The organism is Nocardia sp. NPDC050378 (assembly GCF_040655675.1).
In the GTDB taxonomy this organism is placed as follows: domain Bacteria; phylum Actinomycetota; class Actinomycetes; order Mycobacteriales; family Mycobacteriaceae; genus Nocardia; species Nocardia coubleae.
In genome coordinates this window covers 1-57,671 of sequence record NZ_JBFAKI010000024.1, presented here as the reverse complement: position 1 = coordinate 57,671, position 57,671 = coordinate 1, and the positions used below count along the sequence as shown (strand labels likewise).

Below are 57,671 nucleotides of genomic sequence, written 5' to 3'. Positions count from 1 at the left end.
AGAGCCCTCGGCCGGGCAGCGATGATTCGTTGGCCGTGGCGGCTCCGCGCACCCTGGCGAGGCGAAGTCGGCGATCGCGCCGCTCGACTAGTCCGCAACGCAGAAAGGGGCGACGAGCCGACGCAGCCAATCATTCGCGCAGCCTGCGCCGGTGGACCGCGACACCATCGTGGCGCTACCACACCACTCGAGAAACTCGCCCTGCCCTCCGCAGGAATCGCTCTACACCGCGATGACGGAAACCCTGGCAGTCATCGGTAAGGACACTCGCAATGCCTGACATCATCATGCCCCAGCTGTCGGAAACCATGGAAGACGGCGTCGTCTCCACCTGGCTCAAGAAGGTGGGTGACCCGATCACTCGCGGTGAGGTTCTCGCGGAAATCGAGACCGACAAAGCACTGATGGAACTCGAAGCCGACGACGACGGCGTCCTCGAGAAGATCCTCGCCGAGGCCGGCGTTCGGGTTCCGATCGGCGAGCCGATCGCGGTCGTCGGAGATGGCACCGGGTCGGGCGAGCGTTCGGCTGTAGGAGGTGCCGCTGCCGAGGCAGCGCCTTCGCGCGATGCGTCATCCGAGGTGGGCTCGACTGCATCAGACGCTGCGCCAGAGCGTGTTTCACTCAGTGATACGGCCGCAAAGTCGAGCAGGACCGATTTGGTCAAATCCTCGCCGCTTGCTCGCAAGGTCGCGCGCGAGTTGGGGGTCGACATGGACTCTGTCGTGCCTACCGGGCTGGGCGGGCGGGTGATGAAACGCGATGTAGAGGCTGCGCACAACGCTACCGAGGCCGACGTGTCCACCGTCACCCCAACTGCCGTACCAAAGGCAAGTGCCGCTGCTGTGCAGGATGTTCCGGCGCCACAAGAGCTCGAAGAGGTCGCGCTCACCGCTGTTCAGCGCGTCTCCGCTACCAGGCTGACCGCGAGCAAACAACAGGCGCCGCACTTCTACCTGACCAGCGCGATCGATGTGACCGAGTTGTTCGCCTTCCGCGCACGGATCAACGCAACGTTGGACGCCTCGGGCGCCAGCAGGGTGAGCGTGAACGACCTACTTGTCAAAGCCGTCGCTGTCGCGCTGCGCAAGGACGGTGCCGTCAACGTCAGCTATGCGGGGGAAAAACTTTTGCGACACAAGGGAATCCACATCGGAATCGCAGTAGCGACTCCGGCCGGGCTACTCGTTCCAGTCATCCGCGACGCGGACCGTAAGAGCGTTTCCGATATCGCCACCGAGAGCCGTGACAAGGCGGCCCGCGCGCGCGACCGCAAGCTTCCCTCAGAAGACATGACAGGCGGCACCTTCACCATCTCCAACCTCGGGATGTTCGGCGTCGAGCAATTCACCGCCATCATCAACACGCCGGAGTCCGCCATCCTCGCGGTAGGAGCCGCAGCCGACGAACTACGCCTCGAGAACGACAAGGTAGTAGCTCGAAAGATCCTGCGCGTGACCCTCTCCGCGGACCACCGAGCCATTGACGGCGCGGTCGCAGCCCAGTTCTTGGCGACCCTGAAGGAATTGGTCGAAAACCCACTGCGGATCGTGACATAACGGATTCACGGGCACCCTTTCACCAGCGGAGTGCCACAGCCACCCGCGGCCTCTCCGCGATGTGCTTCCACGTCGCGATGCCGCCCTGACTCGAGAGATCGACCATGCCAACAAATCCGAGAACGGCGGCACCAGGGAGTGTGCGGGATGCCGGCACGGCCGAGGTCGACTCGACTCGGTCGTATCTACGGCAGATCGGCCGTGTTGCATTGCTGACCGCAGAGCAGGAGGTGGATTTGGCGATCCGTGTGGAAGCTGGATTGGTCGCCGCTGCGGAGCTGCAGGAAATTGCCGACGGCATGAAGGGCCCCAGTGCTTCTCGGCGGCGAGACCTGATGTTGGTCGCACGAGACGGCGTCATGGCCAAAGACCACCTACTCGAGGCGAACTTGCGGCTCGTTGTTTCGATCGCCAAAAAGTACAACGGTCGCGGCCTCGATTTCTTGGACTTGGTGCAGGAGGGAAACTTCGGTCTCGTTCGTGCTATCGAGAAATTCGACTACAAGAAGGGGTTCAAGCTCTCGACGTACGCGACGTGGTGGATACGTCAGGCCATCAGCCGCGCGATCGCCGATCAGGCGCGCGCCATCCGGATCCCGGTGCACGGAGTAGAGGTGATCAACCGGCTCGGCAGCGTTGAGCGCACTCTTGTGCTGGAGCTGGGCCGCACGCCGACGGCAGACGAACTCGCTGCGGCGATGGGCATCACATCCGCGAAGGTGCACGAGCTTCAACGGTTGGCACTCGAGCCGATCTCATTGGACCAGACCGTCGGTGACGACTCCGACACGAGTTTCGGCGAGCTGGTGGAGGACGCCGAAGGTGTCGTCGCCGTCGAAGCCGCATCGTTCGCGCTGATGCAGCGTCATGTGGCGTCGGTGCTCGATTCCTTGACCGAAAGAGAAGCCGCTGTCATAAGGTTGCGTTTCGGTCTGATCGACGGAAATGTGCGAACTCTTGACGAGATCGGCCGTAGATTCGGTGTGCCGGGTGAACGGATTCGGCAGATCGAGGCGAAGACGTTGTCGAAACTCTGCCACCCGGCACGCTCACATTTGTTCCTCGGCTATCTCGACTGACCCTTCGTGTGCGTGTGTGAGGCGAACACCGGGACTACTCGTGCATCGGCTGCGGTGATCCGGACTCCGCCAAGTTCAGAGATGTCCGTTTCGCGATCGTCCACCCACGGGTGCCTTCTCTGTCAGGGCGACAGTGATCTGCTCCGTACTACCGGGCGCCAAGCTTTTCTACCACCAGCCTGGCGGCGGACGCTTCCAGGTACTTATCGACCCCGACGGCCACCCCTTCTGCATCGCTACCCCCCACCGCAGCAGAAGTTCCCCCCAAATCTCTACAGCAGCCCCAACAAAGCACGATGATGCCGCGAGGCGCACGATCCTCAGGACTGCGGCCCCGGCCGACGAATGTATTGATCTGCCGATGTGCGGGTACCGCGGCACCAGGTCTCAGTCCGTGGTCCGGCCACGGCCGGGTCAACGCCTGCGTAGTCCTCGACTCCGCGCGCCTCCATCAACCTCGGCAACGTGGCGACATCCTTTCCCCGATCGAGCCGTACGCCGAGGGCATGCTCGAAGTCGGCGACGGAAACCGGGTGTACTGGTGTGTCAGCGGCAACCCTGTTGGGCGGCCGGCATTGGTCGTGCACGGAGGGCCGGGCAGCGGGAGCGGCCCGCGATCACGGAAGTCGTTCGATCCAAACGCCTTTCGGATCGTGCAGTTCGATAAGGGGGTTGTGGTCGGAGCCTTCCGAGCGCCACCGATCCGGGCACCGACATGGCGGTGAACACCACCGAGCACCTGATCGCCGATATGGAGCGGTTGCGCATCCACCTCAGCATCGACCGCTGGCTGCTGTATGGCGGGTCTTGGGGTTCGACGCTAATCCTCGCCTACGCCCAGCGGTACCCGCAGCGGGTCACCGGGACCTCACATGCCCAGCACACTCCGTCCAACTGCAACAACCAACCGTGGCAGGTCCACATCCTGTCCGGCGACGCCAAAGACACCTTCGCCAAAATCATCACCGCGGCCTTCGACGCCGGCGAGGACACCAAGGACTTCTCCTTCGCCGTGACGGATTACGACACCGAGTGCCGAGCGAGAGCACACGCTCAGGGCGCTGCCTACTATCAGGCACTCGGCATCGCCCGCGAAGCTTATGATCAACGCAAGGACGCCACCAGGCGAAATCTCACGTTCTTCGGTGCCCCGCATGTTGCTCTGCTGTTCGCCCCGAACGTAGGTGACAACGTACGCGTCGCCGCCGACATCGGCATGTACGCACAGACCTTCCTGCTGGCCCTGGTGGCGAACGGACTGGCCGGTGTTCCGCAGACGATGCTGGGATCGTATGCCGAGCAAGCCCGAGCGCTGCTGGGACTACCCGAGGACATGAAAATGCTGTTCGGCATATCCTTCGGGTATCCCGATACCAGCGACCCCGCAGCCCGGTACCAGATCGACCGCATTCCCACATCGAAGAGCGTGTTTCACCACTCGTCGCTCGACTCCGCCTAGTTCCCGGGTGCCACGGCTCGCCGGCTCAACGCCGTGATGTTCCGGTGCGCTCACCGGAACGTCACGGGCATAGCGTGGGTAGGATGCGTTCCGCATTTTTCCGGCGCCGGCCCGCACCAGAGCCTCGACCACCGGTTGCCATCGCTCAGCCGAGGACTACTCCGTCAGATAACCGAACTCGAACAGCGTTCGGAGTTTCGCGACGGACGCTGTGTCCGCGGTACCTGTTCCCGCGATCCAACTGACTGCACTCACCGCGATGAAGAGATCCAGACCATCCAGGTCTGGGCGCGCGCGGCCGTCACGCTGCGCCGACGTCAAATATCGATCGGTTGCCGAGATGAGCTCCTGGCATGATCCGGCCAGCGGATGATCGGTATCTCCGCTGCGGGCGGCGGCCACCAGTGGTTCCGAGATGCCTTGGAACAAACCGAAGTACTCCTCCAAACCGAGCAGCCACCCACGCAACGCCTCACCCGCGTCGGACAATTCGTCGAGCTCGCGCTGCCGTGCGAGCAACCTGTCCCGATGAATCCGCAGCAGGGCTGCCAGCAGCGCTTCCCGAGTGGGGAAGTGGCGGTAGAGGGTGGCAGGTCCGACTCCGGCAGCCCGCGCCACCGCCTCGAGTGAGGCGCCGACACCGGACGAGCCGAAATGGACCTCCGCGGCGTGCAGGATCTTCGCGCGGTTCCGGATGACGTCGGCTCGCTCCTTTCGAAGTGAAGCCTCTGTATTCATGTGGTCCACCTCCCTTCTGCGCCGAACGGCACACTCGAAACGGAAGAAGGCTCTCATATTTCGACAGGGAGGCCGCTCTCGGGACTGATCACGAGATCCACTCTCCGATGCCGTACTGCTCGGGTACGCCGAGGTTTTCGCGCAGGGTCGAGCCGGCGTATTTCTCCGGGTAGAGGCCCCGCTCGCGCAGGATCGGCACCACCTCGTCGACGAAATCGTCGATGCCGTCTTCGAAGATGTCGGGCATGATCCAGAACCCGTCCGCGGCTCCTGCCTCGAACCATTTCTGCAGATGATCCGCGTGCACCGCGCCCGGGCCGACGGTTGTCGGATGGTAGTCGATCACCCCGTGCGCCAGGATGTCGCGGGGTGACCAGCCCGCGCGCGCGACCTCGAGCGCGATGCCGGCACGGGGATCGGTCGAGGCGACATGCGCGGCGGCGAGCTTGTCCGCGGAGAGCGGCGCATCGAGGTCCTCCGGCCGCAGCCACACGCCGATCATGGAGCTCAGGTGCGGCAACCGGGCCTCGATCACCTCGCCGGAGTATTCGATTCGCCGGTCGAGTCCCTCCCGCACCGTGCGGGCGACGGTGGTCATCAGCCCTGGGAAGTACTTGATGTCGTCGGGATCGCGCCCCGCGTCCGCGGCGGCCTTCCGCACGGCCTCGCGCTGCGCGCGGCCCTCTTCGATCGTCCACACCTCGGCGATGAACCCGCTCGCGTATCGACCCGCGAATTCGAGCAGATGGGGACTCGGGCCGCCCGATGTGAAGATCACCGGCTGCCCCTGCTCCGAAGGCGGCAGGGCGAGTGGGCCTCTCGACGCGACGTACTGTCCGCCGAGGTTGACGGGTTGCAGCTTCGCCGGGTCGATGAAGCGGCCCGACTGCTGATCCTTGATCCAGGCATCGTTTTCCCAGCTGCCCCAGAGCGCCTGCACGATCTGGACCGACTCGTGCGCCCGCTGGTATCGCTCACCACGGTCGGCGACCGGCTTGCCGTAGTTCGCGGCGACCGTTGCGTCGCTGGTCGTGACCGCGTTCCACCCGGCCCGCCCGTGGCTCATGATGTCGAGCACCTTGAACTGGCGCGCGGTGTTGAACGGCTCCTGGAAGGTCGTGGAACCCGTCAGCACGAACCCGATGTTGTTCGTCGCCTGCGAGATCGCGGCCGCCGCCATGAGCGGATCCATGACATTGCCGAGCGTTGCGTGCTCGACGTCGCCGCGGACGGCCGGGAAGTCCGGGGTGAACAAGAAAGTGAACCCACCACGCTCCGCAGCCTGCGCGTAGCGGATGTTCGCGTCGATATTCGCGTAGTTGCCGGGGTCGACGTGGGGTGCACGCCATGCGCCCGGGAGTGTTCCGTATCCGTCTGCGAGGATCGTGGCGAGGATCATCTGGCGTTCAGTCATGTACCTGTCCTGAAAATATCGACGTTCGTGTGAATGTGCTGCCATACGTTGTGCATCGAGGGCGAGAGACGACCGCACTCAGGCTGTATTGGATTAGCCTGAGTGCTCTGCGCCTGCGTGGTAACGCAAGCTGCCTTCTCCGGCGCTTGACCGCACTCAGGCTGTGCCGGTGGGCGCGAGCAGTTCCAGCGTGCGGTGCTGCTGGTCCTCGTCGAAGGCCATGTTCACCACGATCAGCTCATCTGCCCGGACGTCGGCGGCGAAGGTGTCCAGGCCGATGACGACCTGGTCGCGGGTTCCGACCACACTGTGCTCGAGCATCGAGAGGACCTGCTGCCCCTGCGGGTGCCGCCGAACCATCTCCAACTCGTCCTCGCTGAAGGTGCGGTCCCGTCCCAGGGCGCCCTGCAGCCATCCGTTCTCGAACTTGCGCCGCTGGTCGGACGCGGTGTCGGCGTCGTCTGCCGCGAGGACATTGACGCCCGCCACGAACCAGGGTTTCGCCTCTGGCCCGGCGAGCGGGCCCGACGGGTCGAAGTCGTGGCGGTAGGCCTGCGCTGCCTGGTGCAGCATCGCGGGTGCGAAGTGTGAGGCGAAGGCGTAGGGCAGTCCGAGCTGGGCGGCCAGCCTCGCCCCGAAGAGGGAGGAGCCCAGAATGTAGAGCGGTACCTCGGTGCCCTCGCCCGGGTAGGCATGGATGCCGGGGATGGGGGATCGGTCGCTGAGGAATCCGTGCAACTCCACGACGTCAGCCGGGAATCTGTCGGCTTCCCGGCCGTCGCGGCGCAGTGCCCGCATGGTCGCCTGGTCGGTCCCGGGAGCGCGACCCAGCCCCAGGTCGATACGCCCCGGATACAGCGCCTCGAGTGTGCCGAACTGCTCGGCGATCACCAGGGGGGAGTGGTTCGGCAGCATGATCCCACCGGCCCCCACGCGGATGCGGGAGGTGTGCGCGGCGACGTGCTGGATCATTAGCGCGGTGGCCGACGACGCGATCCCGCGCGCGTTGTGGTGCTCGGCGAACCACACACGCGCGTAGCCGCCTTTGTCCGCGGTCTGGGCCAAGCGCACACTGCGAGCAATGCCCTCGGACGCGGACTCGCCGGGAGCGACACGGGCCAGGTCCAGGACAGACAGGGGAACATTCACGGGCATCGGAAGACCTTTCAGTTGGCGGTCGGTGAGGTGGTCGCCAGGCGCGGATCGACGCCGAGCTGCTCGGCCAGGCCGAGGTGTTCGCGCAGGGTGGCACCCTGGTAGCCGGGCGGTCGCAGCCCGCGTCGGCGCAGGATCGGGACGACCTGATCGACGAAAGCGTCGAGGCCGTCGTGCAGGTTGTCCACCACCAGGGTGAAGCCATCGCAGACGTCGGCCTCGATCCATTCCTGCATCAAGTCGGCGGCCTGCTCGGGAGTTCCGACGACGCCGGGATTGGTGTCGAGGACACCGTGGGCGAGGATGTCGAGCGGTGACCAGCCCGCACTTGCCAGCTCTACCGCACGAACAGCCCGCGGCATACCGGGGTGCGGGCGCAGAGCAGCGATCTGGGAGTCGGCCAGGGGCGTATCGGCTCGCTCCGGATCCAGGCGCACACCGAGGATCGCGGACAGGTGCGCCAGACGTGACCCGAGACCGGCCTTCTCCTCCAGGACCCGGCGACGATCCAGGGCTTCACGCTGGGTGGCCCCGAGCCCGAAGCCGATGAACGGCAGGAACTTCACCTCGTCGGGGCTGCGACCGGAAGCCGCGGCCAGGGACCGGATCATGTCGCGCTGGGCGCGGCTCTCCTCCTGGGTGTCCGGCATCGCGATGATGCCGTTGCTGTACATGCCCGCCGCCTGCAGACCCATTCCGCTGGCCGACGGCATGAAGATCACCGGCTGTCCCTGCTCCGAGGGCGGGATCTGGATCGGTCCACGCGAGCCGACGTGGCGCCCCGCCAGGTTGATCGGACGGATATGGGCAGCGTCGGCGAACACGCCGGTGGCCTGGTCCGGCGCGCCGGCCTCCCGTTCCCAGCTACCCCACAGCGCCTGGACGATCTGGATGACCTCGTGGAGTCGCTCGTACTTCTCCGCCCGCTCCAGCGGCCGGCGTCCGTAGTTCGCAAAGGCCTCCGGTTCGAAGCTGGGGATCGCATTCCACCCGGCTCGCCCCCTGCTGATCACGTCCAAGGCGCGGAGCTGACGAGCCAGGGTGTAGGGCTCGTTGAAGGAGGTCGAGGCCGAGGCGACCAGGCCGATGCGCCGGGTGGCATGGGCGACTGCGGCGAGCACCATCAGCGGCTCCATCGGGAACATCGGCGGCCCGTCCCGGAAGCCGCCGTGCAGGAAGACCCGGTCGGGATAGAAGGCGAAGTCGAGCCCGCCACGCTCGGCTGTCCGTGCCGTCCGCACAGACGCCTCGATATCGGTGTAGGCACCGGGGTCCACCTCCGGCATACGCCAAGCACCGGGGTGTACGCCATAGTTCTCCCCCAGCGCCACTCCCAACACCATCGCGCGATCGGCCATTCGTCCTCCTACAGTCGCGGCATCAACGGCCACACACGCAGCGGCCCATCCGGTTACAAGATGCGGAGGACCCCTCCATATTCCAAAAAACGGAGCCATCCTCCGTATGGCACCGCGGTGGAGGACTTATGAAATCGATCAGTACGCGGCCACCGACGCGAATAAGACCAGGTCGGATGCAGTCAGGGACCGAGCCAGGATCCCCGAGGCAGCCGAGATGTCGTCCTCGACACAGGTCGGCAACGCCCACGCTGGAGCGGCGCTCGAGAGTCTGCCAGGGGACCACCCTCGCCACCGCCACTTCCCGAACCGCGAGGCACTCCTCGCGTGCCTGCGCAACAAACGACGAGACAAGCTTGAACCCGACCGTGCTGAGCCGAGCACGCTGCTGCTCGGCGGCTGTGGCGGGAAACGCGCGGGTCAAGTGGTGACTATTCGCGGTAAGGGCGGTGTCGCGAGTCTGCTGGCTCGAAACCGGCTAGGACCGCCGTGGAAGTGCAGGCCAACGCCTTTTGGGCGATGGTCTGCACTTTTCGTGCAATATACGTGCAATGGTGCTACGTTGTGAGCGCGTGAATGCCACCGAACCTGCCCTTGAAGACGTGCGTCAGCGCTGCTGACTTGTGATTTGCATCACCGCGTACTGCTTGCCGCCCTGTCCGTACGGCGGGGCCGCGGCTGGCAACATCAGTTGATCGGCCACATCGCTGCGTTTCTTCTAGTGCGATCCGGATCTGACCGCGAAACCTGTAGGCGGCAAGCGTCCCGTCCGCGATTATCCGTCTGATGGTGTCTCTGCTGACGCCAGCTCGCTCGGCGGCGAACTTGATGGATACGTAGTGGCTTTGGGGTCGCAGTCCTCTGCGGGCTACGCCGTGGCATTGTGCACCAACCCAATGTGGCTGTGAGTCTCGTCAGGCATAAGACTGCTGCCGCCATCAACGAAAGGTTGGTCATCCAAGGCGTGGGCGTCCCCCGAGTCGATAGCGTCCCATCCGGGCATGCCGCAGCCCGGGACCTCGGATCGCCCACGCCATCAAGGTTATGACCGGGACGTTCAAGCTCGCGGCGAGTTCAGCAGTGCTGAGCCATGTTTCACCGCTCGTAGTCACGTGAGGATAAGTGCCACTCGAACCGGCGCGTTGAGGCGACGGTGAGGAATTGGAAGAGGACATGACGCACCAACTTTGTATGTGGTCAGCGACTCTTCCCATCTCAACATAGATCGGCAAAGGCGCGCCAAGGATGTCGCGTGTCGACGTGACGGGAATGTCTTCGTCCTCGACGGCGAGGTCGAACTGGAGCACGGCGGGGTGTTGGCGGTACTCGGCGTCGGGGACGGCGCGTATTTCGACGCCAGCGTGCCGCATCGTATCCGGCGGCACAGTACTGGCGTATCGAAGGTGCTCGTCGTCGCTTACACCAGCCCGGAGCCGAAGAGAGCTGAGCCCTGTGGGTCGGTCGATTCGGCCAGCACGGCGCGGGCTAAGAGGCCCTGGTCAGTTGTTTGGATCACCGTGGTTCAAAACCATCGACGAGCGATTGAACATCAATGGCTTCGTGCTCTCCGTCGCGGTACCTGAGGACAGTATCTGGTGTTTACTCGGATACAGACCGCCACGGGCTGGTGGTTGGCAACTTGGAGCTCTTTGCCGGAGTTCCCGTTGACTCTGAGCGAGGCACAGTGATGCCGGTGCAACGAGCATGCAGTCTTTCTCATTTTCGATACGGCTCGTTGGTCAGGTGGGCAGTGAGATGACGCGACGGTCGCTCCGAAATTCCGCGGCTACGACGTTGCCGCAGGTGATTGTCCCGTCATAGAAGCCGTTGCGGCCGTAGCGCAATCTTCGGAAGCGGAGGCGACGAGCAGATCCCCGGCGTGAGTTGGACGGAGGTGTCGGATGTCGGCGCGACCAGCGACTGCGGGATCGGGATGGCTGTTGCAGGCAGGGCGAAGGTGGCATCGGCGAGGAGCATAGCCGCCGTGAGTGATGCTGTGGCCGTTGACCATACCGTCCGCGACGGTGATCGAGGTGTGTGCGTATCCGTCACCGAGTTTCAGGAGTTCGATGCCGAGCGCACGTGACGCGATGTCGGCGTCGAACATGGCCCGTGCGGCGCAGACATCGCGGGGACCCAGGCGCTCGCCTGCTGTCGAGGTCACGGTCCGACCGTCTGCTCGTCGGTGATGTACATCGTCACCCTGCCGGTGGCGAAGTTGCGCACGTCCTTTCCGGCGGCGGCCATCTCGGGAGATTCGAGCCCGGCCTGCAGGGCAGCCGCGTCGGCGAAGTACAGGGCTGCCACGGCGTAGAAGGGAGGTCGGAGCCATCGATTGAGCGAGCCTTGCCCCAGGTGTAGGAGAGCAGTCCAGGGACCTTGCTCGCGAGCGGGATGTGCACGTTGGTGTAGTGCTGGTCGAACGCGGCCATGTCGGTGGGCTTTCCAGAGCAAATCGAGATGCGGGTGCTCATGACTGTTCTCCCTTGGCGACGAGGGTCAGGACGTCGTAGGTGGCGACGGGGTCGTTCTGTTGGTTGGTGACGACCGCGTCCCAGGCACTTGTTGCCGAGCACTGCAACGACCTGCTGCGGCTGGCCGGGTCGTTGAAGTTCGGGCACGCCACCGCCTCGCTGTTGGTCGGCAAGCTCTCGGCCTCGGGGCGGCAGAACACCCTGGCTGCGGCATCGAAGGAGTACAGGGCGTTGCGGCGCACGATCTACGCCGCGAAGTACCTCTCCGATCCGGACTACCGGCGCAGGATCTCGCGCCAGCCCGAACAGGCGTGGCGTCTGACCCTGGCCACCAACGCCGCGATCACCTGGACCACCGAGTACTACGGGCTCGCCGTCGAGCAGGTGCGCCGGTCCAGGCGCCGCGTCGACGAGGACGCCTAGCCCGTATCAGCCCGGCCCACAGCGCCAACGTCAACTTCTTCGGCGCGATCGAAGTCGATGTCGAGGGTGAACTCGCCCAGCTCGGACCGACCGGCTACCGGCCGCTGCGGGTCGGCGACACTCTGTTCTGATCACCGCTACACACGTAGCGGTGATCAGGTAGGCGACCAGCTGGTCGTGAGATATGTGTTTGTGCAGGAACATGACCTCGATGAATGGTGCGGAGACCGTTTACGGCTGTGCAGCCGCGGCGATCAAGTCCTTATGCGCGCGGCCGGTGATCATCGGTAGGTCCAGCGAAGTCTGCACTCCTGGGGCTGCCTCGACGACTACTGGGATCGCGTTAACGCAGTGAGCTGCGGTTGCGATGATTCCAAGGTTTCTGTCGAGACCCTCGTGGTTGGTCTCGGGGTGCCAACTACTCACCGCGAACACAGTGTCCGGCGTGCCGCGCACCTCGATGTCGAACCGCTCGCCCTGCTCGCCGAAGTCCCAGGCCGGTTCGAGGTTCTCCTCGCCCATCAACCAGGTCACGCCGACCCGCGCGACCTTGGCGTGACCGACGTAGGCGTCCCAATAGAAGCGCTGCCCGGCAACATGGCCGGGCTCGATGGTGCCGATCGGCGATTCGATGGGTGCGGTGGCAACGGCAGTCTCGAGAAGGCGTTCGATGCGGATTCCTTCGCGCTTGATTCCGAGGGCGTCGGTGATCATATTGAGTGACTGTCGGTAGCCGGAGTCGAGGAGGTCGAGCATCGGACCGCCGACCGCCTCTTCGGGCGTGCCGCCGAACATCATGATGTCGCGGACCACGTCCGGGGAGCCATAGCCCCTGATATCGGAGATTTCCTCGCCTCGCACGAAAGTCACGTTCTTCGACATCGCCGACATGATCAGGGGAAACACCTCGGTGATGGCGCCCGGGTCCATTCCCGTGCCGTGCAGCGTGACTCCTGCAGCTTCGCACGCCTCGTTCATCCGTCGGGTCTGCTCGTCGTCGGGGTAGAACCATCCGACCGGAGTGACCACGTTCTTGCCCGACCGCAGGAGGGCGCTGACCTCTTTGGGATTTGGGACCAGCGGGCTGTACATCACCGCATCGGCGTCGATGGCGCAGATCTCGTCGAGGCTGTTGGTCGTGATGACACCCGTCGCCGGGATTCCCAGGACCTCGCCGACGTCTTTGCCGGTCTTCTCCGCCGAGTGGACCCAGCACCCGACCAGCTCCAGATCGGGGTGGTCGAGTATGCAGTCGACCGACTCGCGTCCGACCGAGCCGGTTGCCCATTGGATCACTTTTATCGTCATTGCTTCGTTTGCTCCCGTTGGAAGTTCGTGGCCGATTCGACCCTAGCAAGTTGTGACACTCAGTATCAATAGGAGATCGGGTATCATTAGATGCATCGTCCACGGCAGCGAGCGGGAGGAAAACACAGATGACGAAGCCGCAGGTATCGCTGCGAGCACGCCAGCGCCAGCAACTACGCAACGACCTCTATCGCGTGGCGATCGGCCTGTTTGCCGACCAGGGCTTCGACGCGGTGACCGTCGACGATGTGGCAGCAGCCGCGGGAGTGTCACGCAGCACGGTGCTGCGCGTCGCGACGACGAAAGAAGCCCTACTCATAGACCCGTTGCTCGAAGAAATCTCGGGGATGGTGCCTGCGTTCGCCGCGCGGCCCGCAACCGAAAGCGTTGCCGAGGCCTTCATACAGGCGACCGTCGAGGCCATGACCGCTCCCTCGCCGGGCATGTTCCGAACCTGGCTGCGAGCAGTGCGGACAGCTCCTCACCTCCTCGACCGTGTCCGGCTGGTCAGCCATGCCTCGCAAGCCGAACTCCGCCGTATCGCCGCGGCACGGTTGGGCGTTGACCTCGATACGAGCCCACTTCCTCGAATCGTGGTCACTATCGGACTCGCAGTAAGCGAGGACGTCTTCCGCAGATGGATTTCGGACTCCGCCGGGGACATGGACTCACTGCCCAACACAGTCGACAGCGAGCTACGTCTGGCGATGATCGAGAACGACTGGCTGTAGTCCACCCTGAGGCCGAGCACGCCGTATCGGTACGAACCTCGCTCGGGTCTCTCATCGAATGGATCTCATCGATCAACGTCCGAAATCCCGCACACCGTGCTGAAATAGCCCCGCCGTCGAGATCCCGATCATCCCGGATAACGGGCCATTATCCGTATCGTTGGACTGGACCTGCGGGGGACCCACTCCGGCGCGTACACGAGGCGGCCCCGTTATCCGGTGGCAAGCCGGAAGGCGGGTCTCGATGGTCGCGAAGGTGATCCTGACTCCGCACAACCCCGCCGGCGCGCACCCTGCGCGGCCACGACGAGCACGTCCTCGAGAACGTGTACTGGGACGCGGCCCCAGGCGGCTGCTGCCCCGGCTGAATCGTGACCGCACCCGCGGGCCGGTCTTCCTCACCCGCCGCCGGCCAGGGCCTGGCAAGTACCTTGCTGAGCGTGATCTGTGCCCCGACGCCGGCCGCGCCCGGCTCTCCTACGATCAAGCGGGGCGAAAAGTGACCAGATGGTCACTCGAGCTAGTATGTTTGCGCAGGTCAGAGGCGTGCGCAGCTCAACTCCTTCGCGTGCGAGTGCACTCGAACACACAGAAGTCGAAATCTGACCAGCAAGTCACCGATTTGTGCGCGAGAGGGGACTTGAACACAGATTGTTGATCAGAATTCAACAAATGTGTGATCGAGTGCGATCGAATACAAATCGCAGGATCACCGACGGCGGACTAGCATAGCGAAATTTCCGCTGCCGCAGCCGATTGTAGCCCTGGACCGGTTCAGCGCAGTCCAAGATGCCGGACAATGTGGCAGGGCATCTCAGATCGGCCATCCGGTCCGGGTGGTTCACCACCACAAGGTGGCAAGTCCGACGCATGCATTTGAACCTGGTGTGTACTGCGCCGGGGCGGAAGAGGCCTCGTGAGCGCATAGCGCCTCGGAGATCTGGGCCAGAAGACAGTCGGACCCTTGTGGGACCATGCGAGGTGCAGTGAATGACATTGCACGCATGCTCAGGCACCCATGCGAGCTCACCGTCGGTGTCTGTCTGCGAACCGGTCGCTCGCGCGAGTCCTGATGAAGGGTGGTCGTTGTCGACACCGCTGTTATCGCGGCGGCTCGTTTCGATCGACGTGAAACCGCGGCTCGATAAGCCACGTGTCCGCCGAGTGGCAGGACAGAGAACACTGATGAAAACGGGGCGGGTTTCTCGAAAACATGCAGGTGAAGAAGTGTCGGCCCCGCACCCGTGGGGATGTTCCGACCAGCAAGGGCGAGGACAAGGGCACGCTGTTGTCGGCCCCGCACCCGTGGGGATGTTCCCTCGCCCAGACAGCCGCTTCTGCTGCTCGCGGGGTGTCGGCCCCGCACGCAAGCCACCGCCGCGGCACTCGTCGCCGTTATGAGAATCACGGCGACCGGCATGCTGTGGCATGGAAACTGGGCTTGCCGAATCCGCCAATTTCGTTGGAGCCCAATCGGCCGATCCTGTAAGCGAGGTGGGCGTGAGTCGATCGACGAGGCTGGGCGCAGCTGAGACGGTATCGCGCCCGGAGGTCTTCTCAGCGTCGTTTCGGGGTCAATACAGCGCCAGGGGCGGCATCAACACCCTGCGGGGTGATGCCGACCCTGGACTTTTGCGGAACAATCAGCCGATAAATTGGAAAGCAATTTCGACTATAATCTTAATAAGAATAGATCGAACGATATCCATTATCTCGCGGCGACTGTCACGGCGTTCTCTGTCCTGATTTGGTATACTCAATCATAAACAACTCCTTTCTTGTTAATGCATGGCACTGTTCAGAATCGCAATCCCTACCTTCAATTGTAACACGGATGGAGACTATTTGCCGGCGGCCAAATGCTTCATCGGATGTGTGAAACAGGTATTTCTTTAGGCCGCTAGAAATGATGCAAGCCGGAACGCTCCGCCTGGGAATGCGGGTTGGGCAGGCCAAGTTCAGGTCGCTGTTCGACCGTGCTGTCGGTCATGCAATGTGTCGAGCATGAATGCCGCCCAGGCAATCGCGGAACGAGCGGCGAGGCGACCGTAGCGGAGGTCGAGCCCCACTGGGAATTTGTCGTCGCCGTATCCGTGGGCGTCACCGGCCTGATTGCGTAGATTTCGCAGAGCGGTGGTGAGTTCGGTCAGGCTGGCGGCCACGATGGCGAGTTCGTGTTCATATCCGGTTGTGGTCTCGGGGTCGATTCCGAGCGCCTTCATCGCGCCCTTCGCTTGCGTGATGAAATTAGCGTTCCTGTAAGGCTGGCCGAGTTCGGCCAAGACGGCTTTCGCGGTCGCTTCGATAAGGTTCTTCGATTTGCCGATAACTGCGCTCGGATCGCTCGACAGGCTGGACTCCATGCGTTGGAGTTCTTTCCGGAGCGCGGTCGGCGCGATCAGCTCTTCGGATGCAATCAGTAGCCCGTGCACGGCTGCGGTTACATCACCGGCAGCGTCGTCGTTGATTCTGGTCGCAAGAAGCCCCTTGACCTGCTCGGCACGAGCCATGAAGAGTTCTCTTCGCTCGTTGTAGCTGACGTAGCTTCCCCGAGCGAACGCATCGCCTTCATGTAGGTTTTGCCAAGGGAAGGGGTGGCGAATCCCTAGTGGACGCAAGATCTTCGCCAGTTCGCTGTGGTTCTTGCGGTAAGCACGCGGGTTGCCATCACCCCCCTTGGTGCTCTCCGCGATCAAGGCACCGCACAACTGATCGATCAGATCGACCGCTTCGTGCACGTCGTCGGCGTCAGGAGTCCACTCCTGCAGCTCGTCCCAATCGTCTTCCACCCTGAAAGTCTGGCCCATGGCGGCGCGAGGCGACACCCGTTATTTCCGTGACCGACGTACCTCGGCGTCGATCGGGAGCGGCAAAGGAGCCAGAGTCTGTTCGGGCGTGGGTAGTGCGGTCAGTTCGGCAGCTACCCGAGAGGACGCGCGAGCACTCAATGCGTCAACCGGAGGTTCGCCTACCTGCTCCTCGTGACTCGCCGATGGCGGCCGCAGCCGGTGGAGGGGCGGCGAACAGCGACAGCTGGATCCCCACCGGCCAGGCGGCGGAGCCATGATTGGGTCACGACCTGGTGACCGACAACAGCAGTCGGGTACAGCCACAGTCCGGAGCCTCGAGTCCGACTGTGCGCCTGGCCGACTCGGACCGGCACCAGCTAGGCGGCGTCGCCGTCCAACGCCTGCCGCAACCGGGCATCCCGGCGCGCCCACAGCGCGTCGGTGCCGCGCCGCCAGAAGCAGTAGTGCTCGCCCTGGGTGGTGAATTCGAACCCGAGCTGCTTCAGCAACGCGATTTCCAGGTCAAGGCCGCGGCGCAACACGGCGTCGAACTGCGGGTTGGCCATCGGCTCACGCGCCGAGGGCACCGTGGCATACAGCGTCGCGCGCTCATGCCAGTGCTCGCCGACATAGTCGTTCCAGTTCGCGCGGGCATGCCCGCGCGCCTGCGCCTGCGGAGGACCGTCGGGGAAGAACGGGGCCGCGTAGGCGAGGTACTTCGACAGCCAGTCCTGGGTGCGGATCACCTGTTCCATGAAGAACTGCGGATTCTGGCTGCGGGGATCGACGCAGGCGTTGAGAATCTCGTTGACCGCGACCATCGTCGGCTCGAAATGATCGAGATCGCACGACTCCGGCGTGGGGTACCCGAGTTCGGCGAGGGCGCGCTCGATGCGGTACTCGTCGAGCGCCAGGGCGCCGACGCAGAGCAGATGCCACCGCCACTGCGGGCGCCCGGCCAGATGCCGGCGCCCCGTCAGCGTCTCGCCTCGCCGGTTCAGCAGTACATGGCCGCCCTCGTGGGCGAGGATGCGCTCGAGGTCGGCGGCGCCACGACGGCGGAACTCCGGCGCATTGAGCACGATGACCGAGTCCTCGGCGGTGGGGATCGTCTTGGCGCCTACCACGCCCGCGCCGCGGTCAGCGCCGTAGTCGGGGTCACCCGTGAGTCCGCGGACCTTGTCGACGAGGTTGTCGGTGACGATGACCTCGACGCTGTCCTCGGCGGCGCCAATAGCATTCAACCCGGCCTCGATGGCGTCGACCTGGCTCGAGTCGAGCCCGGCGCCTTCGGTTGTCAGATGCATCCGCGCATCTCCTTCATAAGGCCGAGGCACCTGTGCGGATGGAACGTGCAGGCGAGCGCTCTCGCACCCGCCGCGCCGGCGGATGCGAGGTGGCCTACCATCGGAAGGTCTGGCCAAAGACACGTCCTAGGTCGTCCTGCTGGTGTTCCGCTCCGGCAGGGCGCCTCGGCGATAACGGTGGGATAACTCCCTGTCGCCGAAGCTGCTTCCGGCGACATCTCAATCGTATATGTGGGGGGTGACAGCATCCGGCGATACAACAGCTTGTGTTGTGAATTTCGAGCCAGGCAACTTGGGGCAACGGCGGCATCGGGCGGCTGGCCGGATCAAACCGTCGTGCTGGAGGCACGCCCGCCGCGAACGGCGGGCTGCAACGCCGCGATTAGTCGCTGGCGCGCCCGATGGTTCGGCACCACCAAGGCTGCGCGGCGCCTCAGGGCTGCGGCCAGTACCGCGGTCCGATCATTCGCAATCAAGAGCGACGTCGGACACGACTCACCGGCCGAGAGGCAGCATGCTCACCGCCTAGGGCCTGTCCGGTGATCGTTGTGCTGGTTGGTGTTAGCTGGATTTCGTGGTTCGACGTGGCGAGTTGACAGATCGTGCATGGCTCGGATCGTGCCCATGCTGTCGGTATCGGGGCGTGGTCGACGCTGGCGTGATCACCGGCAGGTGATCAATGCGATCCTGTGGAAGCTGCGGACGGGCACATCGTGGCGTAACCTGCCTGCCCGAACGGTACGGACCGCGGGAAACCGCCCATGAACGACTCCGGATGCGGACCGCGGACGGGATATGGCAGAAGATCCTCGACAGGTGATCGTCAAAGAGACTCGATCGTTGAGGTCGAGTGGATCGTCAGTGTTGATTCCACGATCGTGCGGGCCCATCAGCATGCTGCCGGTGCCCGGAATAGGGGGTTCCGTTGTGGTCAACGCAGAAGTCCTCGGCCGGTCCCGAGGTGGGCTGAGCACCAAGATCTCCTCGCCGTCGATGGCTGCGTCTGCCGATCCAGGTGCTGCTCACCCCAGGCCAGGCCGGTGACAACCCGCAATTGCTGCCGCTGCTCGACGGTATCCGGTGGCTCGCGCGGGTCGCGCCGACCACGGATGCGGCCCGAGACGGTGATCGCGCACCGGGCATATTCGCATCCCTCGACTCGGCAGGCGTTGCGTCGGCGGCGGGTCGGCGACCCTTTCCGCTGAGCGAGCGGGCTTCTCTATCTGGGTAGTAAAGATCACAGAAGATGTTGGGGCACAACAGAACTGACTACCATCACCGTGACGGTGTGGGGCGGGGACCGCAGACCCCTACCCGCACCGTCGCCACCCGCAGGTCCCGAACGAATCGGCACGTGCTTGGCGGCTCGTGAAGCGCGTTGTCGAAATCTGGGGAACCTCGCGGAACTAGGCCTGGGGACCTGGAGCTGCAAGTTTGTGGTCTGTGCCACGCCACAGCCTCCGTCGGGCACGGAAGTGCCCGAGCAGACGCAATCGGGCCCAGAGGGTCGTCTACCCGGTCGGTTCAAGCAATGAATGTGGGATCTCTGTGTGATTCGGGCAAACCACGTCAAATCCTCGGAAACATAAAGACCCCTCCGACCCACTTCAGGGAGGGTTTTACCTGTCGGGCTGACAGGATTTGAACCTGCGCCCACCTGACGACGGTTCACGTCGACCCGAAGCTACCGGAAAGTACCCAAAAGTACTGGTAGAGCAGAGCTTCGGCGTGCGCCGTATCCTGGTTACTTCCCATCGTTTCCCGCTGTTTCCGGTTATTTCTGTGTGATTAATGTGTGTTGGGTCGAGTGCTGCGGCCGCGGCTTTGGTGCGGTTTCGAGAAGTCGTCAAGTGCGCCCGTGCTCGGTCGGTGTCGTGACGATGCACCGGCATGCTGCCCGATGGACGGCTAGGGTGCTGTGGCACTGCGGTATGACGGTGGCTGCTGAGGTCGCGTGATGAGGTGGTGTGTATGTGAAACCGGATGCTGGTCTGTCTTGTTGGTGATTTCGGCTTCGGAGCGGTCGAAAGTGAATGAAATTCGGCTGGTTGGCCTGCAAACGCGCAGGTCAATTAGTGTGCTCCCCGCGCGAGCGGGGATGAGCCCTGGCCTCGTGTGGCACCGTGGGCTGTGTGAACGTGCTCCCCGCGCGAGCGGGGATGAGCCCGAAATTTCCGTGTTCCTGATGACCTGTGGAACGTGCTCCCCGCGCGAGCGGGGATGAGCCCATGTCGCGGATCGTCTCGAAAATGGCCTTCGCGTGCTCCCCGCGCGAGCGGGGATGAGCCCAAGCTGCGCTCGATGGAAAAGGGCGACGTGGTGTGCTCCCCGCGCGAGCGGGGATGAGCCCGGGCAGCTCATCAACACGTTGGGTCGGGACAAGTGCTCCCCGCGCGAGCGGGGATGAGCCCAAGATCCTGCCCGCCCTGCATCAGGCGATCATGTGCTCCCCGCGCGAGCGGGGATGAGCCCAGGTTGGGGCGTTTGGTTTCGGTCATTGCCGCGTGCTCCCCGCGCGAGCGGGGATGAGCCCACGCCTGCGAATCAGTAGGCCCTACTTCCAGAGTGCTCCCCGCGCGAGCGGGGATGAGCCCCAGTACGCGAACGGCTGGAAGAACGTCGGATTGTGCTCCCCGCGCGAGCGGGGATGAGCCCGACGCCTGGGAAAATACGCTGAAGCCGATCTTGTGCTCCCCGCGCGAGCGGGGATGAGCCCTGCTCGCCGGTCATGGCGTCGATGTAGTCGTGGTGCTCCCCGCGCGAGCGGGGATGAGCCCCCCAGGGTCGGCAGGGTCGGTACCGACCCTGCGTGCTCCCCGCGCGAGCGGGGATGAGCCCTCAGCGAGCAGACCCGAGCTGGAGTCGAACGCGTGCTCCCCGCGCAAGCGGGGATGAGCCCAACCCCGCTCCAGAAACGCGCCTCAAATCTGCCAAGTGCTCCCCGCGCGAGCGGGGATGAGCCCGCAGGACGGTGATGTGGTCCAGCGCGAGACGCGTGCTCCCCGCGCGAGCGGGGATGAGCCCACAGCTCCACCACGTCTGTACCGCCTGCAATCGTGCTCCCCGCGCGAGCGGGGATGAGCCCGCGAAGACCCCCGCGCAGGAAGCCGAGTGGCTGTGCTCCCCGCGCGAGCGGGGATGAGCCCGTCACTGATTACGACTTCATCCGGTCGACGATGTGCTCCCCGCGCGAGCGGGGATGAGCCCCGCGAACAGAAGCGCCAGACGGCCGGGAAGTAGTGCTCCCCGCGCGAGCGGGGATGAGGCCAACCGGCGCCAGGTCGCGGGGTTGTCGTTGGCGTGCTCCCCGCGCGAGCGGGGATGAGCCCTGCGTGAGTTGTACAAGGAGGTCAAGGGCCACGTGCTCCCCGCGCGAGCGGGGATGAGCCCTCGGCCCACCACTGGGCCCGCTCGATCGCGGCGTGCTCCCCGCGCGAGCGAAGATGAGCCCCGGAGCCGGGCGACCCGCATCACGTGTTGCTCGTGCTCCCCGCGCGAGCGGGGATGAGCCCACGATCCGGCGCGGGCCGCCGGTGATAGATGCGTGCTCCCCGCGCGAGCGGGGATGAGCCCCCGTCGGGCACTGCGGCGCTGGCGATCACCAAGTGCTCCCCGCGCGAGCGGGGATGAGCCCTGCGGCACCGGCTTGAGCGCGTGCAGCGGGAAGTGCTCCCCGCGCGAGCGGGGATGAGCCCAGGTCGGACATGCTGTTCACGAACACGCGCCGGTGCTCCCCGCGCGAGCGGGGATGAGCCCAAAGGCTAACGCTTTGAGATCGTACGAGTAGAGCTCACAACCGTTCCAAGCCGGGGCCAGTTCCACCGTGGGATATTCACCTTCCACCTGGCGTTCGCCAAGTCGGACCGCCTCGATATCTTCGATTCGATCTGAAGCAATCGGCGATCATCGCGGCCTGTGATGCAATTACGCTATGGCAATTCCGGCCGATGTCAGTAAACAAGCCAGCCGACTCCGTACCGCAGTCGATGCGGTCGTGCCCGCCCGCATGGACTCGAACGTGATTATCGGCACCTGGAACCTGCGTGAGTTCGGCAACCTCACTGCGTCCTGGGACGCCGCCACCACCGACTCACCTAAACGTGATTGGCGCGCAACCACATTGATCGCGGCGATCATCGCCGCCTTCGACATCTGCGCTGTGCAAGAAGTCCAACGCAACACCACCGCCCTGCGCTTCCTGCTCACCCAACTCGGCCCGGACTGGCGGGCGATCGTCTCCGACGTCACCGAAGGCGACAACGACGGCAACGGTGAACGACTCGCCTACCTCTACAACACCACCCGAGTCCAGCCCTCCGGACTCGTCGGCGAGATCGTGCTCCCGCCCGCCGCTGGCGACCCCACCCAACAGTTCGTCCGCACCCCCTACGCCGCGAGCTTCACCCGCGCCGGAATCGAGTTCATCCTCACCACCGTCCACATCCTCTGGGGCGCCAACCCCCATCAGCGGCTGCCCGAGATCACAGCCTTCGCCCACTGGATGCGCGACTGGAACGACCGACCCAACGACTGGAACGACAACCTGCTGGTCCTGGGTGATTTCAATCTCGACCGGCTCGGCAACCCGCTCTTCGACGCCTTCGTATCGACCGGGCTCTGGGCACCCACCGAACTCGACACCGTCGACCGCACAATCTTCGGCAACGACAACACCACCAACTACTACGACCAGATCGCCTGGTTCAGCACCCTCGAGGATCACAGCCTGCTCACCGACCTCACCTACACCCAGCGAGCGGGCCACTTCGACTTCCTCCCACACTGCTACCCCGACCTCACCCGAACCCAGATCTCCTACCGCATCTCCGACCACTACCCACTCTGGGCCGAATTCCGCATCAACGCCTGACCTCCCGAAGCCCGCCGACGTCGGCGTGAACCTGGCTGCCCGGCTAAGCCTTCGTGTGCCTCAATCATGACCGTGAGGGGTCATCACGATGTGAGACGTATGCCGGGACAACAACGTTCGGGCGGGCCACCATAGGGTTTGTGGCTAGCTCAGAACGAGCCCGAGATGTTCGTGTACGCAATCGCGGATTTCGAAGGTGCAAGCCTGGGGATGTCTCATCGGAGCTGGTCGGTGCCGGTTCCCAGCTCCGAGACTGGAAGAAACGCCAAGGCTCACAAGCACTGTGGCGGCACGGGCAGTTCATGATGTGAGCTCGGCGCGGGCTCGTTCGGTGAGGGTGGACCATCGTGCTCTCCACGATCGCGGCTGTGGGGGCCGAGGATTTTCCTGGCCCATCGGTCGGGATCGAACAGCTCGTCGTCGGACAGGCCGGTGGCTCGCGCGAGGGCCTGCGGATACGCCCGGGCGTAGGCGCAGTTCACTGCAGTGGCGCGCGGTGGGCTCATGAGCATCCACTCTGCGCAGATCCGCGTCGGTGTGCACATCCTATGCCGGACTCCGGGTGTTCGTCGACATCGAGTAATCCCAGTTCTTGCATTCCGCGCCATAGCGATGCCCACCGACCAAGTGGGCCGCCCTCGCATTCCGGGCGGTCGAACACCAGCAGCGGCTGCGGCAGGGGACTGGTGCGCCCCGCGGCCAGAAGCGGCAACCCGAAGATACGGGCGAAGTGTGCGCGGTGGGTGCAGTCGTCACCGACGCGGTAGATGGGACCGCCCGGCCCCTCGACGCGGCCGAGCTCCACGAGCTGCGTCGTGCCGCCGATCCAGCGCCGGTCGATCCACGCTTCCAGTTCTGCCGGAGTCTTGGCCTGGTGGAGTGCGACACATGCCTCGGTCAGAGTGCGCCGAGTCGGTTCTACCGCGATCGAACGAACCCATCGTTCGTGATCTGGTGTGGACACGATCTGAGCCGGATCTACCCAGTTCAGGTAGTCCGCGCTCGCGGCGGTGCCAGTGCTCCTCTGCGGCACCACTTTCGAGCTGAAAACCGCGATCGTCGATACCTGCGCGCCGCAGACGCGGGATTCGTCGAACCACTGCCAATCCTGCCCCGGCGCTGGATAACGTGCCTCTGGACGGGGTGGTGCGCCCACGGCAGGCCTTGGCGAAGGGCAACCACGATCTGGCTATGACACTGGCAGTATTGTGAAGATGACCGCAATGCGCGTCACGGGCGCCGTTGATCAACAGGGAGTCCGGCCGAAAGTGAATGAAAATCGGCCGAATGCCGTACAAAGCTGCAGGTCAATTAGTGTGCTCCCCGCGCGAGCGGGGATGAGCCGCTGCGGGCCACTTCGCCAACGCCGGTCTGTGGTGCTCCCCGCGCGAGCGGGGATGAGCCCTTGGCGAGATCGCCCTGGTGCACCTGGGGGATGTGCTCCCCGCGCGAGCGGGGATGAGCCCTCCTCACGTACGGAGTCGATTTCGTGGCGGGCGTGCTCCCCGCGCGAGCGGGGATGAGCCCTCCTCGCCGGTCACGGTGAACGCGCAGAGGTCGTGCTCCCCGCGCGAGCGGGGATGAGCCCGGGACGGTGACTGTCGAGCTGACAGGGCCGCAGTGCTCCCCGCGCGAGCGGGGATGAGCCCCATCGATCACGAACTCCCAGAGAACGGGAGTGGTGCTCCCCGCGCGAGCGGGGATGAGCCCTTGCCAGGCACCTCGTCCTCGGGGATGTGCAGGTGCTCCCCGCGCGAGCGGGGATGAGCCCGTGCGGCCCTCGCTGCTGGTCGTCGTGAAAATGTGCTCCCTGCGCGAGCGGGGATGAGCCCCAACCGTCGCGCCGACACCCCCCACGGAGACAGTGCTCCCCGCGCGAGCGGGGATGAGCCCTTCCCCCGGATGCGCTACCGGGCGCGGAAGCGGTGCTCCCCGCGCGAGCGGGGATGAGCCCAAAGAGATCATCGACGCCGTGTACGGCGCGACGTGCTCCCCGCGCGAGCGGGGATGAGCCCAGGTTGGGCAGGAGACGGCTGTGCGCTTCCTCGTGCTCCCCGCGCGAGCGGGGATGAGCCCGTCAGCTGGGTTGGATCGCACCAGTCAGCTTCGTGCTCCCCGCGCGAGCGGGGATGAGCCCTGGCAACCCCTCGACGGTGACCCGCTGTGGTTGTGCTCCCCGCGCGAGCGGGGATGAGCCCTCCCACAGCTCACCCGCCACCCGTGCGGGCGCGTGCTCCCCGCGCGAGCGGGGATGAGCCCAGCCGCCCGGCGTACTCCTTGACCTTGATGGTGTGCTCCCCGCGCGAGCGGGGATGAGCCCGTGCGGGCCGCAGCACGCCACGGCCACCGGACGTGCTTCCCGCGCGAGCGGGGATGAGCCCAACGGCCTGCGTGAGCACATCCGCGTCGAGACGTGCTCCCCGCGCGAGCGGGGATGAGCCGCTGGCAGCTCCCGGAACAGCTACTGGCCGCGGGTGCTCCCCGCGCGAGCGGGGATGGGCCCTCGCGTGGACACCACAGCTCGACTACCAGCCAGTGCTCCCCGCGCGAGCGGGGATGAGCCCCACGCGGTCATCCCCACCGGCCATGGTTGCCGCGTGCTCCCCGCGCGAGCGGGGATGAGCCCACGGTGGCGAAATTGAGGGCCCGCGTGGTGACGTGCTCCCCGCGTGAGCGGGGATGAGCCCTTCTGGCAGCAGGTCGCGGCAAACGGCTTTGCGTGCTCCCCGCGCGAGCGAGGATGAGCCCGCATCGCCTACTGGCTCGGCGACCTCGGACGAGTGCTCCCCGCGCGAGCGGGGATGAGCCCGGTCGCGACTGCGGGGTCCGGCCGAGCATCCGGTGCTCCCCGCGCAAGCGGGGATGAGCCCCCATACCAACCGTTACCAACCAAACCCGCCGCGTGCTCCCCGCGCGAGCGAGGATGAGCCGGAAAACCACGGCGTCTACGAGCCCGGCCGCGAGTGCTCTCCGCGCGAGCGGGGATGAGCCCTCGGCAACAGTCGGCAGTCGGCCGAGGATTTGAGTGCTCCCCGTGCGAGCGGGGATCAGCCCGCGGCTGACGGCATGAGGGTGCAGTCGTCTGTGCGCTCATCAGGCGTGCGCCGATGAGCCCTCGTTGGGAAGTAGACTGCCCAGGCGGTCACGTGATCGCTTTGCGAGCAGGTCGCCTGGAATGTGTGCGGGCACAGGAGGGATCACGGAGTCCTTGCGGCCGTTCGGGGACGAGTCCGAATCATCTGCGGGCTGAGACTATTTTCGCGTTGTACCACCCACCCACCCGCTGAAAGTATTTATCCCGTGCGGATCACACTCCTGCTCGCTGGTCTCGCAGTCCTCGGCACTTTCCTACTTATCGACAACTGGCACCCCCTTCGAGCTGCGGCCTACGCTGCAGGCTGGCTGGTCTAGCTGCGATCCTCATCAAGTTCGCCCGGAGGTGACACCGGTGCCAGGATCGGGGCTGCGCTGGCCGATCGTGAAGCGCCGCATGGCAGAGGAAAAGGTCGAAGCTCTCGACGTAGGCGTTGTCGCTGAAAGTGTGCTCGCTGCTGCGACATCGCAGTGTCGACTGCAGTATTCGCATAGGTGTCGTGGATGTCGGGTAGTCCTCGTCGACGCGCGGGTTTGCATGGCATTCGAGGTCGTAATATTTCAGCTGACGCCAGCGGAGTGCTGGGTGTGTGGTGGCGTCGGTAGGCAACCGTCATCCCGAACGGGATGCCGCCGGTCGTTCTAACCTGGGGCCTGCTGCAGTGTTGGTTGCTACTTCCTGTGGTTGGGAGGCCGCATCGAGCGTGGAGCGAGCATTTTGGATGCGGTTCACGGCTGCGGCAGTTGCCGTCGGGCTCGGTTCTTGTGATGTCGTGGTAGTGCTCGCGCTGTGAGGAGAAATGAACCGGTACGCTGCCCCTACCTTGCAAGAGCCTCCTCGGTGAGCGGGGACGAGCTTGCTGGCCTGCTCGGCGCGGATACGCGTTGCGTGTTCATGAGGAGAGGGAGTTGCCCCTTTACGATGGTCTAGGGATGTCTACGGAGCGGCCTGGTGTTGGTACCGTTGATCGATGCTGGTCGCGGTCGGGTGCTACGCATGTCGCTGAGCCCACACTCCGAATGCCTCTACAAGTCCTGCGTAGAACTGTTCTCCTGGGACTGCGCCCGGGTTTTTGCCCGCATCATAGAAGGCCACGTTGGTGAAGGTGGCCGATGTCGAGGCGTTGAGGTTCTTGTAGAATGCGAGCTTTCCGCGGCCGAATCCGACGAAGAGCCAGAATACGCCCAGGGAGGCTGTGTTCTGTAGCAGGGAGCGGATCTCGGCCTTGTCGTAGGGTTCGCTACCGACTTGGACGATCGCGAAGACCGGGTCCGAGCTTCCCGATTCCTGATAGTGGTTGACGATTCGGCGCATTGCCTGGGTGACGTTGCCCCAGCCCCAGTCGACTTGGGTGTGGAGTTGGCCGATCTTTCCGCGGTAGTTGGTCAGGCTGATCTCTTCGAGGAACGGTTCCTGTTCGCCGGAGAAGATCACCGGAACGACGCCGTCGTCATCGAGATTCACTGAAAGGGCGAGTACGCGCTCGGCGAATGCTTGAATTGCGAACGACTCGTACAGATCTTTCATGTCGTAGTCGTGATCGAGGACGAGGTAGACGGCGGCACGGTAGCTGGTGAGTCCGCTGCGGGAAAGAACTTGTCCTGCTTGGCGGGCGGGTGCCAACAACGCCGGAGCTTGGTTCGCGACCTTCGTCAGCTCTACCGAGGATGGTGCCGGTTGAGTTGCTCCGCGCGTGGGTGGTGGGGTGGACGACGGGTTGTCGTCGACGGTTACGCCGAAATCGGTGGCGAGGCCGGCGAGACCGGAGGAGTAGCCTTGACCTACGGCTCGCACCTTCCAACTGTCGCCGCGACGGTAGATCTCGGCGAGTAGAACTACGGTCTCACCCGCAGTGAAATCCGGCGCTTTGAACTCCAGTTCAGGGGCCGTTGCCGGCTTCAGGGTCAGCAACGGAGCAGCGGTGAACACCGCCCCGGGGTGCAATGGGTCTGCGCTTGCGACGATGATGATCTTGTCAACGTCGCGGGGGACACGTGACAGTTCGGCCGTGACAGTCATGCCGGACACCGAAACCCCGTCCTGGGACGGGTGGTTGTAGAACACCAGGTCGTTGTCCGTGCGGACTTTTCCGTCAGCAGCAACGAGGAGTGCGGAGACGTCAGCAGGTGTGCCTGCGGGCGCAACGGTACACAAGCACTGGCCTGTTGCTAGGGCAGCGTTCTCACCTTTTCGCAGGAGCGTTGCAGGCACGGGGACCTACCCTTCGACGACATTCTTGGGACCATTGCTGTGGCCAGAGGGCCTCCGCGGCGGGCGGCGGGGATGATGTTATGCCACTTATCAATTCGAGACGCGGTGTTCGTCGAACCACTGTCAATCTTGTCTCGGCGCTGGGTAACGGGCCTCGGATGGAGTGTTGTGCCAGCGGCAGGCCTTGGGAAGGGCAAGCACGATCTGGCTGTGACGCGGGCAGTATTGTGCAGATGACCGGAATGTGCGTCATGGGTGTCGTTGATCCGCAGGGAGTCCGGCCGAAAGTGAATGACAATCGACCGAATGCCGTGCAAAGCTGCAGGTCAATTAGTGTGCTACCCGCGCGAGCGGGGATGAGCCCCTCTCGCTACTCGCGCACTCCGGAGGGTCTGGGTGCTCCCCGCGCGAGCGGGGATGAGCCCCCCAGGAAGGGAAGGGCAAAGTGAGTGCCTACGTGCTCCCCGCGCGAGCGGGGATGAGCCCACCATGACCACCAGGCTGATGGCGAGGTTGGAGTGCTCCCCGCGCGAGCGGGGATGAGCCCCGGGCCGACGATGGCTTTGATGCCGAGGGAGAGTGCTCCCCGCGCGAGCGGGGATGAGCCCCGGGCAGGCAGCGAACCGGGCAGGTCCACCGAGTGCTCCCCGCGCGAGCGGGGATGAGCCCAAGCCGTCGAATGGCTGGCGAAGGGATACAAGGTGCTCCCCGCGCGAGCGGGGATGAGCCACGGATTGAATGGGGCGGCTGGTGTTGGATGGTCCTCGAGAATGGACTGCCCTGTCTCGTCGTCGGCGCCTGAGGGGCCCTGGCGAAACACTCGCTGCGGCCTGCCGCGCGGGAGGAACTTCGTTGGTCACTCAGACTTTCTGCTGTGTTCGATCCCTTCCCCGCGCGGCCGCCGTGAGCGCTCCGTGTGGAGGTAAAGTCTGGTAGGGACCGTATTCTGGTCGTAGCCTCGTAAGGGCTTGCGGGGTGTGGGGCTTCAGCGTTGTAGTGAGCATCTTGATTCCCGGAGGGGGAGCGTTGTCAGGGGATGAGTTTCTAGTCGATGGTGCCGCGATCGCGACAGCCACGAACTCGTTGAACGGCATCAATCAGTCGCTGGAGGCCGGACTTCGCTCGGTCGTGGGCGACATCGAGGAGTTGCTGGCGGACGGATGGATTGGACAAGCTGCGGATAGTTTCCGCACCGTCTATCAGGAGGCCCGCACGTCCTTCGAGCAGCTGATAGCCGAGGCGTCCACGATCATGGCCGCGGTCCCGACGGTGGTCGACACCCTTGTAGACTCCGACCGGACTCACGCGGGCGATATCTCCGCGGTCCAGTTCTCGCTAGATCTTTAGGGAGCCCTGAGGTGAGTCAGGATGGTTACGCAGTCGACTTGGAGATGTTGGAGACCGTTGAGCGAAGGCTAGAGGGGTTCGTTGGCTTCGCGAAAGACCAGTTGACTACCATTGAAAGTCTCGTCAACTCGACTCCCGAGCGCTGGACGGGTGCGGCCGCCGATGCCTATTTCACACGGCATACTGCTTGGGCGACAAAAGCGGCTGCTGCCGTCGAAGCATTGGATCAGATCCGCACCCGCTTGAAGAATGCGCGGACCGCCTACCAAGCGTCGTTGGACGCGAATAACCAGATGTTCGGCTGACGTGTCGTGACATCAGTCGACTTGAGGGACGCATGGCTATCGCCCATTACAGTTGGTTCAATTTCTTCGAATTCGCGGTCGTCGCTGACACCGCATCGGGGAAGATTCGTGAGGTCATCGACAATCACGCCGAGAACCTCGAATACAATGGTTCAGGAATGGCCGGAAGCGATGAGCAAGTCGGTCAAGTATGGGGCAAGGAGTGGGATACCGCATTCAACCGTTTCCTCCCCGCAGTTTGTCAACTGGCGGACGCATACGGGGCAATCAGCAACCGTGCTTACTATGCGGGTGTCAACCAACTATACGTGGAGTGGGTAGCGAATAATCGGGTGGGGGCGGTTCCGCAGCCGCCTACCGGGCCGCCCCAGAACGCCGACCAACGGCGGTCATACGGGAACATGCCGACCTCGATCGGTGCGACCGGTGATCCGCTCATCACCGATATCGCGGGACTAGTCGAACAAATAGGCATTCCTCTGCCCACTGGAAACGACGAGAAGCTGAAGAATGTCGGAGCATCTCTGAAGGCTATCGCCACAGTCGTCCAGGAACAGACTGACGCGGTACGGAAGGTCGGTCGCGAGCCCGGTGACCGGGATTCCGAAGACGCGCGCAAACTTTACGATGAGTACGTCGAGGGCGTCCTGGGGCCTTCCGGGATGGCCGCATCCGACGCGAACACACTGGCTTCTGCCGCTACCACATTCGGTGAGCAGATCGTCAAACAACGCCAGTCCATGGAGGATGCCTGTCACCAGTTCCTCGCAGAGGCGACCATAACGCTCGGCGTTGGCGTCCTGGGAACCGTCGTTACCGTCGGTGGGTCCGATGTCGCTGCCGGCGTCATCACCGCTACTCGAATCACCTCCTGTGCAAACCGAATACGAACATCGATCGAGCTCTTGATCGCGATTGTCAGGATGGCTAGGTCGACCTTTGCTCTCGTGAAGCTGAGCAACACTGCCATTCAGTTGATGTCCAAAACCGTTCAAAAGCCTGTTGTAAAGGTAGACATCGACAAGGACTCGGGCGAGCGGAAGATGCAGATTACGTTTCCCAATTGGAAACAGGAGGCATGGGAACGATATCTGGAAACCTGCCACCTCCGTCGTGGGGGATGTAAAACTATGGAAGAGTGGAGTCGCCTGTACGACCAGCTCATGGAAAATACCGGAAACGGTTCCGAATGGGATCAAAAGGTTGCTGAAATCATGGACTACACACCTGAGGAGGGGTGGGCCGCCCAGCGGCATGTTGAAGGAGTCGACGGGCGACGCTATGATTTCGTCCACTACAATGAAGATGGCGAACCTGATGAGCTGGTGGAAAACAAGAGTGGTCGGCTGGATACGGAGCAACTAGCCAAAGACGAAGGCGCGCTCGAGCAAGGTTACCGGGTGACCTATAATCTCAAGAGTGACCTGTCGCCCAGCGACCAGAGGGCGCTCGACCGGTTGAAATCGATTTACGGCGATCGCCTGACCATCAACTATCTATAGAAAGGACTTGCCTCGTAATGGGTAAGAAGTCGGACGTTGGTGTTCGGGAAACGCCGGAATTCAAGGCGTTGCAGAATGATGAGCAGTTTCGTAGCTGGCTGCTCATGCAGGAGGCTGCGATGGAAATAGAATTCACGGTTTTCGATGTGCCTGAGCTCAGCGGTTATGAGTACACCCGCGAAGGTTTGGTTATTGCCGAGCAAGAGATTCTCCGCCGGTTCGCTGACTCCAGTCCATGGACTGAGGAGAACTACAAACTGGGTAGCCGATTCATGTACTTCATCGGTGAGACCTTTGTGCGCAACTTCGAGGGAAAGTGGGTCGCGCTGCCGCCTCAACCTCCCAAGACCAGCCCGGCCACGGTTGTCGACACGGAATACTCTTCCGGATTTTACAACCCGCGCACGCAAATGGGTTTCGTGCGAAGTCGCAAGACCGGAACCGAGCTGACTTGGATATTTGATCGCGCTCAGGCCACTTACACGCAGTGGGTGGAGCTGGGTCGGCCGGGACGAGGTACTTGGGATGGGTACCGCTGACTCGCGACTTGACTGTCTCATCGGCTGCGCATGGTTGATGAGTATCTAGTAATCTTCCCCGACTCCGCCACAGCGGTCAGTGATGTCATCGATTCTGGGTATGGTTTCATCGCGTCATAACGGGCAGTGGGGCGCCAATTAGTAACGGCTACTTCGCCAGACCCGGCGGTCGGGGTTACTGTGGAGCGAAGCTGGCCACCGATTGGCAGTTGATGGCGGCTTGACGTGGGACATCTGATGCGGTGCCGGTATCGCCAGGCCCGTGACCTTGGTGACGGTTTTGCCGCGCTCATCAGCGCCCGGGTCACCGCCTTGTCGGCCAGCGCGGTCATCGTCTCCGGCGACGGCCCGACGAAGATCAGGTTCTCCTCGGCGCACACCGACGCGAAATCTGCGTTCTCCGGAAGGAATCCGTAACCGGGGCGGCTGGGTTCGGTCGTTGCCCCACACCTGCGTTGAACGCGACGAAGCGGGTGCGTATGTCGAGATGATCATCCACGCCCTTGGTTGGGGGCTGTTGAGCCCTACCCCGAGCGCCCCGAAGCCAATTGCCGGAATTCGGTGTGCGGTGCGGGTTGACTGTCACAGCGCATGTGGGAGGGTACTGCTGCTCGGGCGCATCGACGGCTCGATGCTGGCTCTACAGGTCGCGTTCAGCAGTGGACAACTGGCGAGCCGACAGATGATCCTGAAAAGGTATTGTGACCTTGTTCGTTGCCGGCCCTCCTTGATCTCGCGACCGAGCTGCTACGCAGACGGCTGATCCGCTCGGGCGGGCGCGGGTGTCTCGCTCGACGAGCCGGCGATCGCGCTGCGCAGTGCGCGCGAATGCGCCGGTTCCACTCCAGCCCGTAACCTCGATGACTGCGCAGGGATCGACAGCCAGCCGGACCACCACGGGCAACGCATGCTGTTCACCCAGACTTGTCACCAAGCCAATTCGAGCAGCTTAAGCATTCGGAACTGGCCGGCGAACGTGGCGATCGCCGTCTCACGGATCTGCCAGCAGCCGCCGGAGACTGCGCCATCACCTATGTTTGCCGCGCGCTCGGGCAAACCTCCGCGGGATTGCCCCCGGTTCAGTTGACTCCTGACCTGTGATGACTACTCCTCGCTGGACGGATGTTCACCGTGCCGAAGCCCTATCCCGAGGAGTTTCGCCGCGACGTAGTCGCGGTCGCCCGCAAGGGCGAGATCTCGTTGACCCAGATCGCCAAGGATTTCGGAATCTCCCAGAGCTGCGTGAAGAACTGGCTCAAACAAGCTCATATTGAAGACGGTCACCGGCCCGGCGCCACCCGCGACGAATCGGCCGAGCTGCGCGAAGCGCGTAAACGGATCCGCCAGCTGGAGCAAGAAGCCGAGGTCATGCGCCGCGCGGTCGCCTATTTCTCGCGTGACGTCAACCCAAAATGAGCTACCCGCTGGTCCTCGACCTGGCCGCCGACGGTATCCCCGTCGCGGTGATCTGCCGGGTACTCGGCTTCTCCACCCAAGCATTCTACAAATGGAAGCAATGCCCTGTCTCGCAACGTGATTGGGACGACGCGCACCTGATCAACGCAGCTCTCGACATCCATACCGACGACCCGGCTTTCGGCTACCGATTCATCGCCGACGAGCTGCTCGCCCGCGGTATCCGCGCGAGCGAGAACCGGGTCCACAGGTTGTGCTCGGCGCAGCGGATCTGGAGCGTCTTCGCCAAGAAACGAGGCCTCAATTGCAAGGCCGGCCCGCCGGTCCATGACGACCTCGTCGGGCGCACCTTCACTGCCGGGGTCCCGGGCGCGATGTGGTTGACAGATATCACCGAGCACGCCACCAGTGAGGGAAATTGTATCTGTGCGCGGTCAAGGACGTGTTCTCCAACCGGATCGTCGGGTACTCGATCGGTTCACGGATGAAGGCATCGCTGGCAGTGTCGGCGTTGCGCCATGCGGTCGCTCTCCGATCACCCACCGCGACGATTGTCCACTCGGACAGAGGCAGCCAATTTCGTTCTCGGAAGTTCGTGAACACGCTGTCGGTCAATAGTTTACGAGGTTCGATGGGAAGGGTCGGAGCCTGTGGTGACAATGCGGCAATGGAGTCGTTCTTCGCACTGCTGCAGAAGAACGTGCTCGACCGGAAACGGTGGGCGACCCGTCACGAGCTCCGCCTGGCGATTATGGTCTGGATCGAGAAGACCTACCACCGCACCCGTCGGCAACGCCGACTCGGCCGTCTCACCCCGATCGAGAATGAGACAATAAACCGGCCCGCACTCGCGGCCTGATAGACCAAACCCGCGACTTAACCGAACTCGGGGCAGTCCCGGACCGCAACGCCGTCGAGCGCGGCATCAACCAGCTCAAACAACATCGATTCACGATGCTGGTTAACTTGCCCCGCGAACGCGGATGGCGCGAGTGCGCTCCGGTGAAGAACGGTCCCGCGCTCAGCGGTTACGGGGCGGCCTCGATGAACAAGGCGCTCGCGGCAACGATGGCGAAACTGCCGACCGCGATGGTGAAGTCGCTGACCTGGGACCGAGGAAAGGAACTGTCCGCCCATGCGGAACTGACGGCGACTACCGGGGTCGCGGTCTATTCGCTGACCCATATAGCCCGTGGCAGCGGGGGACAAACGAAACACGAATGATCTTCTACGCCAGTGCTTTCCGAAGGGAACGGATCTGTCCCGTTGGACCAAACGGGACCTGGCGGCGGTCGCTGACGCGCTAAACAAGCGACCGCGGAAGGTCCTCGGGTGGCGCACGCCGGCCGAGGCGATGGAGGAGCATCTACAATCGCTTCAACAACGAAATGTTGCGTCGCCTAGGCTGGCGTGCCCCAGGACTTTGCGCGTTGGCCGATCCGCTTCGATCGGCGGCACCGACGAAATTCCCGGCCCGCTTGCGGGGATGGACCCGAGGATGTGCTCGCGATCTGTCGACCCGTCCACGCTGTGCGTGGGTAGGGCGTCTGTTTTCTTCAGATTCCTCGCTAGATCCCCTGTCTAGCGTTGGCGCGCTGCGGGGTCGGTCTGTACTGACGATCGCAACGGGGCGGGCGCCCGGACAGCAAACGCCGTGGCGAACCGGTTCGGTGATCAGTGTCCAGGGTGAGCCCGTTCGACCCAGTACGTTCGCCCGTTGCGGCATCGAGCCAGCACGGGCAGCAGCGGGATACACGCTGCGATGAAGGCATCTAAGTCGTTGCGGTACAACTGGATCACCGTCTCATCGCCGTAGGTCTGGCCCATCGTCCACAAGTGGAATACCGGATCCTTTTCGACCCTGCCATGCCCTCCGTCGGGTGGCTCCGGCTTGCTCAGATCAACCACGCAGCCAGGTAGCCCGGCCTCGTCTGTTATTGGGCGTTGGGTGGATTCGATGAGGAACGCCGAACGCCGCTTGGATGCTAAAGCGTTGTCGATCTCATAGCGAGGAGGGGCGTTCGGCTTATTGCATTGCGTACTTGGCAAGCCGAACGATGACATGTCTGTAGGCTAGCCGCGTGGAAGTCCACATGTTCACGACCGAGAAGCTCGGGCCCCACCAGTACATCGTGAGCTGTTCCTGCGGCAAGTCGTGGACCGGACATACCCGAGGCCGGACCGAAGCGAAGGCCGCCGCCCATGCCCACGAGTTGAACCGTGCGCTGTGCCCTCATCCGGAAAAGAAGGTCTACCTGACGAGGGAAGATGCACTGCAGGGTAAGGCCCGAACCTGGAAGATCCCGCCCGGCGGCGGAGGTCCGGCCCGCGAAGCATATCGATGCCGTTGCCGCGCATGGCATTTGACAACGAAGTCACGTCGGTGACGATTTGAGGATGCTGTGTTCCAATACCATCTCGGCTCAGCGTACGGAGCCGAGGTCTGCAACCCATGGTCCTAGCTGGATCTGGCTGCTTCTTCGAGGTCGTCGACCGATCAACCGGACCGGCACCGAGTAATGGTTGGTGCGCACGGTGATCTGGGAAACTTGTCGACCCGTGGAGTAAACCAACGCCCAGTCTCGGGTGGTTCGTCGGGCAGTGGCTTGAGCAGCGGTTTCTCGGCGGCGAAAAGTTCGCCGATGGTGCGGGGGCGGGCGCCGATGCGGCGTTGTTCGTCGGCGATGTCCCAGGCATCGACCAGTTCGTTGAGCTCGTCGATCGACTCGACCTCGGGGATCGGGATGAAGTGGTTTCTACGGAACCACCCGATCTGTTTCTCGACACCGCCCTTCTCGTGGGTGCCCTCGATTCCCGGGTCGGCAGTAGAACGCGTCGAAGTCGTAGTGGGAACGGAACGCGGTCCAACGGTCGGATTCCTCACGCAGCCGTGCGAATCCGATCACTCGGGCGACCGCGCGGCGCGCAGGTTGTCGTAGCGGATGTTGCCGACCGGTACCCCACCCAACACGCGGAAGGCGTGGACCTGACCTTCGAAGAACGCTTCCTGACCAGCCGAGAGGAAGCAGCGGTGAACGGCCTTGCCCGAAAACGACATTCGCAACGCGAACAAACACACCACCACCAGCTCGCCGCGTAGCCGGACCGTCACGTCGGAGAAGTCGACCTCGGCTTCTTCTCCGGGGCGGTGGGTTTGGCGGATAAGGACCTCCGCAGGGCCTTTGCCTTCCTCAGCACGGACCTGCGGTTTCCGCTAGGCGACGTAGTCACGCAACGTTTGGTAGGCGACGTCATCCATGCCGTGTTCGTCGAGCAGTCGGGCATACAGGCGTTTGATCGTGTGACGCTGTCTGCGTGGCGCCCGCAAATCCGTGCGCAGAACCTCGTCGATGAAGGGCTTGAACGGATCGAGTTTCGAGCCTCGCGTGGGGTACTTCTTGCGCTCGCTGGGCCACGCCGTGTTGGTCGCGGCTTGGACTGTGCGCCAACCGACCCCGTACTTCCTCTGCAACGCCCGACCTGACAATCCCGCTCGTGCGTCGCGCCGGATCGCGGCGTAGAGCTCGACCTTCGTCTGACGAGGCAACGGCGACTCCCTTCAACGCATGTGTATGGGGCGAAGCACACGCATCTTTGCACCACAACCAAGATCACGACGTCAAAATTCGCCGATGCGAACATCCTCGGATCAGAGGTGACGTCAGGATCTACCGATCGGTGATGTCACAGATCACCGATAGAACCACCCGCATGTTTCGCCTACCGATCAGTACCGCCATGAGCTGAGTGTTTCTTGGCCGAGCCGCGCCGCAAACCAGCGCTCCACCTTCTGCTCGTGCGTCGGGAACGGCGCCACCTGCGGCGGTGGGAATTATCGATGAATTTCGCAGGGCGAGTGTAAATGTCGATGAAAGTGGGTATGGTCGGCAGTCGCGGATAGCGGGGTGGAAGACGAAGGGGGAATGTGGTGGTCTCATCAGCGGTGATGTCTGCGTGGGCGAAGAGCGATCGTGCCGGGGCCAGCTTGTCGTTGTTTCGGCATTCGGCCGACTCGTCGGTGGTTGCCGGTCTGGTGTGGGACCACTGGCTACCCGCCCATGTTCTGTCCCTGCTTGCTGAGGGCCTGCCCGCTGGGTTGGCTGATGGGCGAATCCTGTTCTGCTGGTTGGCTGGATTGCATGACATCGGGAAGCTGACTCCGGCGTTTGCGTGTCAGGTGCCGGAGTTGTTCGACCACATGCATGGCAACGGCCTGCCGGTAACAGGTGCACCTGTCGATCGAAAGTTGTTGCCGCACGGACTGGCCGGCCAGATCACGGTGGAGCAATTTCTCGTCAGCCATGGTTGGTCGAAGCGGGTGGCGTCGACGTATGCGGTCGTCGTCGGGAGCCACCACGGTGTCCCTGCGACGGTGGGCCAGATTCAGGCCGCGGTCAACGGCGGGCGTTCGTTGTGGGGTGGACCGGAGTGGGAGCGTGCTCGCAGCGAGCTGATGACGATGGTGACCGAGCGGACCGGTGCTGCAGATCGCATCGCCGCCTGGTCTGTGGTCAGGTTGTCGACTGTGCAGCAGGTGCTGCTGACTGCGGCGGTGATTGTGACCGACTGGATCGCCAGCAACCAGGACCTGTTCCCCCTCGACAGTCGGCGAGCATCAAGCATCGAGGCACCCAAGGCGTGGACCCTGCTCGGATTGCCAGACGCCTGGTCACCGGCAGGCGCGGCGACGGATTCAGAAACCGCCCGCCAGGAGTTGTTCAGATCGAGGTTCGCTCGTGAGGATCCGATGCGGCCCCTGCAGCAGGAGTGCCTGCGGATCGCCTGCGAGCTGCCTGATCCGGGGTTGATGATCATCGAAGCGCCTATGGGGGAGGGGAAGACCGAGGCCGCGTTGCTCGCTGCCGAAGTACTCGCTGAAAGGTTCGGTGCGGGTGGGGTATTCGTTGCGTTGCCGACGATGGCGACCTCGGATGCGATGTTCGCGAGGGTACGTCAGTGGGTGGATTCGGTCTCGGGAATTCCGGGCAGCATGGTCCTGGCGCACGGTAAGGCGGCGTTGAACGAGGACTATGCGAAGTTGAAGCGGCGTAGCTTCATCGATATCGGTTCCGACTGCGGCGACAGCACGGTCTTGGCGCATGGTTGGTTCGTCGGGAAGAGGGGTCCCTTGGCGAACTTCGTGGTCGGCACCATCGATCAAGTGCTGAGGGGTGCGCTCAAGGCTCGTCACGTGATGTTGCGGCACCTCGGTCTGGCGAACAAGGTCGTAGTGATCGATGAGGTCCATGCCGCGGACAGCTACATGTCGACCTACCTGTGTCGGGTGCTGGAATGGCTCGGTGCCTACCGTGTTCCGGTGCTGTTGTTGTCGGCGACGTTGCCTCCCGCGCAGCGTGATTCGCTACTCGAAGCCTATCGGCGTGGCCGCGGCAGGGAAGGCGAGTCTGCTGTTGCCGTGGCCGGATATCCGGCGATCTCGGTGTGGCCGAATCCTGCGCTGTCGTGTGCTGTTGCTGCCTCGGGCCGATCGATCGAGGGGATCGAGCTCGATTTCATCGACGACGACGCGGGCCTGTTGGTCGACAGGTTGGCTGAGGCGCTGGCCGAGGGCGGCACGGCAGGAGTAGTGTGTAACACCGTCGTTCGCGCTCAGCACCTGTTCGAGGTGATGACCGCCGACGGTCGATTCGATCCGGGTGAGGTGCTGCTGCTGCATTCACGGTTCGTAGCAGTGGATCGTGCGCGGCACGAGAGCCGATTGCGTCGGCTGCTCGGCCCGCCGGGTAGCGGGGGCAGACCTGCGCGGATGGTGGTCATCGGGACCCAGGTGATCGAGCAGTCTCTCGATATCGATGTCGATCTGTTGGTGACCGATCTGGCGCCGGTGGACCTGGTGCTGCAGCGCATCGGCCGACTGCACCGCCATCCACGTTCGGGACGTCCCGCGCGGGTGAACCATCCGCGCTGCTGGATCCGCGGCGCCGAATGGGGATCGGTTCCCCCGAAACTGGACAAGGGCGGCGAAAAGGTCTACGGCCGGGCACGTCTACTACGTGCGGCAGCAGTCCTCGCCGATCGCCGTGAGTCGGGTGTCGACGTTCCCGCCGACATTCCGGGGCTGGTGGCACACGCTTACGCGGACAGCTTCGCTGTTGCTGCAGACTGGGCAGAGACGTTCGCTGAGGCAGAGTCCGCGTGGGCCTTGCATGTAGCCGATCAGCGCAAACGTGCTGGTGACTATCTGCTGGGCCCTCCGCACACCGAGAACACGACGATTCGGGATTGGCTGGTGGCCGGTGTACGCGACGACGCCGACGGTGTCGGCGGTCAAGCGCAGGTCCGCGACGCCGAAGACAGCATCGAAGCCATCGTTGTGCACCGCGTCGGTGACCAGATCCGGGTGCTGCCCACCATCCCGGAGATGGGTGGCCGCGTCGTCCCCGCCGACTCCTGTCCGGATCCGGCACTGGCGAAGGTGCTGGCACAGTGCACCATCCGGCTCCCGGTCTTCCTGACGCGATACAACCGGATGGGCATCGTGCTACGGACACTGGAGGACACTTTCTATCCGGGCTGGCAGCAATCACATTGGCTGGCAGGTGAACTCGTTCTCGAACTCGACGAGAATCTGTCCACCGAACTGGCGCAACACCATTTGACCTACGACCCGGCCCTCGGACTGGTCGTGACAGCGAAGAAGGAAGCAGACACCCAGCGATGACGACGACAACAGCAGGGCTGAACCTCGTCGACGACCCGTGGATCCAGGTGGTCGACCGGACCGTGATCGCGGACGTGCTCTCTGTTCGCCAGGTACTACACCGAGCCTCGGAGCTATCGGGGATCGTCGGTGAGGTACCCACACAGTCGTTCGCGATCCTGCGGTTGTTGCTGGCGGTCCTGCGACGCAGTCTCGCCACCCGGGCGGGGTCGGCCGTGGATGTGTGGTCGCAGTTGTGGGATCTCGACACGTTGCCGGCCGGCGAGATCGACACCTACCTCGACACCCATCGGGCACGGTTCGAGCTGTTCGATCCGGTGGCTCCGTTCTTCCAGGTCGCGGGCCTGCAATCCGCCGGGGACGCGGTGGGTGCGTTGGACAAGCTGATCGCCGACGTGCCCAACGGCGCCAAATACTTCACCACCCGTGCCGGTCGGCATCTGCAGCGGATCGACTTCGCCGAGGCCGCGCGGTGGCTGGTTCATGCGCACGGGTTCGATCCCTCCGGTATCAAGACCGGCGCCGTGGGGGATCCGCGGGTGAAGAACAACAAGGGCTACCCCATCGGGGTCGGCTTCGCGGGTGCCTTGGGCGGGGTGTTCCTCGAGGGCGCCACCTTGCGCGAAACACTGCTGTTGAACCTGGTGCTGCTCGACGTCAACGGGCAGCGTTACCGAGGCGATGACCTCCCGGTGTGGGAACGCGAGCCCGACGGTCCCCGCGTGCGCGAGAACCCGGTCCCGACCGGTCCGGCGGATCTGGCGACCTGGCAGAGCCGCCGAATCCGGCTCGTAGCCACCGATGATCACGTCACCGGGGTGGTGCTGTGTAACGGGGATCCGCTCGAACCGTTCAACCAGCACCTGCTCGAACCGATGAGCGGCTGGCGCTACAGCGACATCCAGACCAAGAAAGCCGGCGGCAACACACGCCACTACCCGCGCACCCACGACCCGGAACGGTCACTGTGGCGCGGCATGAGTTCGATGCTCGACGACCTCGCCGCGGCACCTGCCGCCGGCAACGACATCACCGCCGGGGTCGTGCACTGGGCCCAGCGCCTCGTCGACGAGGACGCCTTGGACCCCACACATCCGGTGCGCCTGCACGCGGTGGGAATGCACTACATCAACCAGCAGTCCGTCGTCGGTGAAGTCGTCGACGACACCATCGGGTTCCGCGTCGGACTGCTGTCGAACCCCACATTGCGTTCGATCGCCGCCAGGGCCGTCGCCAGCGCGGACAGCGCGGTGGCGGCACTGGCCGGGCTGACCGCGAACCTGGTCAGGGCCGCTGGCGGCGACCCGGACGGGCCGCGTGCCCGAGCCCGCGAAGAAGGCTACTTCGCGCTGGAAGGGCCGTTCCGGCGCTGGCTGGCCGGGTTGGATCCGCGCAACGACACCTTCGACGACGAGTACCGGGCCTGGCATCGGATCGTGCGCTCGATCATCGATGAACACGCTGCCGACGCCTTGCGCGCTGCGGGAAAGCCTGCCTGGGTCGGGCGAGAGATCGACAACCGCTGGCTCGACTCCGCTGCGGCACAGCTGATCTACCAGACCCAGCGTCGTAAAGCAGTGCCGGGAGCCTTCGAACCCACCGATGACGACGGAGACCTCACGTGAGCGCGACACCACAGGCCAGCACCAGCAAATACGGGCCCCTGGAAGACTATGTCCACCAGCGTATTTCGGGTCGGCAAGCCGCCTATATCCGGCGTGAGAGCGACGCTTTGGCGGCGATGGCCAAGCTACGCCGCGGACTCAACGCCCCACCCGGGCGGCTCCCGGACCTGTGGGCGTTGACCCTGCAAGACCTTCCGGCCGCACCATATGAAAGCTCCGGCTACGGGCCCGTCCAGGAGCCGGAGGAACCGACGGCGTGGGAGTCGGCGGCCTATGACGCGATGGCAATCCACGCCTTGCATCAGCAGTCACGCGCCAAGCCGATGCATCGGCGTGATCACGCCAGTCTGGGCGCCGCGGTGCGTCGCCTCGGTGCCTCCTCCGGGGCCGAGGACGCCGTGCGGTCCCGATTCCATGTCATCGGCACCGCCACCGACCACGACGCGCGCCTGACACATCTGCGGGGGTTGATCGGCCAGCTCCGCGCCCACGAGATCCCACTGGACTACGCCCGTCTCGCGGTCGATCTGTACAAGCTCGACACCGGGCGCTACGCCGATCAAGTTCTGCTGTCGTGGGGTCGCGACTACCACCGCAACCCCGCACCGACCACCACTTCTGCCACCTCGGAAACCGGAGACAACCAGTGACCCGCATGTTCGTCGACGTCCACATCCTGCAGACCGTGCCCCCGTCCAACATCAACCGCGACGACACCGGCAGCCCCAAGACCGCCGTCTACGGTGGTGTGCGCCGCGCCCGCGTGTCGAGCCAGGCATGGAAACGCGCCACCCGCAAGATGTTCGGTGATCTGGTCAATCCGGCAACGCTGGGTGTGCGCACCAAACGGGTCGTGGAACTTGTCGCCGAACGCATCGGTGACGCCGTCGACGACCCGGCCGCCGCCGCAGCTCAAGTACTAAAAGACGCCGGTATCAAGCTCGAAAAGCCCAAGAAGAAGGGCAAAGACGAAGACAGCGCTGAATCGGGTGATCAGCTCGAACAGTCCAAGTACCTGCTGTTTCTGAGCGCCACACAGATCGAGCGTCTCGCGCAGCTCGCGATCGAGACAGCCACCACCGGGGTCTCGAACAAGGCCGCCGCCAAAGCCGCCGCCAACGGCGCCGACAGCATCGACGTCGCCTTGTTCGGGCGGATGGTCGCCGACTCCACCGACCTCAACGTCGACGCCGCCGCCCAAGTCGCTCACGCGTTGAGCGTGCACTCGGTCAACAACGAGTTCGACTATTTCACCGCCGTCGATGACCGCGCCCCCGAGGACAACGCCGGCGCCGGAATGATCGGTGTCGTCGAATTCAACTCCTCCACCCTGTACCGCTATGCCACCGTCAATGTTGCCCAGCTCGCCGAGAATCTCGGTGACAACGAAGCGACCGCGGTGGCGGTGGCGAATTTCCTGACCGCGTTCGTGCGCAGCATGCCCACCGGCAAGCAGAACACCTTCGCCAACCGCACCCTGCCCGACGCGGTCGTGGTCAGCGTGCGCACCGACCAGCCGATAAACCTGGTCACCGCGTTCGAACCACCCGTCGATGCCCTCGGCGCCGCCCGCTCGGCCGGTGCGGCCAAACAACTGGTGCAGCGCTACCACGCGCTGGAATCCGCCTACGGCAGCAGTGATGCCACCAACTACGTCGTGGCTGCGGCCAACGACCTGGAAGCATTGAACGAACTGGCCACCCCCGCCTCACTGACCGCCGTTGTGGACCAGGTCGCCGCGCAGGTGCGTGAGGCCCTCGGCAGGGCATCGTGAGTGTGCTGCTGCTCAAACTCGCCGCGCCCCTGCAGTCATGGGGTGTGGCGAGCCGGTTCACCCGCCGCGAAACCCAGCAGTACCCATCCAAAAGCGGCGTACTGGGCTTGATCTGCGCCGCGCAGGGCCGCCGCCGCACCGACCCGATCGAAGAAGAACTGATCGGGCTGGGATTCGGGGTCCGCATCGATCAGCAGGGCTCGCTCGTGCGGGACTTCCAGGTCGCACGCAGCCTCGACGGCCGCGACAGCTACCCACTGTCCTACCGCTACTACCTCGCTGACGCGGTGTTCGTGGCCGCGATCGCTGGTGAACGTCAGCTGCTGGAAGGGATTCGGGACGCTCTGCGGGCGCCGACGTTCCCGCTCTACCTGGGTCGCCGGTCCTGCCCGGTCACCGAACCGCTGCCGCTCGGTGAGGTCACCGACCAGACGCTGACCGATGCGTTGGCGACCACGGAGTGGCAGGCGGCCCCGTGGTATCGCAAGCGCCAGCCCGCGACGGTACATCTGCCGATCTACCGGGACCTGCTGCCGGGTGATCCCGACGAGGCTCTGCAGGATCGCGTCCGCGACGTGCCAGTGGATTTCGACCCCCAGCGTCGCGAGTACGGGTGGCGGTGTGTGGTCTCGGCTGCGGTCGAGATCACCAATCCCGACGGCGCCACACGACATGATCCGTTCGCCGCGCTGGGAGGTGCCTGATGTATCTGTCGCGAGTACCGCTCAACCCCGCCCGTAAAGGCACCCGCCTGTTCCTCACCTCCCCACAGGTCACCCACGCCGCAGTGATGGCTGCTTTCCCACCCTCAGAACCCGGCGACACGACCGATAGTCCCTCAGACGGTCGGGTGTTGTGGCGAATCGACCGAACCGACAACAACATCCACCTGTACGTCGTCTCGCCCCACCGACCGGATTTCACCCACGTGGTCGAGCAGGCGGGCTGGCCGACCACCAGTGCCTGGGCCACGCGCGACTATCGCGACCTGCTCAACGATCTCGCTGTCGGCCAGCGCTGGCATTTCCGGCTCACCGCCAACCCCGTGCGCCGCGCAATGGACCGTGACCGCAACGACCCGACCGAGCGAGGCAAGACAGTCGGTCTCGACTCGACCGGCCAGCTGCACTGGTTGCAGCGCAAAGCAGCCGATCACGGTTTCGAGCTCGGCCAAGTTGTGAGCGGGGACGGCAAGGAACCCGACGTGATCATCACCGACCGCAGATCGGTGACCTTCCAACGCCGAACGCACACGGTGGCTTTGTCCACCGCGACCTTCGAGGGCACCCTGGAAGTCACCGACCCCCACCGTCTCCGCGCGGCACTGATCGGCGGGATCGGGCGCGCGAAGGGATATGGCTGCGGGCTTCTCACCTTGGCACCGGTGTGAAAGACATTCCCGGAACACGCCCGCCCCGGATCGGGGAACTGGTCCGGGCGCGCGATCGGCTGTCGTTCATCTACCTCGAACGCGCCACGGTGCATCGGGACGCGAACGCGATCACCTCCACCGACGAACGCGGCGTCGTACACATTCCCGCCGCGGCGATCGGGGCGCTGCTGCTGGGCCCGGGCACCCGGGTCACCCATCAGGCGATGATGCTGCTCGCCGAAAGTGGATCCACCGTCGTGTGGGTGGGGGAGCGAGGCGTGCGCTATTACGCGCACGGCCGGTCCCTGGCACGCAGCTCGAGCCTGCTCGAAGCACAGGCCGCGGCCGTGTCGAACCAGAGCATCCGCCTGCGGATCGCCCGCCAGATGTATGAGATGCGGTTCCCCGGTGAGGACGTCGCCGGATTGACCATGCAGCAACTGCGTGGTCGCGAAGGCGCGCGCGTGCGCCGCATCTACCGCGAGCACGCCCAACGGACCGGCATCGAATGGCAACGCCGTGACTACAACCCGAACGACTTCGGCTCCTCGGACCTGGTCAATCAGGCGCTCTCGGCGGCGACGACCTGCCTGTACGGAGTGGCGCATGCGGTGATCGTCGCGCTCGGTTGTGCTCCTGGACTGGGATTCGTGCACACCGGTCACGAGCGGTCGTTCGTGTTCGATCTGGCCGACCTGTACAAGGCCGACTACGCGATACCCGCGGCATTCGATGCGGCGGCGATGGTCGCGGCTGAAGGTGGCGACGAGATCGGGGGAGTCACCCGGCGCGCGGTCCGTGACGCGGTGCACGAGGGAAACTTGTTGGCGCGCTGCTGTTCCGACATCTACGCACTGCTACTTCCTACACATGACGGTGACGCTGAGGAGTGGGACAGCGACGTCGTGGAACTGTGGGACCGCAAAGGCAACCTCGCAGCGGGCATTTCCTACGTTGATGAGGACCCACCGTGGTAGTGCTGGTCCTCACCGCATGCCCTGCTGGGCTCCGCGGTCACCTCACCCGATGGTTCCTCGAGATCAGTCCGGGCGTCTTCGTGGGCGTGGTCAGTGCTCGAGTACGAGATCTCGCCTGGCAACGAATGGTCGAACTGTGTAAAGACGGTCGCGCGATCATGATTCACACCACCCGTGGCGAACAGCGGCTGGCGTTCAAGACCCATCGGCATGACTGGGAACCGATCGACATCGACGGCATTCACCTGATGCTCCGGCCGCACACGGGTGACGGCAGCGGTGGCGGGGCACGGCCGGGATGGAGCAAGGCGAGCCGTTATCGTCGTGCGCATCAGGCTAAAGGGCCCCGCCCCGACGGCTCTGCTTGATCCACGGGTGCGTATCAGCTGAATCTGTGCGGGCCGCAAGTCATATCGCCCCCCTGGGAAGCGTGCAGACTGCGAACTTCAGATTCGTTGCCGTACAACATGATTAACGCTGTTGGCAATTGCTTGGCCGTGCACGGAGGCGTACAGTATTGAACTACTGCATCGTAAGTTGAAGAGCGCCTCCGGTGACGTGCGGCAGCTCTCAGATAGGAGAAGTTGATGGTCGCCGCTCTCGGACCGGATCCTGATGGCACGAGGCGTAGGAGGTCGCTGATCATGCCGCCGATCTACGGACGCCGGCTTGTCCTGTCGGTCACGTTGTCCGCTGGGTGCCTTTGCCTTTTGGGGGCACTCTGGGTACTGGGTGTCTCTAATGCTGCGGATCGTTCTTGGCCAGGTGTGGTGGAGCGTCCGTTGACGCTGTTGATCATTGTTAGTGGACTGGGTTTTCTGAGTGCGGGCGGGCGGGTTGTCGTGGGTGAGATCGCATACTGGCTTCGCCGGGCGTTGGTGTTGCCTGTGCTGGATGGCCTTTCGGATCTCGAGGGGGGAGGTAGGTGAACCTGCTGCGGTCTTGGCCATGTAATAGCCCCGGGGTAGACACAACTGGCAACCTGATTGATCGGGTGGGGACGCTTATGCAGGCCAGGCGGTGCTAGCGAATATCGTGCCGGTAGCCTCGACTTGGGCCGAGTGCATGTGGCCCGGTCCCCGTTTGCGGGGATGAGCCCTACTGGATCGTCAGTTGAGGGCGTAGGTATGTCCTGCTCCCCGCGCTTGTGGGGATGGTCCGCGCTGGCCCGACTCCACCGAATCTGAGGTCCGCCTTTCACGGTGACCGTGGATTGGTAAGGGGTCGGTGCCTAGCTGGGGACTACTGGCAGAGCGGGGCGGCAAGGTGGTGCAGGTGCGAGGAGGGATGAGCCCCGATCCGACAGGAGGTGTTGAGTTCGGTGGGCGCTCCGCGCGCGAGCGGGGATGGGCCCTGACGGCGCGGCTCGACATCGGGCTCGGGAAGGCTCTCCCTGCGTGAGCGGGGCTGAGCCCGGTGGGGATCATCACTGGCTTGATGGTGCAGTGCATCGTGGCGAGGCTGGACACGCATCGCGAAGTGAGGATATGTCGGCCAAATGTCGCTTTCACATGGCCGGTCGGTCGTGGTGAGAGGTGGATACGGTGGTTGAGATTGACGCAGGGACGGCAGCGGTATGGCGGACTAGGTGTCGGTTTGACGATTGTGGTTTTACTCGAAAGTGAATGTGATTTGGTCGATTGCTGTGTGAACGTGCAGGTCAATTAGTGTGCTCCCCGCGCGAGCGGGGATGAGCCCCGGCTGGCTGCTCGCCCACACCGATTTCGCGAGTGCTCCCCGCGCGAGCGGGGATGAGCCACGGATGCTCACCGACCGCGAACTCGCTCTCGCTGCCGGGTGCTCCCCGCGCGAGCGGGGATGAGCCCCGGCGCGTGCAGCTGGCCACGGTCGGACTGAAGTGCTCCCCGCGCGAGCGGGGATGAGCCCGACACTGGGCGGGCGGCCTGGCCGCATTCGAGGTGCTCCCCGCGCGAGCGGGGATGAGCCCGGCGTGGTGCCGGCACAGGCAGTCGTCGCATTGTGCTCCCCGCGCGAGCGGGGATGAGCCCCCCTGCTGTACCGACCCCTGTACCGACCATGGTGCTCCCCGCGCGAGCGGGGATGAGCCCACCGCCGGGGACGAGGTGTTCGTGCTGGCTGGGGTTGCGTCCAATAGCGTGGTGTACGGCCTGACCAGCGGAGCAGCTCCGAGCGTGTCGTAGCCGGAAGTGAGGTGGTCACCGCGTGACCCTTGAAGAGACCGTCCAAAGTCACTTGAAGGAGGCATCACGCGATGACCGATATCCAGCGTATCGACCCGAGCAAACCCTTCGATGCCCAACTCGCCGCGGCCGGCCCTGATCTGCTGCGGGAGATGCTGTCCAGCTTCGTGCACACGATCACGAACGCCGAAGCCGACAGCATGTGCGGCGCCGGCTACGGGCAACGTAGCGACGAGCGGGTCAACTCCCGAAACGGATACCGCCACCGTGATTTCGACACCCGCGTCGGGACCATGGACGCCGCGATCCCCAAACTGCGGTCGGGGAGCTACTTCCCCGATTGGCTGCTCGAACGCCGCAAACGCGCCGAACGAGCGTTGACCAGTGTGGTCGCGACCTGTTACCTGCTCGACGTTTCGACCCGCCGGATGGAAAAGCTCGTCGAGTCCCTCGGTGTCACCCAGCTGTCGAAATCGCAGGTCTCGATCATGGCCGCCGACCTCTACGATCAAGTCGAAGCATTCCGCACCCGACCACTCGACCAAGGCCCCTCCACCTTCGTCGCCGCGGACGCGTTGGTATTGAAGGTCCGCGAGAACGGGCGCGTGGTCAACGTCCACGCCCTGGTCGCGACCGGCGTCAACGCCGAGGGCTACCGAGAGATCCTCGGCTTGCAGGTCACTTCCGGCGAGGATGGTGCCGGCTGGCTGGCGTTCTTCCGCGACCTCGTGGCGCGCGGCTTGTCCGGGGTCGAGCTGGTCACCTCTGATGCCCACGCCGGGCTGGTCGCCGCGATCGGCGCGACCCTGCCAGGCGCGGCCTGGCAACGTTGCCGCACCCACTACACCGTCAACTTGATGTCGATCACCCCGAAAACGTCGTGGCCCTGGGTGCGCACCCTGCTGCACTCGGTGTTCGACCAAGCCGACCCGGAATCAGATCGGCCATCCGGCCCGGGAGGTTCACCACCACAAGGTGGCCAGTCCGACGCATGCATTTGAGCCTGGTGTGTACTGCGCTGGGGCGGAAGAGGCTTCGTGAGCGCGTAGCGCGTCGGAGATCCGGGCGTAGAAGACAGTCGGACCCTTGTGGGACCATGCGAGGCGAAGTGAATGACATCGCGCGCATGCTGAGACACCCCATGCGACCTCGACCGGCAGTGTCTGTCTGCGGGTAGGTCGCTCGCGCGAGTCCTGATAAAGGGCGGTCGTTGTCGACACCGCTATTATCGCGTCGGGTCGTCTCGATCGACGTGTAACCGCGTCTCGATAAGCCACGCGTCCGCCGAGCAACAGGCAGAGAGCACTGAACGAAACGGGGTAGGCTTCTCGAAAACGTGCAGGTGAAGAAGTGTCGGCCCCGCACCTGCGGGGATCGACCTGGGATCCGGCCAACCCGGAGCGGTGCATCGGGTCGGCCCCGCGTCTGCGGGATGGTCCGGCGCGTGAAAGCGCCCACATCGGTGAGGTCTTTACGACCCAGGTCGGCATGTTTACGGCATTCGGCGGCTTGCGTTCGGACGAGAAACCGGCGCTTTAAACCCCCGAACAGCTGACGGGCAGGGTCCACGCGACCACTGTCGGTGATGTGACGCAGCAGGCATCCATGCCGCTGACGCGGCGCTGCGAGGTCAGATCGGGCGGCGGGCGCGCACGATGTCCAGGGCGTATTCGGCGTAGCGGGTGGCTAATTGGTCCGGGGTGTAGCTCAGTCGCGGGTCGTACCAGTTGGCCACGCGCATGTTCATGCTCGCGATAGCGATCGCGGCCAGCTCGGGGTCCACGATGTCGAAATCTCTATTCGCGACGCCATCGCTGATGGTGTCGGCCAGCAGCTGAAAACATTTGTTGCGCAAGGTCAAAGCTGATTCAGCCTGATCAGGGTGCAGGGCGTGCAGCTCGTTGTTGACGACTACTGCCAGCAGCGCGTGATCGATGTGCAGGTGCACATGGGCGCCGACGAGTGCCCGCAATCGAGCTGTTGGGTCGGCGACGTCGGCCACTGCCGCACTGAGTCGTTGCCATATCTCCTCGTGGCCGATCCGGATCAACTCCGTGAGTACGTCGTCCTTGGACGGGTAGTGCGCGTACAGGGTGGCGGTGGTGATGCCGACGGCCGCGGCGAGCTGCCGGATGGAGCTGCCGTGGAAGCCTTGCTCGGCGAAGAGTGTCAACCCGGCCTGCAGAATCGCGCCGCGGGTCCCGGGGGGTGTAGCGGCCTGCGGCAGTGTCGGCGTCTTCGCGACCAGCCTTCGCTGCCGGAGTGCGATCTCACCGACGTGGGTCATGCCATCTCCTTTGCGAACGATCGATCGGTTGACAGTGTAACCGCCTTCTGTGACGCTACTCACCAAGCCGATCGATCGATCGGTAGGAAGTAGGTTTGCGATGAATTCACCTTGCTCGGAGCTCGGTTTCCGTTCGAGCAACAGCTCGTCTGTGGGCGCCGAGGAGGCGCGATGACCAGCGAACCGGTCGTCACGGTCAGCGAGGGCCGGCTGCGCGGTCGTCGCAGCGCCGACGGTGTGTCACGTTTTCTCGGCATCCCCTACGCAACCGCGCCGGTGGGCCCGGCGCGATTCCGGTTGGCCGCGCCCGCCGCGCGGTGGGAGGGTGTGCGTGAGGCGCACGCCTTCGGCCCGACCAGTTCGCAATTGCCCTATCCCGGTGTGGTGCAGGCACTGATCGGCAGCTCGCCGATCGCCGGGGACGATGTGCTGAACCTCAACGTCTGGACTCCGGATCCGGCGGGCTCGGGGCTGCCGGTCATGGTCTGGATCCACGGTGGCGCGTTCAGCCGTGGCGCGAACTCCCATCCGCTCTATGACGGCACGGCCTTCGCGCGCGACGGGGTGGTGCTGGTGTCGATCAACTACCGGCTCGGCATCCCCGGATTCGCGGAGCTGCCCGGCGCTCCGTCCAATCGCGGCCTGCACGACCAGGTGCAGGCGCTGCGGTGGGTGTCGGAGAACATCGCGGCCTTCGGCGGTGACCCCGGAAACATCACGGTCTTCGGCGAATCGGCGGGTGCGATCAGCATCGCGTGCCTGCTGTGCGCACCGGCCGCTGAAGGGCTGTTCCACCGCGCGATCCTGCAGAGCGGCGACGCTACAGCCGTGGCCACCGCGCCGGACGCCGCGTGGGTCAGCACCGAAGCCGCGAAAATACTGGGGATCGGTCCGACGGCAGCCGAGTTCGGCGAGATGTCGCCGGATCAGCTGCTCCGGACCCACGCCGAGGTCGGTGCGGCGCTGGCCGTCGACCCCGATCCGGCGCGCTGGGGTGCGTCGGTGATCACGGGCGGCTCCGGGTTGATGAGCATGTTCCCCGTCGTCGACGGCGACCTCGTGCCCGGCGTTCCGCTGGATGTCGTGCGCGCGACCGGGTCGGTGCCGGTGATGGTCGGAACCAATACCGAGGAGTTCCGCTTCTTCGTGGTGCCGCTCGGCCTGGTCAGCGGGATCGACGCACAGTCGTTGCCCTCGATGCTGGCCCGCGCGGGCATCAGCCCGGCGGCCGTCGAGAATCATCGGCCTCGCCGGCCCGACGCCACGCCGGGCGACATCTTTTGTGAGCTTCTCACCGATCGGATCTTCACCGAACCAGCCGTGCGGCTCGCCGAGGTGCTCGGGCCGTCCAGCTATCTCTATGAATTCGCCTGGGCGACAGACGTCATGAACCTCGGTGCTTGCCACGCCCTTGAGCTGCCGTTCGTCTTCGACACTCTCGCCGGGGCGCACGCGTTGACCGGCGAGAATCCGCCGCAGCGTCTGGCCGACGAAATGCACCGGGCCTGGGTCGGTTTCGCCACCGACGGCGATCCAGGCTGGCCCGCCCACACTCCCGATTCACTGCCACACACCTTCGATTCCCTGGAGCGTCGACGATGACATTCCGTTTCCACCGCTTGGCCACCGCATTCGCTCTGAGTGCCGCAACAGTCCTGGTCAGCGGGCTCGGCGGGTTACCGCTAGCCCAAGCAGCACCACAACCCGCCCTGCCGAGGCTCAACATCACCGACACCTATGCGACGGGGGTGTCGTCAGGCGGGTTCCTGGCCACCCAGCTGGCCGTCGCCTACTCGGGAACCTTCGCCGGTGCGGGCATCGTCGCTGCGGGACCTTACGGCTGCGGTCGCGGCGAGGTCGTCGAGACCGTGTCGTGTGTGCTGGGCGACACGGGGCTGTCCGGACTGCAAGAGCAGGCACGAACCTGGTCGGAACAGGGCCTGATCGATCCGATCACCCATCTGACGGGCAAACCGGTCTACGCCTACCACGGCACCCGCGACCCGATCGTCACCGACGAGGTGTCCGACGCCGGTGTGGAGTTCTATCGGCATTTCGGCGCCGAGGTCGCCTATCGCGACACCGATCCCGCAGGCCATGCCTGGCCGACGCCCGCGGGCAGTGTGCCGTGCGGCCTGACCTTGCCGCCGTTTCTGAGCGACTGCGGCACTGACGCGCAGGCCGAGATGCTCGCGCACTGGTTCGGTTCGGTGCGGCCGCCCAATGCCGTTGCCCCGCAAGGGGTGCTGAGCACCTTCGACCAGAAGCGGTACGTCACCGGGACCACACCTTCGGCGATCAGCATGGACACGGTCGGCATGGTCTACACCCCGCCCGCGTGCGCGGCGGGCGAACCCTGCCGGCTCGTCGTCGCCCTCCACGGTTGCGCCAGCGGGCGGTATCTGTTCGGTGACCTGTTCCCCCGGGCGGGCAATCTCGACACCTACGCCGACACCAACAATCTGGTGGTGCTCTACCCCCAGGCGACAGCCGGTCTCCTCCCACTGAATCCGCAGGGTTGCTGGGACTGGTGGGGGTACACCGGCGCGGGCTATGCCACCAAGAGCGCGCCACAGCTGGCCGCTATCCGCGAGATGGCCAGGGCGATCACCGGCCGCTGATCGCCTGCACGAGAATTCGCCCGGGACCACACGATGGTGTTCCCGGGCGAATTCGTGCTCAGCTAGTCGCGGCCGTCCTGGCTGTGCATGCTCGCGAGCAGCCGGATGCAGACCACCGCCAACAGCGACAATCCGACCAGCATCAGCGACAGCGAGGTCGTCGAACCGGTCCGGTCGAGCAACTCGACCGCGATCAACGGCGTCGCGGCGCCGCCGATCACCGACCCCAGTTGATAGCCCAACGACGCTCCGCTGTAGCGCACCTCGGGCGGGAACAACTCGCCGAAGAACGCCGCCAGCGGGCCGTACATCATCGTCAGGAACGTCATCCCGACAGCGAGACCGGCCGTCATGCCGAGGAACGTCTTCGTGTCGACGAGCGTGAAGAACGGGAACGCCCACAACGCGGTGAGAATCGCACCCGCTGTGTACAAGGGGCGGCGTCCGACCCGGTCCGACAGCGCCGCGAACACCGGCATGCAGCCGAGCAGCAGCAGCGTCGCCATGCTGAGCGGTCCGAGCACGTCGGCCATCGTCAGCTTCAGCGTCCGGGTCCCGTAATCGAGCATGAAGGTGATGTAGAGGTAGAACGTCGCATTCACGACGATGAAGGCCCCACCGGCCAGCACCACCCGCTTCCAGTGCGAACGGAGCACCTCGATCACCGGCGACTTGCCGACCGACGGGGCGGTCGCGGCCTTTTCCTGCGCTGCGCGCTGCAGATTCCGGAACGCCGGAGTTTCCTCCAGCCGGTGGTGGACATAGAGAACGACGCCGACGAACAGAATGCTGACCACGAACGGAATCCGCCATCCATAGCGGCGGAATGCCTCCGCGCCCAGCGAGACCGAGAGCAGGAAGTAGGCCGACACCCCGAGCAGCACACCGATCGGCACTCCGAGCTGAGCGAAACTGCCGTAGAACCCCCGCTTGTGCGCGGGTGCGGATTCGGTTGCCAACAGGGCGGCACCACCCCACTGACCGCCCACCGCGACACCCTGCGCGAAGCGCAGCAGCGTCAACGCGATCGGCGCCGCGATGCCGATGGTCGCATACGTCGGGAGCAGGCCGATCAACGCGCTCGCCACCGCCATCAACCCCAGCGCGGCGATAAAGGCCTTCTTGCGGCCCACTCGGTCGCCGAAGTGGCCCCAGACGACACCGCCGACGGGTCGTGCGATGAATCCGATACCGAAGACCCCGAACGAGACCAGCACCCCGGTGACCGGATCGGTGCTGGGAAAGAACAGCGTCGGGAACACCAACGCCGCCGCGGTGCCGAAGAGGAAGAAGTCGAACCACTCGACGCTGGCGCCGACGAGGCTGACCATAGCCACTTTGCGGACTTCGGCCTCGTTCACGGTGGGTGGTTGGCCTGAGCTGGTCGTCATCGCTCGGTCTCCTTGCATTGTGCGCATCCGCACGTGGCGGATGGCGGCTCGGTCGATACCGGACGAACGGTAGATTCCGGGCGAACTCCGGTCAGTGGTCGAGCGGACACCGAACCGGCCGATCGAGTGTCGGCAGTCACACCGGGCCGATACGCTAGGCGGATGCTCGGCGCGGTCGGTTACCCAGATTCAGCACTGGCGCAGGAAGTTGTCGCACGGGTGCGGCGGGATCTGCCGACGATGGCCGACGACGTCACCGCGCGCATGTTCAGCGAGATTCCGTTCTACCGGGCCGGTGGTGCGGGCACTGCGACCGAGGTCGGCGCCCGGTTGCTGATCAACCTGGAGGCGGGGTTGCGCAGTCTGCTCACCGGAGAACATCTACCGTCCGCGCCTGCGGAAACCGGGCGGTTGCGGGCCAGGCAGGATGCACCCCTCGCCGACGTATTGTGTGCATACCGGCTCGGCTACCAGGCGATGTCGACGGCCGTCGTCGCTGTCGGCGCCGAGCCACCCGCCGTGCCCGCGCCGGTCGTGATCGGACTCATGCAGGCGGTCTTCCGCAACCACAGTCTCGACGCCGACGCGATGATCGAGGGCTACCGGACCGAGGCGGACTACCTGCTGTCCCAGCGGGAGCGAGAACGCGCCGCCCTGGTCGATGTGCTCGTGTCCGACGACGCGGGGATGGCCACCTTGCTCGATGTCGCTCGCGCGCTCCGGCTTCCGCTCGAAGGCGCGTTCCTCGCGATCGCAACCGTGAGCGACCGTGGCCAGGATCCGATGCCACGCGTGGTCTCCGCGTTGGCGGCGATCGACGTGACGATGGTCTGGCGGGTCCGCTACGACACCGCAGTCGGTGTGCTGTCGTTGCGCAATCCCGCCCGCGCGGACGCGGCCCTGCAAGTGTTGCGTCGACATGCGGGCGGCCCGGTGGGCGTCAGTCCGGTCTTCGGATCGCTGCGCCGTACCGCATGGGCACTCGACCTCGCCGAACTGGTGCGCGACGGGTTACCTGGTCGACCGGTGGTCGACCAGTTCGAGAATTCGCCACTGAACATGCTCGTCCTCGGCGGCAGGGACGCGGCGCGCAGCACCGCCAACACCGTCCTCGGTGACCTGCTCGAGGTCACCGAGGAAACCCAACAGACGCTGATGCACACACTGCAGGTGTGGGTCTCGGCCGCAGGGTCGGCCAGCGACACAGCCGAGCGTTTGCATTGCCATCCCAACACCGTACGAAAACGGTTGCGGCGGCTGGAAGAACTCACCGGACGCAATCTGAGCGAGCCTGGTGGAATAGCGGAGTTGGTGGCAGCATGTCACGCCTGGGCGCAACTTCGCCGATGAACCGACGCGTGCGCCCGACGGCTGTCGGACATTCCGCCATAGGCACATCGGAGACTCTGATGCCCGCGAGGTCGTTGCGGCGATCTGTCTGAGCGGCGGGGGTTGGGGTAGTGCTTACAGGACCGGCTGCACTCCCGCACTGCGGCATCCGCGACAAGTGGCCGCTGGCTGCTGGATCGTCGAGCACACTGGCCGGAGTCGGTGTGCGGCGGCGCAGCGTTGCTTGCACCGGTGACCAGTCGGTCGAGCAGGATTTCCTTGAGGTCAGAAGCCAACACCGTAGCACCGACATGATGGATTGCGAAGCTGTCCGAATCGGCAGCCCGTGATCGTCAGATTGGATAGCAGCCAGAAATAACCAGGCGTTTCCCAGTTGCCTATGTTTTGTGCTCCGCCGGGCTACCAGATCTGCGCGTGCGGCAGTCGATATCTACGAGCGCCTGGAGGCCCTGACGCCGCATCCGCCGCCGCATATCTTGCCGGGCTGGAGTCTGACGCCCAGCACATGACTACTGGGTTCTCTACTCGGTCATTGCGTATACATCGGCAGCGACTCGACGCTTACCTCATCGCCGCCCACTGATCGGCTCGACGTGTCGACGATGAAGTGCTGTCTTGATCCCGGCCACGCCGTTTCAACATAGCTTTGTCCTGCGGATGTCCGGCCGCTAGCCAGCGGAGGCAACTACGGACTAGTCGCAAGCTCTGTGTTGAAATCGCGACAGCCGTTCATGATCGTCGGCGAGACCCAGTATCTACAGCCAACGTTTCGGTGGAATACGAGAAGGAGCTGGATTAATTCTCAACAAGTCGGCGCCGGTCATGTGGAGGTTACAGACAAAAGCTCTCAACATGTTCCGGCGATGTCTACTGGAGAACACCCGCCATGTGGGAGTCCCAGCCTCGCGCGCCCTCCTGGCGGCAACTTCGAGGAGGACCGAATGAATGACAATGCCGTCTTCGTCGCCGACCGGCTTCAACTCACTGACATGCTCGGCATCGTTCGTGCCTACGCGCTCGACATCGCCGCAGCCCACCGTGTCCGGATTGTTCACATGATCATCGAGCCCGGTATCGACCTCGACTCATTGATCGATTATATCGACGCCAATGGCATCGCCGTGGTGATCACACCCGATTTCCGACATATTCAGAACAATCCGGCGTGGGTGCGAACCCGATGTGATCTGATCACAATGGACCCGCCAGCCCACCAACGCCGCCAGCAACGGCTGACCGTGACATGAGGAATCGAATACGCGGTTGGGGTCCGATTGCGCCATAGCCCGGACAGCCGCAGGTTCCAACCCATCTGCCGACCAGGTTGCGACTGGAAGGCATTATCCGCGACAGGGTCCGGGCGCTGCCGTCGGTGCGGATCGCTGACCGCCGCGATGCCGTGGGTTTTGTCCCGGCGGCGGTCGGGGACCGGATCACCGGCGTCCAGACCATCTCACGCGCACCCGGCAGCGCGACGGAAACGCTTACGGCCGACCTCGTCGTGGACGCGATGGAGCGCGGCACCCGTACACCGGGCTGGCTGACGGAACTAGGCTACGAAACACCGGCCGAGGAAACGGTCATCGTCCAGCTCGCCTGACCGAAGACTAGGACCGTGGTTCGACGACGCGATTCAACGACTGGGCGCGCGGGGTATCGGACTCCCGGTGTCGGCCGCGGCTTACACCGAGAACGTCATCATCGACGAACGTTTGGTCACCGGTCAGAACCCGGCCTCGGCAACCGGACTCGGCGGAGCTGCTCCTTGGGGCTTCTGCAACCTGCCAGGGCATCTCGCCGTCGTGCCAGTGTTCGAACGTGGGTGATTCACACTTGGCCCCACTGCTGCTCAGTACCGGTCCAGTCTTGGGGATATCGGCGACTATCTCCTCGACCCGTTCTGTCATCGCGCCTGCATCTGTGCAGAAAGGGCGGCATGAATGGTCTTGCTGTTAGCTCGGGCTGCTGTCCAACCATCGTGCATCGCCAGTCCCGATTACTGTCGGAGAGGCTCTCGAAAGATGAGCGATACGCGCGTCACCACCCGATTGCAGCGCAACGCGTACTGATAACAGGGCCATTCATGCAGGTAGAAGCTCTTTTAGTGCAGTGCGATCCTGCGCGAAACGGGAGTAGAAGCTGAACGGTAGCTCACTCTAGAGTCATGCGCAGAGCCCAACCTATGTGAGCCACGGCATCGACTACCCGCATTCGAAAACAGGAACGCTTTGTACGGTCCGGATTCGGTGCGGGCTCACAGCGAAGGAGTCAACGATGACTGTTCAACTGAACGCAGCTGTTCCGCTCGACTCGTCCCGTATGTGGACGCCTTTGCGTGACGTGCGAACCTTG

General features: G+C 64.3%; 39 protein-coding genes, 9 pseudogenes and 4 CRISPR repeat arrays. Of the genes and pseudogenes, 29 read left to right on the top strand and 19 right to left on the bottom strand.

The window, feature by feature from the left end; genetic code table 11:
- Positions 1–272: 272 nt before the first annotated feature.
- From AB0I35_RS30575 to AB0I35_RS30560, 4 genes and pseudogenes are all read left to right on the top strand, one after another.
- Complete coding sequence (locus AB0I35_RS30575; protein ID WP_357399784.1) at positions 273–1,559, top strand: dihydrolipoamide acetyltransferase family protein; 1,287 nt, start codon at positions 273–275, stop codon at positions 1,557–1,559.
- 137 nt (positions 1,560–1,696) lie between these two features.
- A pseudogene (locus AB0I35_RS30570) lies at positions 1,697–2,638 on the top strand (RNA polymerase sigma factor); the annotation flags it as partial.
- Positions 2,639–3,144: 506 nt separating this feature from the next.
- Positions 3,145–3,500 (top strand): annotated as a pseudogene (locus AB0I35_RS30565) (alpha/beta fold hydrolase); the annotation flags it as partial.
- A gap of 21 nt (positions 3,501–3,521) precedes the next feature.
- Positions 3,522–4,097, top strand: a pseudogene (locus AB0I35_RS30560) (nitroreductase family protein); the annotation flags it as partial.
- Positions 4,098–4,253: 156 nt separating this feature from the next.
- Here the strand turns inward: AB0I35_RS30560 and AB0I35_RS30555 are convergent.
- From AB0I35_RS30555 to AB0I35_RS30535, 5 genes are all read right to left on the bottom strand, one after another.
- Entirely contained in the window at positions 4,254–4,835 is a 582-nt protein-coding gene (locus AB0I35_RS30555; protein ID WP_357399783.1) for a TetR/AcrR family transcriptional regulator, read from the bottom strand.
- 88 nt (positions 4,836–4,923) lie between these two features.
- On the bottom strand, positions 4,924–6,249 hold the full coding sequence (locus AB0I35_RS30550) for an NtaA/DmoA family FMN-dependent monooxygenase (RefSeq protein WP_357399782.1): 1,326 nt from the start codon (positions 6,247–6,249) through the stop codon (positions 4,924–4,926).
- Between the two features lie 156 nt (positions 6,250–6,405).
- The gene (locus AB0I35_RS30545) at positions 6,406–7,398 is read right to left on the bottom strand and encodes an LLM class flavin-dependent oxidoreductase (protein WP_357399807.1); all 993 of its coding nucleotides are present in this window, start codon (positions 7,396–7,398) and stop codon (positions 6,406–6,408) included.
- Positions 7,399–7,415: 17 nt separating this feature from the next.
- Entirely contained in the window at positions 7,416–8,762 is a 1,347-nt protein-coding gene (locus AB0I35_RS30540) for an NtaA/DmoA family FMN-dependent monooxygenase (protein ID WP_357399781.1), read from the bottom strand.
- A gap of 557 nt (positions 8,763–9,319) precedes the next feature.
- Complete coding sequence (locus AB0I35_RS30535; RefSeq protein ID WP_357399806.1) at positions 9,320–9,592, bottom strand: excisionase family DNA-binding protein; 273 nt, start codon at positions 9,590–9,592, stop codon at positions 9,320–9,322.
- Positions 9,593–9,955: 363 nt separating this feature from the next.
- Here AB0I35_RS30535 and AB0I35_RS30530 point away from each other — a divergent pair, with 363 nt between their 5' ends.
- The gene (locus AB0I35_RS30530; protein WP_357399780.1) at positions 9,956–10,345 is read left to right on the top strand and encodes a cupin domain-containing protein; all 390 of its coding nucleotides are present in this window, start codon (positions 9,956–9,958) and stop codon (positions 10,343–10,345) included.
- Positions 10,346–10,501: 156 nt separating this feature from the next.
- Here AB0I35_RS30530 and AB0I35_RS30525 read toward each other — a convergent pair.
- A pseudogene (locus tag AB0I35_RS30525) lies at positions 10,502–10,869 on the bottom strand (phenylacetic acid degradation protein PaaD).
- A 53-nt stretch (positions 10,870–10,922) separates the two neighbouring features.
- A pseudogene (locus tag AB0I35_RS30520) lies at positions 10,923–11,236 on the bottom strand (EthD family reductase).
- 87 nt (positions 11,237–11,323) lie between these two features.
- Between AB0I35_RS30520 and AB0I35_RS30515 the strand changes: the two are divergent.
- Positions 11,324–11,790: pseudogene (locus AB0I35_RS30515) on the top strand (Tn3 family transposase); the annotation flags it as partial.
- A 100-nt stretch (positions 11,791–11,890) separates the two neighbouring features.
- Here the strand turns inward: AB0I35_RS30515 and AB0I35_RS30510 are convergent.
- Complete coding sequence (locus AB0I35_RS30510; protein ID WP_357399779.1) at positions 11,891–12,967, bottom strand: dihydrodipicolinate reductase; 1,077 nt, start codon at positions 12,965–12,967, stop codon at positions 11,891–11,893.
- Positions 12,968–13,095: 128 nt separating this feature from the next.
- On the opposite strand from AB0I35_RS30510, the gene AB0I35_RS30505 reads away from it, so the two are divergent.
- Positions 13,096–13,698 (top strand): helix-turn-helix domain-containing protein, encoded by a 603-nt coding sequence (locus AB0I35_RS30505; protein WP_357399778.1) that lies wholly within the window; start codon positions 13,096–13,098, stop codon positions 13,696–13,698.
- Positions 13,699–15,656: 1,958 nt separating this feature from the next.
- On the opposite strand, the gene AB0I35_RS30500 is transcribed toward AB0I35_RS30505, so the two are convergent.
- Together AB0I35_RS30500 and AB0I35_RS30495 are read right to left on the bottom strand one after the other, a co-directional pair.
- Positions 15,657–16,487, bottom strand: coding sequence for an abortive infection family protein (locus AB0I35_RS30500; RefSeq protein WP_357399777.1), 831 nt, complete (start codon positions 16,485–16,487; stop codon positions 15,657–15,659).
- Positions 16,488–16,864: 377 nt separating this feature from the next.
- Positions 16,865–17,794, bottom strand: a complete 930-nt coding sequence (locus AB0I35_RS30495; RefSeq protein WP_357399776.1) for a hypothetical protein — start codon at positions 17,792–17,794, stop codon at positions 16,865–16,867.
- Between the two features lie 606 nt (positions 17,795–18,400).
- Here AB0I35_RS30495 and AB0I35_RS30490 point away from each other — a divergent pair.
- Positions 18,401–18,559 (top strand): transposase, encoded by a 159-nt coding sequence (locus AB0I35_RS30490; protein ID WP_357399775.1) that lies wholly within the window; start codon positions 18,401–18,403, stop codon positions 18,557–18,559.
- Positions 18,560–19,871: 1,312 nt separating this feature from the next.
- Positions 19,872–21,550: a CRISPR direct-repeat array (repeat unit 29 nt; unit sequence GTGCTCCCCGCGCGAGCGGGGATGAGCCC).
- Positions 21,551–21,725: 175 nt separating this feature from the next.
- A complete protein-coding gene (locus AB0I35_RS30485; protein WP_357399774.1) occupies positions 21,726–22,664 on the top strand; it encodes an endonuclease/exonuclease/phosphatase family protein in 939 nt (312 codons plus the stop codon).
- Between the two features lie 502 nt (positions 22,665–23,166).
- Here AB0I35_RS30485 and AB0I35_RS30480 read toward each other — a convergent pair.
- Positions 23,167–23,820 (bottom strand): hypothetical protein, encoded by a 654-nt coding sequence (locus AB0I35_RS30480; RefSeq protein ID WP_357399773.1) that lies wholly within the window; start codon positions 23,818–23,820, stop codon positions 23,167–23,169.
- Positions 23,821–23,980: 160 nt separating this feature from the next.
- A CRISPR array of direct repeats spans positions 23,981–25,718; the repeat unit is 28 nt; unit sequence GTGCTCCCCGCGCGAGCGGGGATGAGCC.
- 1,030 nt (positions 25,719–26,748) lie between these two features.
- Positions 26,749–27,969 carry a VWA domain-containing protein gene (locus AB0I35_RS30475; RefSeq protein WP_357399772.1) on the bottom strand — a complete coding sequence of 407 codons (1,221 nt, stop codon included), beginning with the start codon at positions 27,967–27,969 and terminating at the stop codon, positions 26,749–26,751.
- Positions 27,970–28,304: 335 nt separating this feature from the next.
- Positions 28,305–28,699: a CRISPR direct-repeat array (repeat unit 29 nt; unit sequence GTGCTCCCCGCGCGAGCGGGGATGAGCCC).
- 266 nt (positions 28,700–28,965) lie between these two features.
- Between AB0I35_RS30475 and AB0I35_RS30470 the strand changes: the two genes are divergently transcribed.
- Genes AB0I35_RS30470 through AB0I35_RS30455 form a run of 4 tightly spaced genes read left to right on the top strand, consistent with a single transcriptional unit; the run spans position 28,966 to position 31,662 of the window.
- Positions 28,966–29,316, top strand: coding sequence for a WXG100 family type VII secretion target (locus tag AB0I35_RS30470; protein ID WP_357399771.1), 351 nt, complete (start codon positions 28,966–28,968; stop codon positions 29,314–29,316).
- A gap of 11 nt (positions 29,317–29,327) precedes the next feature.
- Positions 29,328–29,621 (top strand): WXG100 family type VII secretion target, encoded by a 294-nt coding sequence (locus tag AB0I35_RS30465; protein WP_357399770.1) that lies wholly within the window; start codon positions 29,328–29,330, stop codon positions 29,619–29,621.
- 32 nt (positions 29,622–29,653) lie between these two features.
- Positions 29,654–31,123 (top strand): hypothetical protein, encoded by a 1,470-nt coding sequence (locus tag AB0I35_RS30460; RefSeq protein WP_357399769.1) that lies wholly within the window; start codon positions 29,654–29,656, stop codon positions 31,121–31,123.
- 17 nt (positions 31,124–31,140) lie between these two features.
- Entirely contained in the window at positions 31,141–31,662 is a 522-nt protein-coding gene (locus AB0I35_RS30455; RefSeq protein WP_357399768.1) for a hypothetical protein, read from the top strand.
- 17 nt (positions 31,663–31,679) lie between these two features.
- Here the strand turns inward: AB0I35_RS30455 and AB0I35_RS30450 are convergent, their stop codons facing one another.
- A complete protein-coding gene (locus AB0I35_RS30450; protein ID WP_357399767.1) occupies positions 31,680–32,042 on the bottom strand; it encodes a hypothetical protein in 363 nt (120 codons plus the stop codon).
- 751 nt (positions 32,043–32,793) lie between these two features.
- Between AB0I35_RS30450 and AB0I35_RS30445 the strand changes: the two are divergent.
- Positions 32,794–33,937, top strand: a pseudogene (locus AB0I35_RS30445) (IS3 family transposase).
- Between the two features lie 86 nt (positions 33,938–34,023).
- Positions 34,024–34,477: pseudogene (locus AB0I35_RS30440) on the top strand (IS30 family transposase); the annotation flags it as partial.
- A 275-nt stretch (positions 34,478–34,752) separates the two neighbouring features.
- On the opposite strand, the gene AB0I35_RS30435 reads toward AB0I35_RS30440, so the two are convergent.
- From AB0I35_RS30435 to AB0I35_RS30420, 4 genes are all read right to left on the bottom strand, one after another.
- Positions 34,753–35,142 (bottom strand): hypothetical protein, encoded by a 390-nt coding sequence (locus AB0I35_RS30435; RefSeq protein ID WP_357399766.1) that lies wholly within the window; start codon positions 35,140–35,142, stop codon positions 34,753–34,755.
- Between the two features lie 433 nt (positions 35,143–35,575).
- The gene (locus AB0I35_RS30430; protein ID WP_357399765.1) at positions 35,576–35,962 is read right to left on the bottom strand and encodes a hypothetical protein; all 387 of its coding nucleotides are present in this window, start codon (positions 35,960–35,962) and stop codon (positions 35,576–35,578) included.
- A gap of 18 nt (positions 35,963–35,980) precedes the next feature.
- The gene (locus AB0I35_RS30425) at positions 35,981–36,190 is read right to left on the bottom strand and encodes a hypothetical protein (RefSeq protein ID WP_357399764.1); all 210 of its coding nucleotides are present in this window, start codon (positions 36,188–36,190) and stop codon (positions 35,981–35,983) included.
- A gap of 102 nt (positions 36,191–36,292) precedes the next feature.
- Complete coding sequence (locus tag AB0I35_RS30420; RefSeq protein ID WP_357399763.1) at positions 36,293–36,625, bottom strand: hypothetical protein; 333 nt, start codon at positions 36,623–36,625, stop codon at positions 36,293–36,295.
- Between the two features lie 399 nt (positions 36,626–37,024).
- Here AB0I35_RS30420 and cas3 point away from each other — a divergent pair, with 399 nt between their 5' ends.
- The 9 genes and pseudogenes from cas3 to AB0I35_RS30375 all read left to right on the top strand — a co-directional run.
- Complete coding sequence (gene cas3 / locus AB0I35_RS30415) at positions 37,025–39,760, top strand: CRISPR-associated helicase Cas3' (RefSeq protein ID WP_357399762.1); 2,736 nt, start codon at positions 37,025–37,027, stop codon at positions 39,758–39,760.
- Positions 39,757–41,385: a type I-E CRISPR-associated protein Cse1/CasA gene (gene casA, locus AB0I35_RS30410; RefSeq protein WP_357399761.1), complete on the top strand. Its 1,629-nt coding sequence runs from the start codon at positions 39,757–39,759 to the stop codon at positions 41,383–41,385. The genes cas3 and casA overlap by 4 nt, the downstream gene beginning before the upstream one ends.
- Entirely contained in the window at positions 41,382–42,035 is a 654-nt protein-coding gene (gene casB, locus AB0I35_RS30405; RefSeq protein WP_357399760.1) for a type I-E CRISPR-associated protein Cse2/CasB, read from the top strand. The genes casA and casB overlap by 4 nt, the downstream gene beginning before the upstream one ends.
- A gap of 5 nt (positions 42,036–42,040) precedes the next feature.
- On the top strand, positions 42,041–43,159 hold the full coding sequence (gene cas7e, locus AB0I35_RS30400) for a type I-E CRISPR-associated protein Cas7/Cse4/CasC (RefSeq protein ID WP_357399805.1): 1,119 nt from the start codon (positions 42,041–42,043) through the stop codon (positions 43,157–43,159).
- Entirely contained in the window at positions 43,156–43,863 is a 708-nt protein-coding gene (gene cas5e, locus AB0I35_RS30395) for a type I-E CRISPR-associated protein Cas5/CasD (protein ID WP_357399759.1), read from the top strand. The genes cas7e and cas5e overlap by 4 nt, the downstream gene beginning before the upstream one ends.
- The gene (gene cas6e / locus AB0I35_RS30390; protein ID WP_357399758.1) at positions 43,863–44,549 is read left to right on the top strand and encodes a type I-E CRISPR-associated protein Cas6/Cse3/CasE; all 687 of its coding nucleotides are present in this window, start codon (positions 43,863–43,865) and stop codon (positions 44,547–44,549) included. Before cas5e ends, cas6e begins: the two co-directional genes overlap by 1 nt.
- Positions 44,546–45,508, top strand: coding sequence for a type I-E CRISPR-associated endonuclease Cas1e (gene cas1e, locus AB0I35_RS30385; RefSeq protein WP_357399757.1), 963 nt, complete (start codon positions 44,546–44,548; stop codon positions 45,506–45,508). Before cas6e ends, cas1e begins: the two co-directional genes overlap by 4 nt.
- Entirely contained in the window at positions 45,502–45,876 is a 375-nt protein-coding gene (gene cas2e / locus AB0I35_RS30380) for a type I-E CRISPR-associated endoribonuclease Cas2e (RefSeq protein WP_357399756.1), read from the top strand. The genes cas1e and cas2e overlap by 7 nt, the downstream gene beginning before the upstream one ends.
- A 1,301-nt stretch (positions 45,877–47,177) precedes the next feature.
- A CRISPR array of direct repeats spans positions 47,178–47,577; the repeat unit is 29 nt; unit sequence GTGCTCCCCGCGCGAGCGGGGATGAGCCC.
- 164 nt (positions 47,578–47,741) lie between these two features.
- Positions 47,742–48,608: pseudogene (locus AB0I35_RS30375) on the top strand (IS256 family transposase); the annotation flags it as partial.
- A gap of 692 nt (positions 48,609–49,300) precedes the next feature.
- Here the strand turns inward: AB0I35_RS30375 and AB0I35_RS30370 are convergent.
- The gene (locus tag AB0I35_RS30370; RefSeq protein WP_357399755.1) at positions 49,301–49,957 is read right to left on the bottom strand and encodes a TetR/AcrR family transcriptional regulator; all 657 of its coding nucleotides are present in this window, start codon (positions 49,955–49,957) and stop codon (positions 49,301–49,303) included.
- Positions 49,958–50,128: 171 nt separating this feature from the next.
- Here AB0I35_RS30370 and AB0I35_RS30365 point away from each other — a divergent pair, with 171 nt between their 5' ends.
- Positions 50,129–51,559 (top strand): carboxylesterase family protein, encoded by a 1,431-nt coding sequence (locus tag AB0I35_RS30365; RefSeq protein ID WP_357399754.1) that lies wholly within the window; start codon positions 50,129–50,131, stop codon positions 51,557–51,559.
- A complete protein-coding gene (locus tag AB0I35_RS30360) occupies positions 51,556–52,578 on the top strand; it encodes a PHB depolymerase family esterase (RefSeq protein WP_357399753.1) in 1,023 nt (340 codons plus the stop codon). Before AB0I35_RS30365 ends, AB0I35_RS30360 begins: the two co-directional genes overlap by 4 nt.
- Positions 52,579–52,640: 62 nt before the next feature.
- Here the strand turns inward: AB0I35_RS30360 and AB0I35_RS30355 are convergent, their stop codons facing one another.
- On the bottom strand, positions 52,641–53,969 hold the full coding sequence (locus tag AB0I35_RS30355; RefSeq protein ID WP_357399752.1) for an MFS transporter: 1,329 nt from the start codon (positions 53,967–53,969) through the stop codon (positions 52,641–52,643).
- A gap of 162 nt (positions 53,970–54,131) precedes the next feature.
- On the opposite strand from AB0I35_RS30355, the gene AB0I35_RS30350 reads away from it, so the two are divergent.
- From AB0I35_RS30350 to AB0I35_RS30340, 3 genes are all read left to right on the top strand, one after another.
- Positions 54,132–55,319 (top strand): helix-turn-helix domain-containing protein, encoded by a 1,188-nt coding sequence (locus AB0I35_RS30350; protein WP_357399751.1) that lies wholly within the window; start codon positions 54,132–54,134, stop codon positions 55,317–55,319.
- Positions 55,320–56,260: 941 nt separating this feature from the next.
- Entirely contained in the window at positions 56,261–56,566 is a 306-nt protein-coding gene (locus AB0I35_RS30345; RefSeq protein WP_357399750.1) for a hypothetical protein, read from the top strand.
- Between the two features lie 77 nt (positions 56,567–56,643).
- Positions 56,644–56,919: a hypothetical protein gene (locus tag AB0I35_RS30340; protein WP_357399749.1), complete on the top strand. Its 276-nt coding sequence runs from the start codon at positions 56,644–56,646 to the stop codon at positions 56,917–56,919.
- Positions 56,920–57,671: the final 752 nt, after the last annotated feature.

Excerpts from the sequence above, each read along its gene's own strand:
- AB0I35_RS30575 (WP_357399784.1), top strand. The coding sequence starts at position 273 with ATGCCTGACATCATCATGCCCCAGCTGTCGGAAACCATGGAAGACGGC.
- AB0I35_RS30555 (WP_357399783.1), bottom strand. The coding sequence starts at position 4,835 with ATGAATACAGAGGCTTCACTTCGAAAGGAGCGAGCCGACGTCATCCGG.
- AB0I35_RS30550 (WP_357399782.1), bottom strand. The coding sequence starts at position 6,249 with ATGACTGAACGCCAGATGATCCTCGCCACGATCCTCGCAGACGGATAC.
- AB0I35_RS30540 (WP_357399781.1), bottom strand. The coding sequence starts at position 8,762 with ATGGCCGATCGCGCGATGGTGTTGGGAGTGGCGCTGGGGGAGAACTAT.
- AB0I35_RS30510 (WP_357399779.1), bottom strand. The coding sequence starts at position 12,967 with ATGACGATAAAAGTGATCCAATGGGCAACCGGCTCGGTCGGACGCGAG.
- AB0I35_RS30505 (WP_357399778.1), top strand. The coding sequence starts at position 13,096 with ATGACGAAGCCGCAGGTATCGCTGCGAGCACGCCAGCGCCAGCAACTA.
- AB0I35_RS30495 (WP_357399776.1), bottom strand. The coding sequence starts at position 17,794 with ATGCATCTGACAACCGAAGGCGCCGGGCTCGACTCGAGCCAGGTCGAC.
- AB0I35_RS30490 (WP_357399775.1), top strand. The coding sequence starts at position 18,401 with ATGGCTCGGATCGTGCCCATGCTGTCGGTATCGGGGCGTGGTCGACGC.
- AB0I35_RS30485 (WP_357399774.1), top strand. The coding sequence starts at position 21,726 with ATGGCAATTCCGGCCGATGTCAGTAAACAAGCCAGCCGACTCCGTACC.
- AB0I35_RS30460 (WP_357399769.1), top strand. The coding sequence starts at position 29,654 with ATGGCTATCGCCCATTACAGTTGGTTCAATTTCTTCGAATTCGCGGTC.
- AB0I35_RS30455 (WP_357399768.1), top strand. The coding sequence starts at position 31,141 with ATGGGTAAGAAGTCGGACGTTGGTGTTCGGGAAACGCCGGAATTCAAG.
- AB0I35_RS30435 (WP_357399766.1), bottom strand. The coding sequence starts at position 35,142 with ATGTCATCGTTCGGCTTGCCAAGTACGCAATGCAATAAGCCGAACGCC.
- cas3 (WP_357399762.1), top strand. The coding sequence starts at position 37,025 with ATGTCTGCGTGGGCGAAGAGCGATCGTGCCGGGGCCAGCTTGTCGTTG.
- casA (WP_357399761.1), top strand. The coding sequence starts at position 39,757 with ATGACGACGACAACAGCAGGGCTGAACCTCGTCGACGACCCGTGGATC.
- cas7e (WP_357399805.1), top strand. The coding sequence starts at position 42,041 with ATGTTCGTCGACGTCCACATCCTGCAGACCGTGCCCCCGTCCAACATC.
- cas6e (WP_357399758.1), top strand. The coding sequence starts at position 43,863 with ATGTATCTGTCGCGAGTACCGCTCAACCCCGCCCGTAAAGGCACCCGC.
- AB0I35_RS30370 (WP_357399755.1), bottom strand. The coding sequence starts at position 49,957 with ATGACCCACGTCGGTGAGATCGCACTCCGGCAGCGAAGGCTGGTCGCG.
- AB0I35_RS30365 (WP_357399754.1), top strand. The coding sequence starts at position 50,129 with ATGACCAGCGAACCGGTCGTCACGGTCAGCGAGGGCCGGCTGCGCGGT.
- AB0I35_RS30360 (WP_357399753.1), top strand. The coding sequence starts at position 51,556 with ATGACATTCCGTTTCCACCGCTTGGCCACCGCATTCGCTCTGAGTGCC.
- AB0I35_RS30355 (WP_357399752.1), bottom strand. The coding sequence starts at position 53,969 with ATGACGACCAGCTCAGGCCAACCACCCACCGTGAACGAGGCCGAAGTC.
- AB0I35_RS30350 (WP_357399751.1), top strand. The coding sequence starts at position 54,132 with ATGCTCGGCGCGGTCGGTTACCCAGATTCAGCACTGGCGCAGGAAGTT.
- AB0I35_RS30345 (WP_357399750.1), top strand. The coding sequence starts at position 56,261 with ATGAATGACAATGCCGTCTTCGTCGCCGACCGGCTTCAACTCACTGAC.